Here is a 54,378-nt window from a genome sequence, read left to right as displayed (position 1 = left end):
AGACGGTCATCATTGCCGATTTCGTGATGAGTCTGGACAACGTGATCGCCATCGCGGGCGCCGCCCAGAATGCCGGCGAGCAGCACAGCATGTTGCTGGTGGTGTTCGGTCTGTTGCTGAGCGTGCCCATCATCGTCTGGGGCAGTCAACTGGTCATCCATCTGATGCAACGATTCCCGGTGATCATCGTCCTGGGCGCCATGCTGCTGGGCTGGATCGCGGGCGGTCTGATCGTGACCGACCCGGCCGTGTCTCATTGGGTCGAGGCGCTGCCCTGGGCCGACTATGCCGAGAAAATCGCCGGGCTGATCGGTGCGGTTGTGGTCTGGGCCGCGGCAAAGTGGATCTACCGCCGTCCACAGGCGTCGGCCACATGAGCGCGCAACGCGGTTCCCAGGCGCTCATCCCGCAGCGCGCAGCATGGAGGGGAGGTCTGTGAGCGCGAACATGGCCAAATCATCGGGCCCGAACGCGGCCCTGCAGTACGAAATGATCAGCCTGACCCATCCGGGCCGCGTGCGCGAACATAACGAAGATGCCGTGGCGTTTGACGCGCTGGCGCAGGTTGCCGTGCTGGCCGATGGCATGGGTGGCTACGCCGCGGGCGAAGTGGCCAGCGGAATGGCCACCGCGCAGATCTGTGCCCGCATCTCTCGCTTGAAGGCCGACTATCCCAAGGTGACGGCGCTCGATCTGTCCACCGAGTTGCGCTTTGCCGTGCGCCACGTGAACGTGGAAATTCTGCGTGCGGCGCGTGGCAATGCGCAGTTTTCCGGCATGGGCGCCACGCTGGTCGCGGTGGCGTTCACCGGCAATGTGGCGGTGATCGCCCATGCGGGTGATTCGCGTGTTTACCTGCTGCGTCAGCGCCAGCTGCGCCTGCTCACCCATGACCATTCGGCATTGCAGGAGCAGATCGACATGGGTCTGATCCTGCCGGAGGATGCGGAGAAGATCGGTGGCAAGAATCTGGTGACGCGCGCGCTCGGCGTCGATGCCAAGCTGGAACCCGACGTCGCCATGCATCCCATGATGGCGGGGGACGTGTTGCTTCTGTGTTCAGACGGCTTGAACGATATGTTGACTGATGCCAAAATCGAAGCCGTGATGCAGCAATTCACTGGACATCCCTCTGCTGCTGCACGCCAGCTGGTGGAGGATGCGAATGCTGCGGGGGGGCGCGACAACGTATCCGTCATCTTGGTGACCGCGCGTACGCTGGCTTGAGGCGACAAGCCGTTTTTTCCGACCAGACTGATAACTCAAACGGACTTCAAATCGTGGCCAAACTCGTGATTACCCTGGATGGCAAGGTTTTGAAAGAGGTCGTGCTCAGCAAAGACCGCACGACCCTGGGGCGTCGTCCGTACAACGATGTGGTCATCGACAATTTGGCCGTCAGTGGCGAGCATGCCGTGCTGCTGCGAGACGCCGGGGCGGAAGTCGAGAGCTACACCATTCAAGATCTGGGCAGTACCAACGGCACCTATCTGAACGGTGCCCCCATCAAATCCAGCCCGTTCCGCGAGGGCGATACGGTCGATATCGGCAAGTACAGTCTGCGTCTGCTGTCCGATACCCGTCAGACCACCTTTGGGCCGTCGCGCTTCGGCGCCTCCACCGGCTTCGGCAACTCGCGGTTCGGCAATTCGGGCTTTTCCGATTCGCGCACCCGGGCGGGTGACGTTGAGCGCAGCTACAAGATCAAGGTGCTCAGCGGTGATGCGGCCGGGCGTGAAATTCTGCTCAGCAAGGAGCAGACGACCTTTGGCCAACGCGGCACCCTGGTGGTCAGCGTGATGCACAAACCGCGCGGCTACGAACTCGTGCAGGTCGAGGGCGAGAAGCGGGCGCAGGTCAACGGCGTGTCTCTCGGGCTCATGCCCGTGGTGCTGCGATCCGGTGACGTGATCAACCTCACCGGCATTCAGTTGCAATTCCTGCAGGTCTGAGAGCGCCCCCAGGGTCGGCGAGCCGACCCGCCCCCCGCGGGGGATGAGAAAACTTGGGGCGGCTCGGCGTTTTCTCATGAGCTTGTGAACCTTTCAGCCATGCCCGAAAAATTCACAAGCTCTGAGCGCCTCGCCCAAAACAAAACGCCCGCAAGGACCACGGTCGATGCGGGCGTTTTTTCGCAGTGCCCTTTCAGCGGGGCACGCGCATGACCTTGAGCATATTGGTGCCGCCTGCCGAACCGATCGGTTCGCCACAGGTGATGGCGTAGCTGTCGCCTGAGGCCACGGCCTTTTTCTCGATCAGCCGGGCTTCGGCCTGATTGAGCAAGGCGTCGCGGTCGGTGGTGCTGAAACTCAGCAGCATGGGTCGCACGTTGCGGTAGAGCGCCATGCGGCGCACCGAGGTTTCGCTGCGCGACAGCGCGTAGATCGGCACGTTGACCCGGTGGCGACTCATCCACAGGGCGGTGGAGCCGGACTCGGTCAGGGCCGCGATCGCCTTGCAGCCCAGGTGGTGTGCGGTGAACAGCGCCGCCATGGCGATGGACTGATCGATGCGGGTGAACTTCTTGTCGATGAAGTCGTGTTCGAGCTTGACCTCTTCGACGTTCTCCGCGGCCACGCAGATGCTGGCCATGGCCTCGACCGTCTCCACCGGATACTTGCCCGCGGCGGTTTCAGCCGAGAGCATGACGGCATCGGTGCCGTCGAGCACGGCGTTGGCGACGTCGGACACTTCGGCCCGGGTGGGGACCGCGTTGACGATCATCGACTCCATCATCTGCGTGGCGGTGATGACCACGCGGTCCATTTCGCGCGCCATGCGGATCATGCGCTTCTGCAGCGCCGGCACAGCGGCGTTGCCGACTTCCACGGCCAGGTCGCCGCGCGCCACCATGATGCCGTCGGAGGCGCGCAGGATTTCGGCCAGCGCCGGAATCGCCTCGACCCGCTCGATCTTGGCGATCAGCGCCGGTTTGTGGTTGTAGGGCTCGCCCGCCACGTTGGCGAGCTGGCGCGCCAGCTCCATGTCGGTGGCATTCTTGGGAAAGGACACGGCGAGATAGTCGGCCTGGAAGGCCATCGCCGTGCGGATGTCTTCCATGTCCTTGGCGGTCAGGGCCGGGGCGGAGAGCCCGCCCCCCTGCTTGTTGATCCCCTTGTTGTTGGACAGCTCGCCGCCGATGGTGACCGTGGTGTGGATCTGCTCGCCGCTGACGTTTTCGACGGTGAGCACGATCAGGCCGTCGTTGAGCAGCAGGCGGTCGCCGGCCCGCACATCACGCGGCAGGTCTTTGTAGTCCAGGCCGCAGCGGTTCTCGTCGCCCAGCTCGCAAGTGGCGTCGAGAATGAACTTGTGACCCGGCTGGAGCATGACCTTGCCGTCCTTGAACCGGCCCACGCGGATTTTCGGCCCTTGCAGGTCGGCCATGATGGCGACCGCCTTGCCAAGCCGGTCGGCCGTCTCGCGGATGAGCTGTGCCCGATCGATATGGTCCTGCGCCTTGCCGTGAGAGAAATTGAGTCGGACGACGTCAACCCCCGCGGCAATCATGCGCTCGAGGACGTCTGGCGAGGAACTGGCAGGACCGATGGTGGCAACGATTTTTGTGGCGCGGGACATGAGTAGCGGAATGAGGAGGATGGGCAAGAAACGCGATCGGTGAAAATGTGGAGTCATTCACGGACACCGGGCCGTAGTGTAGAGCGTGCTCTTGACGATTTCGTGCCAGGCGTCAGAATCGTGTCAGCCTGATTGATCCCGCGCACGCCGACCTTTCCGCACCCCATCTGCGTTCATCCATGAGCGAGTCTTTTCCCGACGAGACGATTCCCACCGAGTCCAGCGGTACCGACATGCTGCCCGGCCTGGCCGCCGTGCCGGAAGTCAGGAGCCTGCTGGAGGCGGTCGATCTGCCCATTGGCCGCTGGGATGCCGAGGGGCGGCTGACCTTCTTCAATCCCCCTTACAAGACCTGGTCGCGCCGCGCGCCAGATGAGCTGCGGGGCCGAACCCTCGCGGAGCTGTATGGCGAGGAGGCCTGGACGGCCGCCCGACCGGCGTTCGAGCGCGGATTCGCCGGGCAGCAAGCCGATTATCTGCGGCTGCTTCGGCATCTCGATCCGCCGCGCTGGGCGCGCATCCAGGTCTTTCCCGAACGGGGTGCCAACGGCCGCATCGACGCGGTCTACACCATCGCGCACGACGTGCACGACGACGTCACCGCCGCGATGGCGCTCAAGCGTTCCAACTGGCTGCTCGAACAGGCGCTGGACAATCTGCCCTGGGGGGTCATCGAGAGTAATTCCGAACTCATCATCACGCGCTGGTCGCGCTCCGCCGAGGCCATTCTCGGGTATTCCGAGACCGATCGTCTGGGGACGCACCGGCTGGCCATGGGGGTACCCGAGGAGGAGCGCCCCCGCACCATGGCGGTCTATGAGCGCCTGTTGCGCGGAGAGATCGACAGTTGGGTGGAGCAGGCGCAGTACATCCGCAAGGACAGGCGGCGCATCTGGGTGGAATGGACGCTGTCGGCGCTGCGCGACGAAGAGGGGCGCGTCGTCTCCCTGCTTACGTTCGTGCGCGACATCACCCATCAGATCGACACCCACGCCAGACTGCTGCACCGGGCCGAGCGCGACGCGTTGACGGGGGTGCTTAGCCGTCGCGCCATCATGGAGCGGCTCGATACCGCTTTGGCACGCCACACGCGCGAGGACAGGCTCGCCCTGTGCTTTGTCGATCTCGACGGTTTCAAGCAGATCAATGATCGCCTGGGTCATGTGCGCGGCGACCGCCTGCTGGTCCAGGTGGCGCACGCCATGCAAGACGCCTTGCGCCGCGACGATGCCATTGGCCGCATCGGCGGCGATGAATTCGTGGTGCTCAGCGCCGTGGCCGATCTGTCGTCGGCGCAGGCGCTCGCGGCCAAACTCGTCGAAGTCAGTGCCGCGGCGGGTTACGACCTGCTCTCCGGCCTGCGGGTGACGGCCAGTGTCGGGGTGGCTGTAGCGCCCACCCATGCGCGCAGCAGCTTCGAACTGTTGCAGCGTGCCGACGACGCCATGTACGCGGCCAAGCAGGAAGGCAAGAACCGCTGGGCTTTGTGTCATCGACGCATCGACGGCGGCAATGCCTCGGCGCTGCACGGCCCTGGACCGTTTTGATCAGGACGGTGTCAGACCCAGGTGTGGCTGACCCAGTTCAAGATCCAGTAAGCCACCATGCCGCTGAGGATGGTGCCCAGAATGCCTCGGCGGGCAAAAAAATAGCCAGCCGCAATCACGGCCGCGCCCAGCTTGACCCAGGGCGGCCCCAGAGGGGTGAGCAATAGAAGCTCGGGCGCCACGACGGCGGCCAGCGCCGCCGCCGGCGCAAACCGCAAGGCGATCTTGACCCTCGCGGGCAGGGGCATGGGTTTGCGCGACAACAAAAAGAGGTTGCGGCTCAGCACGGTCACGGCCGTCAGGCCGACGACGAGGGCGATCTGCTCAAGCAAGGTCATGTCCGAGTCGTCCTCAAGGTTTGGTGCCGTCGAGCAGGCCGCCTGCGCCCAGTTGCCGACTGCTCCAGGCCTCCCAGGCCATGCCCACGACGAGGGCGCCCACGATGGCGACGACCAGATTGAGCCGCAGCGGCAGCCAGAACAGCAGCGCACTGAGTGCCGAGGCGACGATGATCACACCGGCAATCATGCGATCGGCCAGGAGGGACAGGACGATGCCCAGAAGCGCCAGCGTGCCGGCGAAGGCCAGCCCCCAGGAGCCGGGAATGTGCTGCGCCATCAGAATGCCCAGAATGGACGGAACCTGCCAGGCGATCCAGTTGGCCAGCGAGACCCCGAGGAAATACTGCGCCTGCTGCGGGTCTTGAGTGGGGTGGGGGTGGCGCCGGATCATCAGCACCTGATTCAGGTCGCCAATCAGGTAGCCATACGCCACACGCCGCAGCCTGGGCAGATTTTCGAAATAGGGCCGCATCTGTGCGCTGAACACGACGAAGCGCAGATTGACGCAGAACGCGGTGCCGAGAATCAGCCAAAGCGGCGCGCCCGCCGCGATCAAGGGCAGCACGGCGAGTTGGGCGCTGCCGGCGAATACGAACAGGCTGATGGCCAGGGCCAGCTGCACGCTCAGGCCCGACTTGACCATGGCCACACCCGTGACCAGCCCCCAGGCCGCAATGCCCAGGGAGACGGCGCGCATGTCCTGCAGGCCCTCACGGAAAGCCGGGCGGGCATACATCGATTGAACGCGGGAGAGGGTGGACATGAGCGGGCGAAAGAACAGGTGCTATTTTGCGCCGCATCAAAAGCCTGCGGCAAGCGGCGAGGCCGCAGGTGTGACAAAACACGCACACGTCCACGCCAGACGGTGCGGACGGGTTTCAGTGATTGACCGGCACCGTGATACGGCGCAGCACCGGCGCCTGCTTGAGCGCTTCGAGCAAGGGGGCCGCCTGGCGAGGCGTCAGGCCGGCCTGCGCCGCCTGGGCCGGGAACTGCTTGGCCAGACCAGGCGCATACAGCCAGAACGAGCTGGCGGTGTAGCGCGCCAGGGCCAGTGCCTGGTCCGCATGCCCCAGTCGGCTGAGCAGCAGCACGCGGCGGATCAGCAGACTGGGGTCGCCATAGGCATGGCTGACCCGATCGATTTCGGCCTGCTCGCGCAAAAGCTCGCGATGGCTGTCGCGGGCGCTCACCTGAATGCCGCTGGCGAGTGCAAAGCCGATCAGAGGGCGGAAGAACAGATCGCTGCGCTGGGCCTGGCGGATGGCCTGGCCAGCCGAGGCGCGATCGGCCGAGTAGGCGTCGTTGGTCACGCTGTAGTCATAGCCGGCCTTGACCACCAGCAGGGCCGCCAGCAGCCCGACGCCCAGCGCTGCGGGGCGCGGCAGCGTCAGAGTGCGCCAGGCTGATGCGTGGTGGTGCGCCGTCGTTCGGGGACGGTCGAAACCGTCCATCCATCCCGCCAGAAAGGCGAACACCCACAGGAAATAGAGGTACCAAAGCGGATACTCGACCAGACTGTGCAGGCCGAGGAAAGCCACGCCCATCCAGGCGGCGAGAGGCAGCGGCGTGGCGCCGTCCGGGCTGCCGCGGCCGAGTTGCGTCCATGCCCTTGCAGAGCGCCAAAGCCAGGCGAGGGCGACGAGCAGAATCGGCACCGTGCCGGCCAGGCCGGTCTCTGCGAGGAATTGCAGGATGAGATCGTGGGCGTTGTCGATGTTGTCCAGCGGCAGCGGATGGAGCGCATGATGAATGGCCGCGTGCTGCAATCCCCAGCCGAGTTGCCCCCAGCCCGCGCCGAACCAGGGCAGGTGCTCGAACACCTGCCAGGCGTTGCGCCAGATCAGCGCCCGCGCATTGACGGGCTGATCGATCTGCCGGGTCACCGCATCGAGAAAACTGATCCAGCCGAGGTGATCGGCTTCGCGCAGCGCCAGCCACCACAGGGCGTAGAGCAGCGGTACCGCCACCAGAGCCGCCCAGCGCGGATGACGCCAGGCACCACGCACCGCGATGAGAACCAATGCCGACGCGACCACCGCCTGCACCATGCCCGTGCGCGATCCGCAGACCACCAGGGCCCAGCTCAGACCGATGACGCTGGCCCACACCGCACTCACCCTGAGCCGCGGGGCCCACCAGGCCAGCCCGGCCAGGCCGAGCGCCACGGCCGTGGCGTAATGGTTGGGCTGGCGCAGATTGCCGAACACCCGGCCGGTCGAGGGGTAGCTGATGATGTCGGAGTAAAACGGCGCATGTGAGGCCAGCCAGGCGGCCAGCGTCGGCATTTGCCAGAGTGCGAATTGCACCAGGCCGAACGCCACCTGGACCAGGCCCTGCAACAGCAGCCCCGCGGCCGCCACATCGAGCCAGGGGTGGGCGAGCCGTTCATCGGCCGAACTTGTTTGCCGTGCGGCGGCCTGTCCCAAACCGGCCGCCAGCGCCGCGCTCATCAGCACCGCCGCGGTGATCGCGCCCTGGCTGGCGTAGGCGAGTTGTCCGCTGAGGGTCTGCAGTCCGACCACGGCCGCAGCCACCCCGAAGCCCAGGGCCGCGAGGCCGAAACGCGGCGTCAGCCCGCTCCAGGCCGCCGCAAGGAAGACGCTGGCCCACAGTGCGGCCGCCACCAGCGTGGTGCCCATTTTTGCCACCACGCCAGGATCGAAGGGCCAGATCAGCGGCAGGGACAGGGCCAGCCCCAGCAGGCCGAGGGCGAGTTGTTGGCGGAATGCAAGCCGAGCAGACGCGGGCGTCGGGCCAGTGGAAGCGGGAGTAGGGAATGCCATGCCGCGCATTATCTGTGCGGCCCCAGACCAAGGCGCCAGGACCGGGCCTGGCCGGTCGGGACCGTGCGCTACTGCGGCAGCGTTTTGTCGATCGACACCTGCTGGGCATGCACCCGCTGGAGGGCTTGCAGGCGTGCGGCGATGATGGAAGCTTCGAAATAGTCGGCGCCTGGCGTGCGCTGGGCTATGCGCAATTGTTCGATGGCGGCTTCGGTCTTGCCTTGCAGGGCGTAGGCCTCGGCGGTTGCGCGGTGCTGTGCGGCCGGAGCGCCCAGGGCCGCCTCGGCGCGGGCGAGGTCTTCCCACATCACCTGGTCTTGTGGGTGCGCCACGGTCTGCTGGCGGAGAAAGCTGCGCGCCATGGTTTTGTCGGGCTGGGCCAGCAGACAGCGGGCCAGTAGATGCCGCGCAGCGGTCGATTGCGGGAATCGGGCCTGCAGCGCACGCGCGGCATCGACGGCCGACGCGGGTTGGCGCGCCAGTTGCAGTTCGACCTGCAGCAGATCGAGCGGAAGACGCTCGGGCGCGGGCGCATCGCGGGCGGAAGTCTGCGCGCGGTCCAGGGCGACCGCGGCAGCATCGAAGCGCCCCAGACGCTGCAACAGCACGGCCTGGCCGTAGGCGAGGGCGGCCTGTTGCGCTGGAAAGCCGGCCTTGTCGGCATGGAAGCGCTGCTCTTCGCGCAACAAGGCATCGTGGGTGGTCGGTGTGAGCGCCCGGGCCCGGGCATGCATCAGCCAGAACAGGAGGTCGTGGTCAGGCGGCAGGGGCTGATTGCCTCCGCGTGCTTCGGCATCGGCAATGCGCTCGCTGGTGAGCGGATGGGTCTGCAGGAAGGCGAGCACATCGCCGTCATCGAGGCGCGACAGGCTCTGCAGCCGCTGCAGCATGCTGGCCATGGCCTGGGGCGGGTAGCCCGATTCGCTGAGCACCTCTTCGCCGGTGCGGTCGGCATCGCGCTCGTTGCTGCGCGAAAAGCGCAGGGCATTGTCGATCGCAGCGGCCTGGCCGCCCAGAGCCAGGCCTTGCGCGGCCTGATCCTGACCGGCGCTGGCGGCGGCGATCGCCAGCAGCAGCGAGCCGATGCTCAGAAGTCGGTCCTTGCCCGCCTGCGCCAGCCGCTGCGCGATGTGCCGCTGGGTGATGTGCGACATCTCGTGGGCGAACACGGCTGCCACCTGATCGTGCGACTGCGCATCGATCACCAGTCCGGTGTGTACCCCGATCCAGCCGCCGGGCAGGGCGAAGGCGTTGAAACTGCGGTCGCGCAGCAGAAAGACATGAAAGCGCGTCGGCGCCTCCATCTCCGCGGTGCGCCGGGCGGCGGGCGTGAGGCGGTCGACGATGGTCTGCAGGTAGTCGCGCAGCAGGCTGTCGTCGAGATAGGCGGGCTCCTGGCGCATTTCGCGCATGATGATCTCGCCCAGCCGATTTTCCTGGGCCGACGTCAGGCTGCCCTGCGCGGGGTCGCCTAGGGTGGGCAGGCTGCTCGAAGAGCCCGATGCGCGCGTCTCGGCGGATTGCGCCCAGCTGGGCGCGCAGGGCAGGGTCATCGCCAGCAGGGCCGCAATGACCCGCAGGCGAAGGGGGCGAAGGCGGTGGATCGGGAGGGTGGGCATGGGAAAGAGCTGGGCAGGTCTGCCGAGAAAGAGCTGTCCCGGTCCCAGGGGTTCCGCGTGCGGGCCGCGATGAGGTTCAGTTGAGCGCGGTCAGCGCGGCGTGAAGCTCCTCGGGCTCGAAGCTCGACAGGACGGTTTGCACCAGAGGAACGAGCTTGTCGGGGTCGGCGCGCAGCACTTCCTGTTTGACGGCAAGGATCTGCGACGGATGCATGGAAAAGCTGCGCAGCCCCATGCCCAGCAGCAGCCGCGTCATGGCCGGGTCGCCGGCCATCTCGCCGCAGACGCTGATGTCCACGGGGCGGCCTTTCCAGCTGGCAGCCGCCCGCGTCTGCGTGATGATCTGCGCCAGCAGGCCGAGCACGGCCGGGTGCAGCGGGTCGTACAGGTTGGAGACGCTCTCATCGGCGCGGTCGATGGCCAGGGTGTACTGCACGAGGTCGTTGGTGCCGACGGACAGGAAGTCGAAGTGCCGCAGAAACAGCGGCAGCGCCAGCGCGGCGCCGGGCACCTCGATCATCGCGCCGACTTCCACCGGGCCGAACGGGACACTTTCGGCTGCGAGCTCAACGCGGGCCTTGTCGAGTTCGGCAAAGGTCTGGCGGATCTCGCTGGCGTGGGCCACCATCGGGATGAGCACTTTCAACGGCCCTAGCGCCGAAGCACGCAGCAGGGCGCGCAACTGCACCCGGAACATGGCCGGATCGGACAGGCTGTAGCGGATGGCCCGCAGGCCGAGTGCGGGGTTGAGGTGGGTGAAGTCGCCGTCGCGGTGGTCCTCGGCATCGAGCGGCTTGTCCGAACCGATGTCGATGGTTCGGATGGTGACGGGCTTGCCCTGCATGGCCTGCATCACCCGGCTGTAGGCGGCATATTGCTCGTCCTCGCCGGGAAGATCGCCGCCGCGGTTCATGAACAGGAACTCAGTGCGGAACAGGCCCACGCCGGCGGCGCCGGCTTCGAGTGCCGGCGTGCAGTCTTCGGGTTGCTCGATATTGGCCAGCAGCTCCACCGGCTCGGCGTTGAGGGTGCGGGCCGGGGTGAACTTCAGGCGCTTGAGCCGCTCGCGCGCCAGTTGTGACTCCTGCTGGCGCAGGCGGTAGTCTTCGAGGATGACGGGCGACGGGTCGACGATGAGCAGGCCGCTGTCGCCGTCGATGATGACCAGGTCGTCCTGCCGGATCAGGCTGCCGGCCGAGCGCGCGCCCACCACGGCGGGAATGTCCAGGCTGCGGGCGACGATGGCGGTATGCGAGGTCTTGCCGCCCACATCGGTGACGAAGCCGCGGAACACGCCGGTCTTGAACTGCAGCATGTCGGCCGGGGCGATGTCGTGGGCGATGAGCACCAGATCGCCGTTGCCGCTGGCCGAGCGGGCCAGCCCGGCGCTGCCGCGCAGGGCGCGCAGCACGCGCTCGACCACCTGCTCGACGTCGGCGATGCGCTCGCGCAGATAGGCGTCGTCCATCTCTTCGAAGCTGCGCGAAATCACGTCGAGCTGGGCGGTGAGCGCCCACTCGGCGTTGTAGCGGCGCTGGCGGATCCAGGTGATGGTGTCGAGGGCCATCTGCCGGTCGTCGAGCAGCAGCTTGTGCACGTCGATGAAGGCCGCCATTTCGCTGGGCGCGTCGGCGGGTAGATCGGCCTTGAGCGTGTCGAGTTCGGCGCGCACGGCGCGGCGCGCGGCGCGCAGGCGATCGATCTCCGCCTCTTCGGTGCCCGGGTCGATGAAGTAGTGCGCCACATCCAGTCGCGCGGACGCGAGGATGACCGCACGACCGATGGCCATGCCGCGGGAAACCGGGATACCGAACAGTTGGAGCGCCATGCCGCGATGGTAGCCGCACGGGGCGGCGCGATCACGCCCCGTGCAGGGGCCGCGCTACGATGCCGACCGATCCGGAGCGCCGTGGTGGCGTCTCTTTTCTTGAGGAGATTTTCGCGTGTTGACCCTCGTCGATGTGGACCTGTCCCGACCCGAACATGCCCAGGCCGTGACCGGGCTGATTTCGCGCTATGCCCGCGATCCGATGGGCGGCGGCGAGGATCTGGCCGATGAGGTCAAGCTCGTTCTGGCGCAACGCCTGCGCGAGCGGGCCGACTATTTCGGCGTGATGGCCTGCGACGGCGCAGAACCCGTGGCGCTGATCAACTGCTTCGAGGGGTTCTCGACCTTCATGGCGCGCCCGCTGATGAACGTCCACGACGTCTATGTCGAGCCCGCCTACCGCAGCCAGGGCGTGTCGCGCTGCCTGCTGCAGCGCGTGGAGGCCGAAGCCCGTGCACGGGGCTGCGGCAAGCTCACCCTGGAAGTGCTGGACGGCAACACGGCGGCGATTGCCAGTTACCGTCGTTTCGGCTTCGAGACCTACGCCCTCGACCCGGCCTTTGGCCGAGCCCAGTTCTGGCAGAAACTGCTTTGAGAGTCACGCCGTCTGCGCGCGCGTGCGCAGGCCGTGCCAGAGCAGCACGAGCGCGGCCAGGGCGAAACCGATTTCATCGGTCATCGGCAGCGCCATGATCAGCATGGCGGCCGCGGCGAACGCCAGCAGGCGCTCGGGCACCGACATCGGTCCACGCAGATAGCCCACGGCCACCGCGCCCCATAACACAATGGCCAGCACGGCCTTGGCCGTCACATAGGCCACGCCCGTCCAGGTCCAGTCGCCTTGCAGCATGAGCTGCGGGTCATACACCGCCATATAGGGCACGACAAAACCCGCCAGCGCGATCTGCGTGGCCTTGAAGCCGATGCGCATGGGCGAGGCCTTGGCCACCGAGGCGGCTGCGAATGCGGCCAGCGCCACCGGCGGCGTGAGGTCGGCCATGATGCCGAAATAGAACACGAACATATGGCTGACGATGAGCGGCACGCCCAGCTTGAGCAGGGCGGGCGCGGCGATCGAACTGGTGATGATGTAGTTCGGGATGGTGGGAATGCCCATGCCCAAAACCAGGCACACCGCCATGGTGAGCAGCAGCGACAGCAGCAGACTGTGCGCGCCGATGTCCACGATGAACCCGGCAAAACTCGTGGCCGCGCCCGTCAGGGTGAGCACGCCGACGATCACGCCGACGATGGCGCAGGCGATGCCCACGGGCAGGGCCTGGCGGGCACCGTCGATGAGACTGTCGCGCAGCACGCGCAGCGTCTGGCGCCCTCCCTGGATCACCAGATTCACGGCGACCAGCGCGGCAATGACCCCCAGCACGGGCAGGATGCCGAACTGCAGGAAGGCCGCGGCGCCCAGTCCGCAGGCCAACCAGAAGACCATGCGGAACGCGGTGTGCGACATCCGCGCGGCAATGGCCGCGCCCAGCAGCAGGATGGCGGTGAGCGACAGCCCCATCATGCCGGCGAACATCGGGGTGAAGCCGTGGAACAGCATCCACACCAGCACGGCCAGCGGCAGCGCCAGATGCCAGTTCTCCTTCAGCGCCTGCCAGGGGTTGGGAATCTGGTCGGCGGGCAGGCCGAGCAGTTTCTTGCGCCCCGCTTCCAGATGCACCATCCAGAACGCGGTGAGGTAATAGAGCGCGGCTGGAATGACGGCGGCCTTGACGATGTCGGCATACGGCACATTGAGGGTTTCGGCCATGATGAAGGCCACCGCGCCCATGACCGGCGGCATGATCTGTCCGCCCATGCTGGCCGTGGCTTCCACGGCCCCGGCGAAAACCGGCGAGTAGCCGAAGCGCTTCATCAGCGGAATGGTGAACTGGCCCACGGTGAGCACATTGGCCACACCCGAGCCGGAGATGGTGCCCATCAGCCCCGACGATATGACGGCCACCTTGGCCGGCCCGCCCCGCGCCCTGCCCACCAGCCCCAGCGCCAGGGCGTTGAACAGCCGGATCATCCCGGCGTGTTCCAGAAACGCGCCGAACAGAATGAACAGGAAGATGTAGGTGGCCGACACCAGGGTGGGGATGCCGTAAATGCCTTCCGTGCCGAGGTAAAGCTGGTTGATGATCTGATCGAGGCCGTAGCCGCGGTGGCTGATGGCGTCGGGCAGGTATTGGCCGAACAGGCCGTAGAGCAGAAAAGCCGCGCACACCAGCGGCAAGGCGAGCCCGAGGCTGCGACGCGCGGCCTCGAACAGCAGCAGCACGACCGCGGCGCCGACCCAGAGGTCGGTGAGCGTCGGGTCGCCGCTGCGCTGGATCAGGTCGGCTTCGAAGGCCCAGTGATACAGCCCGAGCGCGAAGGCTGCAGCGCCCAGCAGCCAGTCGAACCACGGAATGCGGTGCATCCAGCTTCGGCGCCTGAGCGCGGGCACGACCCAGAACACGAGCAACATCAGGAACCCCACATGCAGCGAGCGCATCACTAGACTCGACAGCGGGTGGAAGGCGGCCACGACGAGCTGATAGGCCGAAAAGGCCAGCGCCGCCGCCATGACGGTGCGCTGGGCGAAACCGGAGAGGCTGCGCTGGTGACCGCTGTCGGCGTGCGGCTCGGAGGAGGTGTGGACGAGGTCGTCGGCGGTGGCGCTCACTGGATTTTCCTCCGCGCTGCGCGTTGCGGGATGAGTCCCTGGCAACGGGTCAGCTTGCTCATGGCGGTGCTTCGAGACGTGTGGCGTCCGCTCGTGGCGGCGCCAGACGATGGATGAGACGGCCCGCGCAGGCGGGCCGGGGCGAGAAGGCCGCGCTGGCTTATTTCAGCACGCCGGCTTCGCGGTAGTACTTGGCCGCGCCAGGGTGCAGCGGCACGGGCGCGTTCAGCGGCGCTTCCTTGAGGCTGATGCCCTTGGCGGCAGCGTGCGCGGCCACCAGCTCGGGCAGGTTGGTGAACATGGCCTTGGTCATCTGATAGACCAGATCCTCGCTCAGCCCTTCGCGGGTGACCAGAAAGTTCTGGATGCGCGCCGTCGGCACCGCGCTGGTCTGGCCCTCATAGGTATGGGCGGGAATGACGCCGCTTTGATAGGCCGGATCGCCCACCTTGGCAATGACGTCGTCCGGCACCGGTACCACCACGATCTTCTGCGAGGCGGCCAGGTCGCGCAGCGACGCCACGCCCAGGCCGGCCGACTGCAGTGTGGCGTCGAGCTGGCGGTTCTTCATCAGCTCCACCGACTCACCGAAAGGCAGGTATTCGACCTTGGAGAAGTCTTTGTAGCTCAGTCCGGCAGCCTTCAACAAGGCGCGGGCATTGAGCTCGGTGCCGCTTTTGGGCGCGCCGACGGAGATGCTCTTGCCCTTGAGATCGGCCAGGGACTTGATGCCCGAGTCGGCCCGGGCGACGATTTGAACGTAGTTGGAATAGATCGCGGCCATGGTGCGCAGTTTTTTCAGCGGCGCTTTGAAGCCTGCGTCGGCTTCGCCCTTCCAGGCGTCGGAGAGCGAATCGCCGAGCGAGAAGCCGAGTTCGGCGCGTCCGGCTTCGAGCAGGTTGAGGTTTTCCACCGAGCCCTTGGTGGCCTGCACCGAGCTTTTGGCGGCCGGGATCGCCTTGGTATAGATCTGCGACAGCGCCACGCCGAGCGGGTAATACACGCCGCTGGTGCCGCCCGTGGCGATGGTGATGTATTCCGCCGCAAAAGCCTGACGCAGGCCCAGGGGAGAGAGCAGGGCGGCGCCGCCCGCCAGAGCGAGCACGCGTCGGCGCGTGGGGGATGCGGGTGTCTTGAGCATGAAAGTCTCCGTGAACGAATTGTTACAAACGGAAACGATGCTAGTGGGTCTGGCGCCAAATGCAACAGGGCAAGCCGGGATGGCGCCTGACCGTAAGGGCCGCGCCGCATGCCCCGCCCGCAGGGCAGGAGCCGCTCAGAGGATCTTGGACAGGAACTGCCGCGTGCGCTCGTGCTGCGGCGCGCCGAAGAACTGCTCGGGCGGCGCCGATTCGATGATGGTTCCCTGATGCATCATCACCACCCGATCGGCCACCTCGCGGGCGAAGCCCATCTCGTGGGTGACGACCACCATGGTCATGCCATCGCGCGCGAGCGACTTCATGACGTCGAGCACTTCGCCGACCAGTTCAGGGTCCAGCGCCGACGTGGGCTCGTCGAACAGCATCAGTTTCGGCCCCATGGCCAGGGCGCGGGCAATGGCGATGCGCTGCTGCTGTCCACCCGAGAGCTGATTGGGATAGGCATCGCCCCGATCCGCCAGGCCCACGCGCGTCAGCAGTTCGTGGGCGCGGGCCAGAGCCTGCGATTTGGGCGTCTTGCGCACGTGGACGGGGGCTTCAATGATGTTCTGCAGCGCCGTCATGTGACCGAATAGATTGAATCGCTGGAACACCATGCCGACTTCGGCGCGGTGGCGGCAGACTTCGTGCTCGCGCAGTTCGTGCAGGCGGTCGCCCACCTGACGGTAGCCGACTAGCTCACCGTCCACCCACAGCCGCCCCGAGTCGATCTGCTCCAGGTGGTTGATGCAGCGAAGAAAAGTGGATTTTCCCGAGCCCGAAGCACCCAGCAGACAGACCACCTCGCCGCGCTGCACCTCGAGCGACACCCCCTTGAGCACTTCGAGGGCGCCAAAACGCTTGTGCACGCCCTCGGCCTTGACCATGACCTGGCTCATGCTGCGGCCCTCCAGCGGGCAACCCAGGCGCGCAGCAGCTGCAGTGGCGTGCGGGGCGAGTTGCGGGTGGCGCTGCGGCCGAAATGCCGTTCGATGTAGTACTGGCCGATCGACAGCAGGGTGGTCACCATCAGATACCAGATGCTGGCGACCAGCAGCAGCGGGATGGTGCGGTAATTCACCGAGTAGATGAGCTGCGCCGAATACAGTAGATCGCTCACGGCGATGACGCTGACCAGCGAGGTGGTCTTGAGCATCGAAATCGCCTCATTGCCGGTGGGCGGCACGATGACCCGCATGGCCTGCGGCAGCACCACGCGCCGCATGATCTGCAGCCGCGACATGCCCAGGGCGGCCCCGGCCTCGCTCTGGCCTTCGTCCACCGACAGAATGCCGGCACGCACGATCTCGGCCATATAAGCGCCTTCGTTGAGGCCCAGCGCCAGGATGGCGGCGATGAAGGGGGTGATCAGATTGTTGGCATCGAAGCTCCAGGAGCCGATGCCGATGTTGGGGTAGAGCGCCGTGATGTTGAACCAGAACAGAATCTGCACCAGCACGGGAGTGCCACGGAACAGCCAGATGTAGAACCAGCTGGCGCCGGCCACCAGGGGGTTGTGCGACAGCCGCATCACGGCCAGCAGGATGCCCAGAACCACGCCGATGGCCATCGAAATCACGGTGAGTTCGAGCGTCAGCAGCAAACCGTGCAGCACACGCACGGAGAAGAAATATTCACCGACGACCGACCATTCGAATCGCGGGTTGGTGGTGAAGGAGTAAGCCGTGGCCACCAGCAGAACAAAAACGGCGGCGGCGGCGATCCAGCGGCCGGGATGTCGCGCGGGGATGGCTTGGATGTCGTCAGGTCGCATCGTGTTGGAGCGTCGAGGTGGGCTGAGGGACGTCCCGTGGGCCGTCCCTCAGCGTGGCGACATTACTGCGCGGCCGGGTTGATGGCGGGATCCTTGATCGCCCCTTGGGTGATGCCCCATTTGTGCAGGATCTTGGCGTATTCGCCGCTGGCCATGACCTTCTTCAGTGCGGCCAGGACCGGCTCGGCCAGGCCGCTGTTCTTCGGAATGGCGATGCCGTAGGGCGCGGAGTTGTAGGCCTCGCCCGTCAGCTTGAACTGGCCGTGCGATTCCTCGACGATCCAGGCGGCCACCGGCGAATCGGCCATGCCGACTTGGGCGCGGCCGCTGGCGATGGCCAGGTTGGCGCCGTTCTGGTCAGGGAAGACCGACACGGTGGCGGCCTTCTTGCCCGCGGCCACACATTCCTGGCTTTGCTTGGTGGCGTCATCGGCCTGGGTCGTGCCCTTCTCGACGGCCACGGTCATGCCGCACAGATCGGCCAGGCCATTGACCTTGGCGCCGTCCTTGGCCTTGACGTAGAACGAGGTGCCTGCCGTCATGTAGCTGACGAAGTCGACCACTTCCTCGCGCTTCTTGGTGATGGTGAACGACGACATGCTCATGTCGTACTTGCCCGACTGCAGCGCGGGGATGATGCTGTCGAAGCTGGCGTTGACGAAGTCGGCCTTCACGCCCAGTTCCTTGGCGATGGCCTTGCCCAGATCGACGTCGGCGCCGACCAGGGTCTTGCCGTCCTTGGCGACGAATTCCATCGGCGCGTAAGTGGCGTCGGCCGCGATGGTCAGGTGGCCTTGCGTCTTGAATTTCTGGGGCAGGGCGATGGAGGCTGCGGATGCGCTGGCGCAGAAAACCGCGCAAAGCGCCACGGAACCCGTCAGCGCGCCCAGACGGCGCGGCGATGCGAGCTTGCGAAGAGTGAACGTCATGATGTTTTCCTTGAAAGGTGTGAAGTGCAATGTTTTGATGTTCGCCAGCGGGGCAGTCAGCCCCGGATGCTCTCGAAGCAGAACGATGGGCCCCCTGTCCTGTCACGACTTTTCGCATCCGGCCACGCATGGTAGTAAAAATTCGGGAGCGCTCGGCCGCCGCAAGAGGGCGTGAAGGCCGGTGCACCTCAAGCAAGTTCCGCGCCAAAAGGGCGTTCACCGGCCTCGGGATGCGCGACCCTCAGGGCTTGCAGCCCAGCCAGATCTCGAAGCAGGTTCCACCGCCAGTGCGTGGCAGGCAGCGGGCGTCGCCGCCGTGTTGCCGGGCAATGCGGCGCACCAGGGCGAGGCCCAGGCCGGTGCCGTCGCCGCGTCCGCCCAGTCGTTCGAAGGGCTCGAAAATGCGTTGCGCATCGGCGGTGGGAATTCCCGGCCCTTGATCGCAGACGCGGATGATGCCGCCGCCCTGCACCGCGGTCAGACTGACCTGGGGCGTCGAACCGGGCGCATGCCGCTGCGCGTTGTCGAGCAGATTGCGCACGGCGCGGCGCAGCAGGCGCTCGTCGCCCTTCAGGGTGATCCAGTCGCCGTGCACGTCCACGTCGAAGCGGGCGGCCTCCTCGGCCACCAGGGCGAGCAGGTCCAGATCGTCGAGATGCACGGACTGACCCGGCGCGGCATCGAGCCGGCTCGACAACAGGATGTCGTCGATCAGTGCATCGAGCTCGGCGAGGTCGAGCTTGGCCGAGCGCGCCGCGGCATCGCGCGCGGCGGCGGGCGCGGGCGTTGCCAGCGTTTCCAGACTCAGCCTCAGCCGGGTGAGTGGGGTGCGCAGTTCGTGCGAGGTGTAGGCCAGGAGCGATTTGTGGCTTTGCATCAACGCTTCGATGCGAGCGGCCGCCGTATTGAAGCTCTGCGCGAGCTGGGCCACTTCGTCGCGGCCTTCCACCGGCACGCGCGCACTCAGGTCGCCGCTGCCCCAGAGCCGCACGCCGCGCTGCAGCTTTTCCAGGCGCCGCGTCAGACGTCGCATGATGGGGAAGGTCACCAGACTGAGCAGGATGGCGGTGACGACGGTGCCGGTGAAGGGCGAGAGAAGAAGATGTCGCCAGGGCGAAGGCGGCCCGACGCCGTGCTGCTGCATAAAGGCGCGAAAGGCTTCGCGCCGGATGTGGGCCTGTTGCGGGTCCATCTCGAACACCCAGTGGAACACCAGGGACGAGACGAGCGCCTGCACCAGCAGCGCCAGGATCAGCGCGATCCAGAAGCGCTTCCACAACTTGGCCTGCCCGGCGGGTTCAGTCGTGGCCACGGGCGAGGTGGCGACATCGGCGCGTGGCGGCGTGGAAGGAGTCATGTTCAGATGCCGTCCTGCGATTTGGTGAAGACGTAGCCTGCGCCGCGCAGGGTGAGGATGCGCCGCGGGTGGCGCGGATCGTCTTCAATCGCGGCGCGGATGCGGCTGATGTGCACGTCGATGGAGCGGTCGAAGGCTTCGAGCGACTCGCCTTTCACGGCACCCAGGAGAAACTCGCGGGTCAGCACCCGGCCCGGGTGGCGCGCAAGCACCTGCAACAGGTCGAACTGGTAGGCCGTCATCGGGCGATCTTCCCCGTCGATGCGGGCCTGACGGGCGGCGGGATCGATATCCAGGCGGCCGAAGCGCAGGATCTGTTCGGCCTGCGGATCGCGGGGCGACAGACTGCCAGCACGACGACGCGTAATGGCGCGCAGGCGGGCCAGCAGCTCGCGCGGTTCGAAGGGTTTGGTGAGGTAGTCGTCGGCGCCGATCTCCAGCCCCACCACGCGGTCGAACGGATCGCCGCGCGCGGTCAGCATGAGCACGGGCAGGTCGCTGTGCGTGCGCAGGCGGCGGCAGATGTCCAGGCCGTCGCCGTCGGGCAGCATCAGGTCGAGCACCAGGGCGTCGAATCCGGGCGCGTCGCCGCGTCGAGGGCTGAGCTCGTTTTCAGCCTGCGCGGCATTAGCCGCATGGGTCACCTGCCAACCGGCGGTCTGAAGAAAGTCACTGACCTGCTGGGCCAGGCGGAGATCGTCTTCAACCAGCAGGAGCTGGCTGGGAGGCGTGCGGGTTTGCGCAGTCATGGATGATCCGGTTCACTAAAACGCAGTTTCAGCAAAAACGCGCAGGCCGCGAAGCGGCCTGCATCTGATGAACGAGGACTTATTTCATCATGCCCGGACCGTTCATGGGGCCCATGCCGGGACCATGATGGTGCTTCATGCGTTCCATGCGGTGTTCCATCATGGCGTACATCTTGGCGCGCTGCTCGGGCGTGAGAATCTGCGCCATCTCGTACTGGGTCTGCGTGCGGTCGCGCGAGAGCTGGTTGGCCAGGGTCATCTGCTTGTCGCGCAACGCTTCCAGTGCGCCGCGATCGATCTGTGGCGCGGCCAGCAGCTTCATGCGCTGCTGCATCAGTTCACGCATTTGCGTCATTTCCGGGCGGGCCTTTTCCCAGGACTGCTTTTGCAGCGCCCGCATTTTCTCCCGCTGCTCGGGTGTGACCCCGGCCTTGGCCATCATGCGCTGCATGCCGCGCTCACCGTGATGGCCTGGGCCGCAGTGGTCCATCTTTCCACCCATGCCGGGCCCACCGTGCGCCATCGGGGCAGGCGGCGGAGGGGGCGGGGTTTGGGCACTTGCCAAAGCGGCGTGGCTGGCGACGGTGACGACCAGCATGGTGCTGACCATGCCCAGAGTCCGGCGCAGGCGCGACGGCGCGCTGGAGGAGGTCACCGAAGCGGTTGAGGTTTGAGGATTCATGGCAGTCCTTGTGAAGGAAGTAACGATGAATCCATTTTGCGAGCCGGCGTTTGCCCGCAGGTCTCGCGAGGGTGAAGATATGTAAAGCCGCGTCGACGCGGCTTGCTCTATTCGCCTTCGCCAAACTTGTCGTCGAACAGCGCCTGAACCGCGTCCAGGGCGATGTCGGCCTGATCGCCCTCGGCGTCCACCGTGACCGTCGAGCCGATGCCTGCGGCCAACATCATCACGCCCATGATGCTCTTGGCGTTGACGCGGCGCGTGCCCTTGGAGATGAAGAGATCGCAGGGAAACTGACCAGCGAGCTTGGTGAGTTTGGCCGACGCGCGGGCGTGCAGGCCGAGCTTATTGCTGACTTGAATGATGCGTTGCGGCATGAGAGGGGCTGCGTAGCGGTTGTTGTTGTGGGGCGCTCGCCGACACCTGGATGACGCCCTGGATGGCGCCTGCCGCGGCGCGGGCCGCGAGGCCGTCGAGCGATTCGTCCTGGTAGCACACGGAGCGCAGCAGCATGGGCAGGTTCACCCCCGCGACGATCTTCAGCTTGAGGTCGCTCGCCAGCTCGGTCAGGCGCTGCGCGATATTGCTGGGCGTGGCGCCGAAGACATCGACCAGCAGCAGCGCGCTGCCGTCGCTGGCGGCCTGCCTCAAGGCAGCCAGCGCCTCCTGTGCCGCGGCTTCAACCGAGGCATCGGGCGCGACATCGAAAGCCAGAAGCCTCTGGGGACACCCTGCGTACACATGGCTCGCACATTCCCTCAGAGCGCTGGCCAGTGGGGCATGGGCGACGATGAAGAGACCGGGCATACGGGGTTTACCGACGATGGATCTTGCAGAACATGATAGGTCGCCGGATTTCAGGGCGTGGGGGACAAATTCACGGATCCGGCGAATGTTTGCGCGGCTTCGTCCTTGAAATCGTGGGTCGGCGCGAACGCTGTGACCTGGTAGACGCTGTTGCCCTGGCTGAAGAGCAGTACGCGCTCCCGCACCGGCTTGCCGTCGGGCGCCAGGCCGTCGATGCGGAGATCCAGGGCGTCGGGCAGGCCTGGCGTGGCGTTCTTGGGGATGTCAGGCGAAGAGAACGTGACTTTGCCGCGCACATTCTCGACTGCGGCCTGATGCAATTGGCCCAGCGCCCTGGCCGCCAGGGTCGGGTTGGGCAGCTGGGCATGGGCGAGGGCGAAGGTCATCTTGTCCGCGACACAGCCCGTCATGCTCATTTTGATGTTCTGATCGGCCAACACCACGTCTTGCGCAATCTGTTCCGGCTTGCACGGATAGGTCAGCAGGATGTTGATGTCTTTCGGGCGCACATCGCGCCAATCGAGAGCAGGAGAACAGGCGCTGAGGAGCGCCGCGGTGGCGATCGACAAGGTGGAGAACCGGATCACCGCCGCCGCCGCTGGGTATCGAGCTGTGAATAACATGACGCCATTATCCCGTGACTCGCAATTCGAGGGGGCCGTATGTTGGTGTCGAATGGTTTCTTGCAAGCTGAACAGGACCGTCAAGGGCTCGTGTTTGGGCATTGGGGTCGACGTTTTCTGCGTCTGGCGGTGGCCCTGTTTCTGGCTTGGGTGGCGGGCGCGGCCTGGGCGGAAACGCCCTTGCCGCCCGTGCAGAACTTGCAGCAAAGCGCCGTCAAGGCTGCGGCCCAGGACCAGCCGCTGATCGTCATGTTCAGCCTGCCCAACTGCCCCTTCTGCGAAAAACTGCGTCGCACGCAATATCAATTCCTGGCGAAGGAAGGCTATGTCGTGCAGCAGATCGAGATCACCAGTCGGGCTTCGGTGACGGGATTCGATGGCATGCCCACGACGGGCGTGCAGCTCGCACGGCAGTTCGGCATCCAGCTCGCGCCGACGGTGCTGTTCTTCGGTCCGGGCGGCAAGGAAATCGGGGAGCGCATCACCGGTGCGCCGACGGCGGATTTCTATGGGGCGTTCATCGACCGGGCTTTGAAGGAAAGCGCGCAGGCGCTCAAGACCGCCAAGACCTCAGGGACAAAGGCCTGATACTGCGAGGGCTGTCGCAAGCTGGCGACACAGCGCCCCAGAGAGGGGCGGGAATTCATATACCCCCATGAGTATTGATATACTCCGGCCTGTATATATATCGCGTGACCTTGACGGATCGGAAGGCTATCCTCGAAAACGTACCCACGGGTATGGGGTGATGGCCCGAAAAATCTGGTGTTTCAGACAGGATCTCACGCATTCCCGGTTGACTTTCCTCTTTCTGGCGGAGCTGGACGATGATGGTTTCCTTGCCCCGGCGTGTGCGCGTCGGGCTGTTGACGAGTGCCTGTCTCTACATGATGGGTGGTTGGGCGCTGGCCCAGGCCCAGGCCCAGGCCGACACGCTGGATTTCCGCCAGGCGGTGGATGTCGCGCTCAGGCAAAACCCGGATCTGCTCGGGGTGCAGGCGCAGATGGCACAGGCGCGGGCCGGCATTGCGCAGGCCGAGGGCGCCAGGCTGCCGAAGATCACGGTGTCGGCCGGCGTCACCCGCACGAATGACGCGCTCAATGCCTTCGGCATCAAGCTGTCGCAGCGGCAGGCGACGTTCAATGATTTTGGCGCCAATCAGTTTCTCGGGCCGCAGTCGCTCGGGGTTGCGCCCGACAATCTCAACTATCCCGGCGCGGTCAACAACTTCAACACCCGCATCGAGGCTCAGCTGCCGCTCTACACCGGCGGAAAACTGCAGGGTTACATGCAACAGGCGCGGTCGATGCTGATGGCGGCTCAGGCCGGCGACCAGGCGGCCCGGCAGCAGATCATTTATCACGCGCTGCAGGCCTATGACGGGGTCTATACCGCACGGGCTTTCCAGGGCGTTGCGGCCAAGGCACTCGAGGCCTCGCAAAGCCAGGTCAAGACGGTCGACAGCCTGCTCAAGCAGGGCGTGGTGATCAAGAGCGACCTGCTTTCGGCGCAGGTCCATCTGGAAGAGGTGAAGCTGCAGCAGGATCAGGCTGCCAATATGGAGGCGCAGGCCATGGACGGCTTGCATGTGGTGCTGGGCATGCCCTTGAACCAGGCCCTCAGTCTGGGCCCGGAGGTTGGGGTGTCGATGCCCGAAGGCGACCCGGACGCCTGGGTCGGCCAGGCCATGGCCCGCAATCCTCAGATTCAGGCGCTGCAACATCAGATCGCCGCGGCCAACGGCAAGGTTGAGGTGGCGCGCGCCGACCGCTATCCGCAGATCGGGGCCATGGCGCGCTACGACACCAACGACCCCAACGCCGGGTTCGAGTCGCGCAGCTACACCGTGGGCGCCCAGTTGAGCTGGACGATCTTCGACGGTGGGGTGACCCGCCATGCCGTCGATCAGGCCGTGGCGCAGCGCATGGAGCTGCAGGCCAGACTCCAGAGCGCGCAAAACCAGCTCGGCATGCAGGTTCAGGACAGTTACCGCAAGGCCGTGGATGCCGCCCATCAGGCGAAGATCCGTGAACTGGCCGTCATGCAGGCCGACGAAGCCGCGCGCATCGTCAACAGGCGCTATGCCGACGGCGTGGGCACCCTGGTGGAGGTGCAGGGCGCACAGGCGCAGCTCGACAAGGCGCGGGCCGATCTGATTCTGGCCAGGCAGCAGGTCAACCTGCAGCGGGCAGCGCTGCGCCTGGCGCTTGGAGACCTCTCGATCGAGGCCATCCAGCCCCTTCAGCCGGCCGCGCAAGTCGCACAACCCCCGACGCCCGCGCCCGGTGCCAGCAAGCCTTGAACCCCATGACCTGGACCTGTGAGCGCTGCCGTCCCTCGACGGCCCCTTGAACTGGCCTCCTGATCTGTAAACGCATTCCGATCTTTCTCGCATGACTGCCATGAACCCTTCCGTCCTGCCTCTGCTGCGCCGTGCTCCCCTGGCGCTTGTGTTGTCCACGGCGCTGTTGTCGGCCTGTGGCCACCAGACCGACACGGCGCAAACGCCGGTTGCCCCGCGCGTCGTTGCGGCGCAAACCCTCAAGCTGGCGTCGAGCGATCAGCAGAATCTCACGCTGCTGTCGGGTACGGTGATGGCGAGCAATCAGGTGCAGGTGGCCTCGCGCCTCATGGGCTATATCCGCACCCTCACGGTCAAGGAAGGGCAGACGGTGAAGGCCGGAGAACTGCTGTTCCAGGTTGATCCCACCGACATCCAGGGGCAGGTGGCGCAGGCTAGAGCCGGGCTGGCCCAGGCCCAGGCCAATCTGGCCAACGCCAAGGCCGACTACGAGCGCTTCGGCAATCTGTACAAAGAGCAGGCGATTCCGAAGCAGCAGTGGGATCAGATCCAGTTGCGCTATCAGGTTGCTCAAGAGCAGGTCGCGGCGGCGCAGGCCGGCTATGGCACGGCCTCGGCCCAGATGCGCTACTCCTCGGTCACCTCGCCGATCTCGGGTGTGGTGGTGCAGAAGATGGCGAACCAGGGCGATCTGGCCGCGCCCGGCCGTCCGGTGTTGGTGATTGAAGGGCAAGGCAAGCTGCAGGTCGGCACCCAGGTGCCCGGCGAGGTGTTCGCCAAGATCAAGGTCGGTGACAAGGTGCAGGTCGTCGCCCATGGCAAGACCCTGCAGGGCACCATCGCCCAGGCGGTGCCGGTAGCCGATCCGATGAGCCATACCCACACCGTCAAGATCGACCTGCCCGCCGATGCCGGGCTGGACAGCGGCAGCTTCGTTCGCGTGGGCTTTGCCGTGGGCAGTTCGCCGCAGCTGCGCGTGCCGCTGAGCGCGGTGGTCGATCGCGCCGGCATGACCGGCGTGTTCGTGGTGGACAAGGACGGCATCGCGCATTTCCGCCTGGTCCGTCTCGGCGCCGAGCTGGGCACCGAGGTCGAGATTCAGGCTGGCTTGAATGCGGATGACACCGTGGTCACCAGCAATCTGTCCGCGGTGGAAAACGGCGTGAAGATCGGCGGAGGCAACCGTGGCTGAACATGCGGCTCCCATGAATAGCGCGGGCAAGCTGGCCCGCGCCTTCATCGAATCGAAAATCACCGCCCTGATCATGGTCGGTCTCACCCTTGCCGGGGTGTTGGCCTTGTTGATCACGCCGCGCGAATACAACCCGCAGATCGTGGTGCCGGCGGCGAACATCATCGTCGCCAAGCCGGGTGCCGGGCCGCAGGAGATCCAGAATCTGGTGGTCAAGCCGCTCGAAGCCATCATGGCCTCGATGTCTGGCGTCGATCACACCTATGGCTATGCGACCAACGATTTCGGCGTGGTCACGGTGCAGTTCAAGGTGGGCGAAGATCAGGAGAAAAGCCTGGTCAAGATGTACAACCAGTTGATGCAGAACCTCGACCGCATCCCTCCCGGGGCGATGCAGCCGGTGATCAAGCCGATCAACGTGGACGACGTGCCCATCCTCACGCTCACGCTCTCCTCGGCCACGATGAATGGCATGCAGCTGCGCGATGTCGGTGAGAAGGTGCTGGCCCATCTGCGCAATGTGCCCGGAGTGTCGTTCACCGAAGTGGTGGGCGGCGCGCCTCGCGCCGTGAACGTGGCGATTTCGCCAAGCAAGCTGGCGGCCGCCGGCATTCCGCTCGAACAGCTCGACAAGATTCTTCAGGGCAGCAATGCGGCAGCGCCCATCGGCAACCTGGTCGACGGCAACAAGGTCACCCCGGTGCGCATCGACAGCTTCCTCGGCAATGCGCAGCAGGTGGGCGACATCCTGATCGGCGCGCCTGGCGGCAAGCCGGTCTATCTGAAGGATGTGGCCAAGGTCACCGAGGGCCCCGAGCAGGTCGACGATCTTTCGCACTTCGCCTGGGGCATGGCCGCCAAGGGCAAGCCGCAGGGCCAGGAGATGAGCGCGGTCACGCTGGCCATCGCCAAGAAATCGGGCACGAACGCCGTGGTCGTGGTGCATGACGTGTTGAGCAAGCTCGGCGAGATCGAGAGCTATGCCCTGCCGCAGGGGGTGCATGTCACCATCACCCGCGACGACGGGCATAAGGCCAACGAGGCGGTGAACACGCTGGTGGAGCATCTGGGCATCGCCATCGTCAGCGTGTCGCTGCTGCTGTGGTTCTTCCTCGGCTGGCGCGAGGCCGGCATTGTCACGCTCACCGTGCCGCTGACGCTGTTCGCTGTGCTGACGGTGGACCTGATCGTTGGCCAGACCATCAACCGCATCACCCTGTTCGCGCTCATCCTCTCGCTGGGCCTGCTGGTCGATGGCGCCATCGTCGTCATCGAGAACATCCACCGTCACCTGCATGGCGGGCCGGTCAAGAACTTCAACCGCACCGTGGTGCTGGCGACCAACGAGATCGGCAATCCCACCAATATGGCCACGCTGGCCGTGATTCTGGCCTTCATTCCCATGGCGTTCGTCAGCGGCATGATGGGGCCGTTCATGCGCCCCATCCCCATCAATGTGCCTGTGGCCATGATCGCCTCGCTCATCCTGGCCTACACCGTGGTGCCCTGGGCGGCGCGCGTCTGGCTGAGCAAGAAGGCCGCGCGCGAAGCCCTGGCGCACAGCGCCAGCCTGGAAGGCGAGGGGGCGCACAAGCAGGACAAGCTGCATTCGGCCTATCTGAAGCTCATCGAGCCGATGTTGCGCAGCCGCACCCGGCGCAACCTCATGTTCCTCGCGGTGCTGGTGCTGCTCATCGCGGCCATGCTCATGCCGGCCTGGCAGTTCGTTCGGCCTTCGGGCATGAACGGGCCTTTGTCGGCGCTGGGCGTCGAGCTCAAGATGCTGCCCAACGACAATACCAATACCTTCCTGGTGCAGATCGACACGCCCGCGGGTTCTACCCTTGAGCGCACCGACCAGGTGGCGCGCGCAGTCGGTGACGTGCTTGGCACCAATCCTTATGTGGTGGACTACCAGACCTTCGTCGGTCAGGCGGCGCCGATCGACTTCGCATCGCTGGTGCGCGGCGACATGCTCAAGCGGGGCGACAACTTCGCGCAGATTCGCGTCAACCTGGTGGGCAAGGCCGAGCGTTCGGTCGAGTCGCACGAAATCGTTCAGAAGCTCTACGACCAACTGGCCCCGGTGCGCGCGCGCTTCCCCGCAACCTTCATCAAACTGTTCGAGACGCCGCCCGGGCCGCCGGTGCGCGCGCAGGTGATGGCCGAGTTGTATGGGCCGAACTACGACACCCTGCGTTCCTCTGCCAAAGACGTGCTGGGCGATTTCGACAAGGTCTACGGCCTGATGAATCAGGACGATTCCGTCACCGCGACGACCTCGGAATACCGCATCAGGATCGATCGGCAGAAGGCCGCGATGTCGGGCATCGTGCCGGGGCAGGTCATCCAGTTGCTGCACAACTATGTCTCGGGTCTGAAGGTGGGCGCGGTGCATGACGGCAACGCGCTGGAGCCGGTCAACATCATCGTGCGCGTGCCGCGCGCCGATCGCCAGAGCCCGCAGCAACTGCTCGACGTGCCGCTGCAGAACGCCCAGGGCAAGATCATTCCGCTGTCCAGCATTGCCACGGTGGAGAAGGCCACGCTGGCCAAACCCATCTACACCCGCGACCAGCATCCGGTGGTCTATGTCGGCGGGGAGATGATTCATTCCAGCCCGGTGTACGCCACGCTGAGCCTGAACTCGATGCTCGACGGCAAGAAGCTGGCCAACGGCACCACCTTCACCACCGGCAACCTCGGCTTCACCGAGACGCCGGCCAGCGATCTCAAGGGCTACCAGTTGCTCTGGGGCGGCGAGATGCGCCTGACGCTCGACGTTTTCCGCGATCTGGGCGCGGCCTTCATGGTGGCGCTGGTGTTCATCTACCTGCTGCTGGTGGCGTATTACAAGTCCTTCATGCTGCCGCTCATCGTGATGGGGGCGATTCCGCTGACCCTGATCGGCGTATTCCCCGGACACTGGCTGACGCACCAGTCGTTCACCGCCACCTCGATGATCGGTGTCATCGCGCTGGCCGGGGTCGTGGTGCGCAATTCGCTGCTGCTGATCGACTTCATTCTCGACTACCGGGCCCGCGGCTACAGCCTGCAGGAATCGGTCGCCCAGGCGGGGGCCGTACGCCTTCGGCCCATTCTGCTCACGGCGCTGGCCATCATGTTCGGTTCGGCCATCATGGTGTCCGATCCGGTGTTCGGCGGGCTGGCCGTGTCATTGATCTTCGGCACCCTGCTGTCGACCATCCTCACCCTGATCGTCATCCCTCTGCTCTACTACGTCTGGCAGATCCGGGTGAAGCCGAAGGCGCCTCCCAAGGCCCCTGCTGCACCGGCCGAACCTGCGCGGACAGCCTGATCAGTGCGTCTCACCGTTCCCGATATTCACAACCTTGGAGATTTTGAAATGACTGTTGAACGCTACATCCGTGTGATTGCCGGCACGTTCGTCCTGCTCTCGGTTCTGCTGGGCGCGCCTGCCAGCCCGATCTATGTGTCGCAATGGTTCCTGCTGTTCACCGCCTTCGTGGGTGCGAATCTGCTGCAGTTCGGTTTCACCAATCTGTGCCCGCTCGGGTTCATCCTGCGCAAACTGGGCGTGCCCGATTCCAAAGCCAACTGCTGCGGCTGATCGGGCGATGTGATGGCTCGTGCGACCCGGCCCTGGCTCAAATTTCTCGCCCCCGGCTGGTTCGCCGTGGTTCTCGGCTGGGGCGGGCTGGCGCTGGCCTGGCATCAAGCCACGGTCCTGCTGGGCGAGCCCGCGGCCGTGATCTCCCAGGTGCTGGGTTGGGCCGCCATCGCTGCGCTGGCCTTGCTCGTGGTGCTTGCCGTGATCAGGGCGTATCGGTACGGCGGGGAGTGGCTGGCCGATGTACGGCATCCCGTGCGTCACCCCTTGCTGGCCTTGCTTCCCATGTCCATGTTGGTGATTGCAGGGTTCGCCGTGCAGGTTCTGGAGGCGGACAACGTCTGGATGGACGGATTCTGGATGCTGGGTGCAACGGGTCAGCTTGCGGCGACAGTCTGGGTCTTTCACCGGTTGCGTCTGAGCGCCGCCACCGAAAAAGGGCCGAATTGGGCTGGGGTCACACCCGCGCTGTTTCTGGCTGCGGCCGGCAATGTCGTGGTGCCCTACGCCGGCATGGCGCTCGGATTCCAGATATGGTCCGTGGCGCAGTGGGCCATCGGAGCCTTTTTCTTTCTGATCGTGCAGGGCTTGTTCATGGTGCGCGTCGCGTCGTTCGGCATGTTGCCGCGCCGGCTGCTTCCCATGGTGTTCATCAGTATTGCGCCGCCGGCCGCGGGCGGCCTGGGGCTGGCACAGATCGGTGCGCCGGTCGAAGCGCTTGAAGGGGCCTGGGGCATTGCGTTCTTTTTTGTGTTGCTGAGCTTTCTGTCCTTCAAGGCGATGATGCAGGAGGCCTTCACCATCGGTCACTGGGCGCTGTCCTTTCCGCTCGCCGCCTTTGCCGGCCTGTCGATGCATCTCGCCCTGGCCACCCAGAGCGGAGGAATGCAGACGTTCGCCATCCTCGCACTGGCGCTGGCCTCGGTGGTGATCGGTTGGCTGACCCTGGCGACGGCCCGGGGATTGCGCGACGGGTCGTTGCTGGCACCGGAGCCCGTGGCGCTGATTCATTCGGCCTGAACGGCTGCCGCGCGAGGATGAAGGATTGATGAGCTCGCCTATGATGGAGACGATTGGATGAAGCGCAGTACCAAGATCCCACAGATTCCCGGAGCCATCACCATGTCAGTTCTGACCAACGAAGCCTCTCGCACGGACATTCTCAATCGTCTCAAACGCGCCGAGGGCCAGATGCGGGGCGTGCAGCGCATGATCGAAGAGGGTGAGCCCTGTCTCAAGGTGGCGCAGCAGCTCTCGGCGGTGCGCAAGGCGCTCGACAGTACCTTCGTGCGCATGACCGTGTGCTACCTCGAACAGGAACTCGACGGACGTTTGGAACACACCGAGAGCGGCGAGCAACCCAAGCTCAGCGCCATGCTCGACGAGGTCGAAACCCTGCTGGCGCGCATGGCCTGAGTGTTTTCACGGCACGGCGGCCTCGATGATGCCGCCACCCAGGCAGACCTCGCCGTCATACAGCACGGCCGACTGCCCTGGGGTGACGGCCCATTGGGGGGCGTCGAAATCCAGACCAAACGGCTCGTTCGAGCCGCCATGAAAGCGGCAAGCCGCATCGACCTGGCGATACCGCGTCTTGGCGCCATAGGAGACACCGGCTTCTTCGGGTGAATGACCCGCCACCCAGCTGGCCGACAAGGCGCGCAACCCACGGCTTTGCAGCAGCGGATGATCGTGTCCCTGCACCACGATGAGCTGATTGCGCTCCAGATCCTTGGCGGCGACGAACCAGGGTTCGCCATTGCCGCTCTGGCTGCCGCCCAGGCCGATGCCCTTGCGCTGTCCCAGGGTGTAAAACGCCAGTCCGATGTGGTGGCCCACAGTCTTGCCCTCGGGAGTTTTCATCGGCCCAGGCTGGGTGGGCAGGTAGCGGTTGAGAAAGTCGCGAAACGGGCGCTCGCCGATGAAGCAGATGCCGGTGGAGTCTTTCTTGCGGGCGTTGTGCAGGCCAATCTCCGAGGCGATGGCGCGCACCTCGGACTTGTGCAATTCGCCCACCGGGAACAGCGTGCGCGCAAGCTGGGCCTGATTGAGGCGATGGAGAAAATAACTCTGGTCTTTCGAGGCGTCCAGGCCGCGCAGCAGTTCGAACCCACGGCGGCCTTCGCGCACCCTTGCATAGTGGCCGGTGGCGATGTGGTCTGCGCCAAGACGCATGGCGTGGTCGAGAAAGGCCTTGAACTTGATCTCGGCGTTGCACAGCACGTCCGGGTTGGGCGTGCGCCCGGCGGCGTATTCACGCAGGAACTCGGCGAACACGCGCTCTTTGTATTCGGTCGAGAAATTTACCGCCTCGATGTCGATGCCGATGCGGTCGGCCACGCTGGCGGCGTCGAGCCAGTCCTGGCGCGTGGAACAGTATTCGCTGTCATCGTCGTCCTCCCAGTTTTTCATGAACAGGCCAACGACCGTATAGCCCTGCTGTTTGAGCAGCCAGGCGGAAACGGAGGAATCGACACCGCCGGAAAGGCCGACCACGACGGTGCCGCGAGAAGAAGTCGTCATTCCCAAATTGTAGAAAGCGAAACCGCTCAGGCGTACACGCCAGGATCGGTGGCGACCAGATGCAGGGGATAGCGCTGCCCGCTCAGGTAATCCTCCACACATCGCAGCACCAGGGGGCTGCGATGCCGGTGGGCGCTGGCCCGGATGGCGTCGGCATCCATCCAGAGCGTGCGCACGATGCCCTCGTCCAGCTTGCGCTCGACGTCGGCCTCGGACACCTCGCCACAGAAGGCCAGACGCAAATAGCTCACATCCTGGCTGTCCCGCCGGGTACGCGACAGATAGACGCCCACCAGGCCGCTCGGCGTGAACGCCCGGCCGGTCTCTTCCAGCGCCTCGCGGATGACGGCCTGCTGCGGGCTTTCTCCGATTTCCAGGTGGCCGGCGGGCTGATTCAGCCGAAGCCCGTCCTGCGTGTGCTCCTCCACGAGCAGAAAACGTCCCGCCTGTTCGATGATGGCGGCAACGGTCACGCGCGGGCGCGCAGAAAGATGGGCTTGCATGAGGAGAATCGGTGAGGGGAAATGGAATGCTTCTGGGGGTATTAAGAAAGGCAAAAGAGATTTCCAGATGTACGTAAATTGCGCAGGAGCAATCTTAGGGAAAACGCGAGATAATGCCGTGTTCGCTTCCATGGCTCAAACAAGCCGATGGGGCGCGAGTGAGGGGGGCTGAAACAACGTCGTGTTCGTGCTGCGTTCACGCCCCGACAGAGCAGACTTCAAAGGAGAGACTCCATGCGTATCGGCATTCCGGCAGAAACTTTGGCCGGCGAAGCCCGTGTTGCAGCAACACCGGAAACAGTCAAGAAATTCATCGCCCAGGGGCACACCGTCGTGGTACAGGCTGATGCTGGCCTGCGCGCAGATGCCCCGGACGCAGATTACATCGCCGTGGGCGCCACCATCGCCAGCCGGGACGAAGCTTTCGCAGCCGACATGGTGCTCAAGGTTCGCCCCCCCACAGCCGAGGAGATCGGGCTGATGAAGCCTGCCACCGTGCTGGTCGGCATGCTCGATCCGTTCAATACCGACGGGCTCCAGGCCATGACAGCGGCGGGCCTGACGGCGTTTGCCCTCGAAGCCGCGCCGCGCACCTCGCGCGCGCAGAGCATGGACGTGCTGTCCAGCCAGGCCAATATCGGCGGGTACAAGGCCGTGATCCTCGCCGCCAATCGCTACCAGCGCTTCATGCCGATGCTGATGACGGCGGCCGGTACGGTCAAGGCCGCGCGGGTGGTGATTCTCGGGGCGGGCGTGGCGGGTCTGCAGGCCATCGCCACGGCCAAGCGCCTGGGGGCGGTCATCGAGGCATCGGACGTGCGCCCGGCGGTGAAGGAGCAGGTGGAATCCCTGGGGGCGAAATTCATCGATGTGCCGTTTGAAACCGATGAGGAGCGCGATATTGCGCAAGGCGTGGGGGGTTATGCGCGGCCCATGCCCGCAAGCTGGATGCAACGCCAGTCGGCCATGGTCGCCGAGCGGATCAAACAGGCGAATGTGGTGATTTCCACCGCGCTCATTCCCGGTCGCCGCGCGCCCGTATTGATTACCGAGGACATGGTCCGATCGATGAAGCCGGGCTCGGTGATTGTCGATATGGCCGCCGCCCAGGGCGGGAATTGTCCACTGACCGAAGCCGACAAAGTCGTGGTCAAACATGGCGTCACCCTGGTGGGTGAAACCAATCTGCCCGCCCTTGTCGCCGCGGATGCTTCGGCCCTGTATGCGCGCAATGTGCTGGATTTCCTGAAACTGGTGTTCGACAAGGAAAAGGGCTTTGTGGTGAATATGGAAGATGACATCGTTGCCGCCTGCCTGATGTGCCGCGATGGACAGTTGCTGCGCAAGGCTGCTTGAGTTCCTGTCACGTCAATCATTTTCATCCGGAACAAGGACTGAACCATGCATGAAATCTCTCCCCTGGTGATCAACCTCACCATTTTTGTTTTGGCGATCTATGTGGGCTATCACGTGGTGTGGAATGTCACGCCGGCCTTGCACACGCCGTTGATGGCTGTGACCAATGCCATTTCCGCCATCATCATTGTGGGCGCCATGCTGGCGGCGGCATTGACCGTCACCCCGCTGGGCAAGGTGATGGGCACGCTCGCGGTTGCTCTGGCCGCGGTGAATGTCTTCGGCGGTTTTCTCGTGACGCGGCGCATGCTGGCCATGTTCAAGAAGAAAACGGCCGAGAAGAAGTAAGTAAACCATCCCGACGATCGACGACGTTTCTCGCCGCGCGATGAACCCGGCTCACTGTGTTTGGGCGATCGGCCGGTGACGCGCAGCACCAAGGACTCCATTTATGACACTCAGCATGAATCTCGTGACCCTGCTGTATTTGCTCGCAGCAGTGTTTTTCATTCAGGCGCTCAAGGGTTTGTCACACCCGACCACGAGCCGCCGCGGCAATGTTTTCGGCATGGTAGGCATGGCCATTGCGGTCGTCACCACCGTGGCCCTGATCATCAAGATCGGTGGGGATGCCGGCGCGCTTGGGCTCGGTTATGTGCTCCTGGGCCTGGTCATCGGTGGCGGCATAGGCGCCGTGATGGCCAACCGTGTCGAGATGACCAAAATGCCCGAGCTCGTTGCCTTCATGCACAGCATGATTGGCCTGGCGGCCGTGTTCATCGCGGTGGCGGCGGTGGCCGAGCCGCATGCGTTCGGCATCGTCCAGGCGGCTGGCGATCCGCTGCCTCCGGGCAACCGCATCGAGCTGTTCATCGGCACCATCATCGGTGCGGTGACGTTCAGCGGCTCGGTGATTGCGTTCGGCAAACTGTCCGGGCGCTACAAATTCCGTCTGTTTCAGGGCGCTCCGGTGCGCTTCCCGGCCCAGCATTGGGTGAATCTGGTGATCGGCCTTGCGGCGATTGCCTGCGGTATTGCCTTTTTCACCACGTTGTCGTGGACGCCTTTCCTCATCATGATGGCTCTGGCCTTTGTACTGGGCGTGCTGATCATTATCCCGATCGGTGGCGCCGACATGCCGGTGGTGGTGTCGATGCTCAACAGTTATTCCGGCTGGGCTGCGGCAGGTATCGGATTTTCGCTTGAAAACAATATGCTCATCATCGCGGGCTCGCTGGTGGGATCGTCAGGTGCGATTCTGAGCTACATCATGTGCAAGGCGATGAACCGCTCGTTCATCAGCGTGATTCTCGGTGGATTCGGGGCTGAGACCTCGTCGGCCGCAGCCCAGACGCAGCAGCGCGCGGTGAAGTCGGGCAGCCCGGACGACGCCGCCTTTCTGCTTTCCAATGCGGAAACCGTCATCATCGTCCCCGGTTATGGCCTGGCCGTGGCCCGGGCGCAGCATGCCGTGAAGGAGTTGGCGCAGAAACTCACCGAGCATGGCGTGAAGGTGCAATATGCGATTCATCCGGTGGCGGGGCGCATGCCGGGCCATATGAACGTGCTGCTGGCCGAAGCCGAGGTGCCGTATGACCAGGTGTTTGAAATGGATGACATCAATCCGGAATTCGGACAGGCCGATGTTGCCGTGATTCTGGGGGCCAATGACGTGGTCAACCCGGCGGCGAAGACCGATCCCAAATCGCCCATTGCCGGTATGCCGATTCTTGAGGCCTACAAGGCGAAGACCGTTATTGTGAACAAGCGCTCCATGGCTGCGGGTTATGCGGGGCTTGATAACGAACTGTTTTACATGGACAAGACCATGATGGTGTTCGGCGATGCGAAAAAAGTGGTTGAAGATATCACCAAGGCCATCGAGTGACTTCTTGATTCAATGAGTCCGTTTTTAATAAGCCCGCTTCTCGCGGGCTTTTTTATTTTTATTTTTGTCGTATGATGGTCTGCGTTTGAAATTTCAACACAGGAGAAGATGCGAATGGCCACGTATAAAGAATTGCAATCCCAGATTGAGGCCCTGAAGCAGCAGGCCGAAGCCCAGCGCAAGGCGGAGATCGCTGCGGTGGTGAGCGATATTCGCGCAAAGATGGATGAGTACGGCATTACCTTGGCAGATCTGGGTTCGCGTCGTGCGGGCGGGTCGGCCAAAGGTTCGACGGTTGCGCCGAAATATCGCAATGCGCAAACCGGAGAAACCTGGACGGGCCGTGGCAAGATGCCGCGCTGGCTTCAGAGCGCCGTCGACAGCGGCAAGAGCAAGGAATCCTTCCTGATCTGAACATCACGGAAATCTAGTTTCCGTGTTGCGGTAAAAGTCGCAACAAAATGACCGGGCCTGGCCCGGTTTTTTTATGCCCGGGCTTGCGTTCAGACATATTCGTTACAAATTGCGATGCAGACGGCGATCGAAAGGCGCGAGCATAGAGCCTGGGTCAGAACAAGAAGCCATGCCAATGAACGACATCAAGATTCCTATCTGGGCCGCACGCAGTGGATGGTGGGAGCGGTTGCAGCCGCACGAAAAGTCTCGCGTGGCATCCGAAGTGGGGTATCAAACCGTTCCTGCTGGGGAGGCGCTGCAACCCCTGGGAGAGCCGGCGCTGCATTGGGTGGGGCTGATGTCCGGGCTGGCGAAGTTCACGGTAACGTCGGCCAGCGGCAAGCCGTTGGTGTATTCCGGGATTGGGGCGGGCGGATGGTTCGGCGAGGGCACCCTGATGCGGCGAGGCGTGTGGCGCTACCAAGCGCAGGCCGTGCGCACTTGCGAATTGGCGCTGGTGCCGCGAGAGACCTTTCTCTGGCTGTTGGAGCGCAATATCGCTTTCAACCACTATTTGCTGCATCAGCTCAATGACCGGCTTGAGCTGATGACCTTGCAGGCTCTGGATGGTCAACCGGGCGGAGCGGAGTCGAGTGTCGCGCGTACCCTGAGGCATCTGTTTCACCCGCTTGCCGGTGCGAATGGTGGCGCCTTGCGGGTGACGCAGTCGGAGATCGGTCAATTGTGTCGCTTGTCGCGGCAGCGTGTGAATCAGGCCTTCCAGCGGCTGGAGGCGGATGGGGTGCTGCAGTTGCGTTACGGCGGAGTTGAAATCCTTGACGCTCAGCGCCTGCGGGCCTGGGAGTTTCGCGCCCCTGATTCCAAAGTCGTAGCCAGGCCGGCCGAGAGCCGTTGCTCCCCCGCCGTCGCCAGTAACGGCTAAACCTGTGCGCCGGGCTGAATCGGGTCGAGAGTCAGCGCCATCTCGGCGGAGCCGCCGGGGTGCGGCACCCGGGCATAAGGGGGTTTGGGCCACCGCCATCGGTTGGAGGGAAACAGGGCGCGCATGGCCAGAATGTCGCAGTGATAGGGCGGCCCCTGAATCCAGCCGTCTTGAGCGCCGGGCTTGGACGACTGCATGAACAGGGCAAACAGCCGACCTTGAGGCGCAAGCCACTGGTGCAGCCGTGCCGCGTAGGCAGTCCAATCGTCGGGGTAGAGCGCACACAGGCAGGTCTGCTCCCAGATGGCCTCGAATGGTTGCGGAGCATTCCACTGTCGCACATCCGTCTGGAGGACGGTTGCTTTCAGGCCCCGTTCACGCAGGCGCTGGGTCAGCAGATCGACGGCCTGTTCGGCATAGTCCAGCGCCGTGACCTCGAACCCGGCGGCCGCGAGGTGCAAGACTTCGTGGCCCGCGCCGCAGCCGGGCACCAGAATGCGGCAGGGCTGCAGCGTGGAGTCGGCAAGCCAGTGCAGGAGTTGAGGGTGGACGGCGCCACGGTCCCAGCCAGTGGTGTGGGTGCGAAAGCGTTCGTTCCAGAAATCAGCGGTTGGGCCAGGCATGGGGATGGGTTTTCTCGGGGCGATCAGGGAGGCGTCAGCAGGCATGGGCGGTACTCGGCGCCTTGCTCGGGAAATCCCTAGAATGGCGCGTTCCAACCCGTTTCCATGCCTGCCCGGTGTTTGGCGCTGCAAGGCGCATCGCCTAAGAGCAGACCTTCACGATCCTATGCCTGTTTCCTCCGCCCCTGCCATCGTTCAGATCGATTCGCTCGATTTTGGCTATGGCGAGCGCCTGATTCTGCGGCAGATCGACATGACCATCCATCGCGGGCAGGTCGTCGCGATCATGGGCGCCTCAGGAGGCGGGAAGACCACGCTGCTGCGACTGATCGGTGGGCAGGTCAAGCCGCAACGCGGCTCGGTGCGCTTTGAAGGCCAGGATCTGGCTGGCGCGTCGCAGGCGCAGATTTTCGCCATGCGTCGGCGCATGGGCATGCTGTTTCAGTTCGGGGCCTTGTTCACGGACATGACCGTTTTCGACAACGTGGCCTTCCCTTTGCGCGGGCACACCGATCTGCCGGAATCGATGATTCGCGATCTGGTGCTGATGAAGCTCAACGCGGTGGGCCTGCGCGGTGCGCGCGATCTGCTCCCGGCCGAACTTTCCGGAGGCATGGCGCGACGGGTGGCCATGGCGCGAGCCATCGCCCTCGATCCGGCGCTGGTGATGTATGACGAACCCTTTGCCGGTCTCGATCCCATCTCGCTGGGAATTTCAGCCCGTTTGATCCGCAGTCTCAACGACGCGCTGGGACTCACCAGCCTCGTGGTGTCGCACGACGTCGAAGTGACCTTCGACATTGCCGACCATGTCTATATTCTGGGCAATGGCAGCCTGATCGCACACGGTACGCCGCAACAGATGCGGGAGAGCACCGATCCGCTGGTGCACCAGTTCGTGCGGGGCGAGCCCGATGGCCCGGTGCATTTCCACTATCCGGCCGCAGCCCTCGACGATGATTTTCTGCGCCCGGCGGCGGCACGCAAGGAGCGGTCATGACGGTCGCCGACAAACTGGTCTCGATCGGGGCCGCGACCCGCCAATTGCTGGCCGACCTCGGATTTGCAGCGCGATTGTTCGGCCGACTGTTGCTCTTGGCGGGGCGCGTGTTCATGCGCCCCAGTCTGCTGATCCAGCAGATGTATTTTCTGGGCAATCTTTCGCTGGTCATCATTGCGGTCTCCGGCCTGTTCGTCGGTTTCGTGCTGGGGTTGCAGGGCTACTACACGCTGTCGCGTTACGGGTCGTCGAGCGCTCTGGGCGTGCTGGTGGCTCTTTCCCTGGTGAGGGAACTGGGCCCGGTCGTCACGGCGCTGTTGTTTGCGGGTCGCGCCGGCACTTCGCTGACGGCCGAGATCGGCTTGATGAAGGCTGGAGAGCAGATCGCAGCCATGGAAATGATGGCCGTCGATCCGGTGGTGCGGGTTTTGGCGCCGCGTTTCTGGGCCGGCGTCATCGCCATGCCGCTGTTGGCCGCAGTGTTCAGCGCGGTGGGCATTCTGGGCGGCTACGTCGTCGGCGTGGTGATGATCGGCGTCGATGCCGGTCAGTTCTGGTCGCAGATGCAAAGTGGCGTCGATGTGTTCAAGGATGTGGGCAACGGGGTGATCAAGAGCGTGGTCTTCGGACTGGCGGTCACCTTCGTCGCCTTGCTGCAGGGCTGGCGCAGCCAGCCCACGCCCGAAGGCGTCTCGCGCGCCACGACGCGTACTGTGGTCATCGCTTCGCTGTCGGTGCTGGCACTGGACTTTGTGCTGACCGCCATGATGTTCAGTACCTGAGGGCGGCTTGCCCTGGAGTTGTCGAAAATGAATCAACGAAAAATCGATCTGTGGGTAGGCATACTGGTGCTGCTGGGCGCGGCGGCTTTGCTGTTTCTGGCGCTCAAGGCGGGCAATCTCCTGCAGATCAATTGGGGTCCCACTTATGCGGTGACGGCGCGCTTCGACAATATCGGCGGCCTCAAGGCCGATGCGCCGGTCAAGAGCGCGGGCGTGGTGGTGGGGCGGGTGACCGCCATCGCCTTCGACAATCAGACCTTTCAGGCCGACGTCCACATGGCCATCGACCAGCGTTACCAATTCCCGGTGGATACCTCCGCCAAGATCCTGACGGCCGGATTGCTGGGCGACCAGTACATCGATTTCAGCCCGGGCGGCAGCGACAAAAATCTCACCAACGGCTCGGTCATCCGCAGCACGCAATCGGCCGTGGTGCTGGAGAACCTGATCGGTCAGTTCCTCTACAACAAGGCCGCGTCCAGTGGCGCAGGAGACAGCAAATGAAGCCTGCCGCACGTCTGCTGCCGCTGCTGGCGCTCGCCGTGCTGGGCGGATGCGCCACGCACAATCCGCAGGATCCGCTGGAACCCTACAACCGGGCGATGTTCACGATCAACGACAAGGTGGACCGCGCCGTGCTCAAACCCGTGGCCACGGGCTACAAGGACGTCACGCCCACGCCGATCCGCCATGGCGTCACGAATTTCTTCGGCAATCTTTCCGACGTATGGTCGATGGGCAACGATTTTCTGCAGGGCAACGTGCACGATGGCCTGAGCACCTTCATGCGCGTCGGCGTGAACACGGTCTTCGGCTTGTTTGGCACTCTCGACATCGCGACCGAGATGGGCATATACAAGCACCCCAACGATCTCGGCCTTACCCTGGCCCGCTGGGGCGTGGGCTCGGGGCCTTATGTGGTGCTGCCCTTCTTCGGCCCGAGTTCCGTGCGCGATGCCGCGGGCACCGGGGTCGCCCTCGCCTATGGACCGACGGCCCAGATCCAGCCGCCCAGCGCGAGCTACGGGGCGGTGGCGCTGAATCTGGTGAACACCCGCGCCAATCTGCTTGGCGCCTCCAATCTGTTCGATCAGATCGCGCTCGACCCTTACGTCTTTACCCGCAGTGCGTATGAACAGCGCCGCAAGTCGCAGGTCGAAGAGGTCCGTGAGCGCCCCATCATCGATCTGGGGCCGCCCAACCCTCTGTCCCAGTACAGCCACGGTGCAGACCGTGACAGCATTCTCGATGTTGCGTCCCAGCCGCCTGTCGCGACCGCGAGTGCGCCTGCAACCGATGCGGCCAAACCCTGACAGCCCCGATGTCATCTTCCGGGATGGCCGGGCGTTAACCGTTCACACTATGAGAACTGGAGAATCACCCATGCTAAGACGCACATTCATCGCCTTCTCCCTTTCCTCGGCTGTCCTGCTCGCCGGCATGTCGGGTTTCGCACAGGCTGCGGACGCGGTGACGCCGCCGCAGCTGATCGAGTCCATGTCCAACGAGATCATCCGCGACGTCCAGCAGGACCCCAAGCTGCGTTCGGGCAACCCCGAGATCGTGATGCAGTTCGTCGAGCAGAAGATTCTTCCCAACGTCGACTTCGAGAAGATCACCCAGAGTGCCGTGGGCCGTTACTGGCGTGAAGCGACCCCGACGCAGCGCACGGCGCTGGAGCAGCAGTTCAAGCAGTTGCTCGTCTACACCTACGCGGGTGCCGTCCGGCAGATCAAGGACCAGAAGGTCAAGATGCTGCCGTATCGCGAGCCCGCGAACGCCCAGGATGTGACGGTGCGTACGCGCGTGATCAACAACGGCGAACCCTTGCAGTTGGACTATCGCCTGGAGCAGACCTCGGGCGGCTGGAAGATCACCGATGTCAACGTCATGGGCATCTGGCTGGTCGACAACTACCGCAGCGTGTTCGCGCAGGAAATCGGTCAGAAGGGTATCGACGGCCTGATCGCCACGCTCAAGGAAAAGAACCAGTCCCTGGCCCAGACCAAGGCTGCGGGCTGAGTTGGAGGCCGCCATGCCGCTTTACGCCCTGCCTGCGGAGCTGACCTTCGATTCGGCGTCTGGAGTCAGGCGTCTTGCATTGGCGGCGTTGCGCACGCAGACGACGCCCTGGGCGGTCGATGCCGGGGCGCTGACGCATTTTGACTCTTCCGCGCTGGCCCTCCTGCTCGAGTTGCGCCGCGCCGCGCCTCAGGAGCAGCTCGACGTGCGCGCGGCTCCTGCACGGTTGAGCGATCTCGCGGCGGCTTACGGCCTGGAGTTTCTGTTCGACGCGGCTGCCGCGCATTCCTGATTTTCTGCGCCCGCTCGGGATGACGCCTGACGTCGTCCCGCGCGGGCGCCTTTCATTGCCCTATGTCTTCGACGACTGCAGCGGTTTCTTTTGATCGAGTCTTCAAGCAATACGGCCCGAACCGGGCGGTAGATGGCGTCGCGCTCGATATCTCGGACGGCGAGTTCTTCGGCCTGCTCGGCCCCAATGGCGCAGGCAAGACCACGCTGATCAGCATGCTCGCCGGGCTCACCCGCCCGACGGCCGGCCATGTGCGGGTCGCGGGTCTTGACGTGCAGCGCGATGCGGCGGCGGCCCGCCGCTTGCTCGGCGTGGTGCCGCAGGAACTCGTGTTCGATCCGTTTTTCACGGTGCGCCAGGTGCTGCGCATCCAGTCGGGCTACTTTGGATTTCGCCGCAACGAGCCGTGGATCGACGAATTGCTGCACAACCTGGGCCTGACCGCACAGGCCGACAAGAACATGCGGGCGCTGTCGGGCGGCATGAAGCGGCGTGTCATGGTGGCGCAGGCACTGGTGCATCGGCCGCGGGTCATCGTGCTCGACGAGCCCACGGCGGGCGTGGACGTCGAGTTGCGGCAATCGCTGTGGGAATTCATCGCCCGGCTCAATGCCGAAGGTCATACCGTGCTGTTGACCACGCACTACCTCGAAGAGGCCGAGGCCCTTTGCAAACGCATCGCGGTGATCAAGGGCGGGCAAGTCGTGGCGCTCGATCGCACCGAAGCCTTGCTGCAGCGGTTTGCGTCCTCGGTGCTGTACTTCCGTCTGGTCAAGGGGCGGCTTCCCGAAGGCCTGGGCATGGAGCAGGGCGGACGCGTGGCGCTTGCGGTGCGTGGCGCGCAGGATGTGGAGCACAAACTGGCCGCGCTGCGCCAGGCGGACTGCGAAATCGACGATCTCGAACTGCGGCGTGCCGATCTGGAAGACGTGTTTCTCGAATTGATCGGAGCCGCGCGATGACAGGGTTGCACACGCTGCTGCAGAAGGAGCTGCAGCGATTTCTCAAAGTGGGCTTTCAGACCGTGGCGGCTCCCGTGGTCACGGCGCTGCTCTACCTGTTGATCTTCTCCCACGCCTTCACCGCGCACATGCAGGTGTTCGGCCATGTGCCGTACACCGCCTTTCTCATTCCCGGTCTGATGATGATGAGTGTGTTGCAGAACGCGTTCGCCAACACCTCGTCATCGCTCATCCAGTCCAAGATCACCGGCAATCTGGTCTTCGTGCTGCTGTCGCCGCTCAAACCCTGGGAGCTGTTCGTGGCCTATGTGGGCGCTTCGGTGCTGCGCGGGCTGATCGTGGGCGCAGGGGTGTTGCTGGTGACGGTGTGGTTCGTGCCGCTGACCTTTGTTCATCCGCTGTGGATTCTGGTCTTCGCCATCCTCGGCGCCAGCATGCTGGGCGCGCTGGGCCTGATCGCCGGCATCTGGGCGGAGAAGTTCGACCAGATGGCCGCCTTCCAGAACTTCATCATCACCCCGGCGACGTTTCTGTCGGGCGTGTTCTACTCGGTTCAGGGGCTGCCCGGCTTCTGGAAGGCCGCATCGCACCTCAATCCCTTCTTCTACCTGATCGACGGCTTTCGCTATGGATTCTTCGGGGCAGGCGATGTCTCGCCCTGGATCAGCCTGCTTGCCGCCATCCTCGGCAATCTGCTCTGCGGAGGCGTGGCGCTGTCCATGCTGATGCGAGGCACCAAGTTGCGCAACTGAGATGACTCGACTCCCACGCCCCCGGCGTCTGCTCCCTTCGCGCAAAGAGGGCGCTCGCCTGCGACTCGTCTGCCCGGACTGACCATGTCACTTCCCACACCCGAAGATCTTCACCGCTACATCACCGCCGGGCTGGCATGCAGCCATCTGCATGTCGAGGGCGACGGCCAGCATTTCTACGCCACCATCGTCAGCGCGTCCTTCGAAGGGCGCAGCCGGGTGCAGCGACATCAACTGGTCTACGGCGCACTCGGCGAGCGCATGCGCGCGGAAATTCACGCGCTGTCGATGAAGACGCTCACCCCGCAGGAATTCGCGGCATTGGCCAAGCCCTAAAATCGCCGGTTTTTCCGCACGCCAGTAGCGTGCTCGCCCGGCAGCGCCAGGCTGCGGGTACTAAGGTCGTCATGGACAAACTCAGAATCACCGGGCAGCGCACGCTGCAAGGCGTGGTGCAGGCCAGCGGGGCGAAGAACGCCGCGCTGCCGCTGATTGCCGCCGCGCTATTGACCGCCGAGACGGTGCACTTGAGCAACGCGCCACAGCTCATGGATGTGCGCACCCTGGCCAAACTGCTGCGCAGTCTGGGCGCCCAGGCCGAGCAGGACGGCGCGCAGCTCCAGCTCAACGCCTCGGGGGTGAATCACTACGAGGCGTCGTACGAACTGGTCAAGACCATGCGGGCCTCGGTGCTCGTGCTCGGGCCCCTGCTGGCGCGATTCGGGCAGGCGCGGGTGAGTCTGCCCGGAGGCTGCGCCATCGGCGCCCGCCCGGTGGACCAGCACATCAAGGGGCTGCAGGCGCTGGGCGCGGACATCGCCGTGGAACATGGCTATATCGTGGCCCGCGTGGCGACGCCTTCCGGCCGTTTGCGCGGCGCGCGCATCAGCACCGACATGGTCACCGTGACGGGCACCGAAAACCTGATGATGGCCGCCACGCTGGCCGAGGGCGAGACCCTGATCGACAACGCGGCGCGCGAGCCCGAGATCGTCGATCTCGCCCATCTGCTGCGTGCCATGGGCGCGCAGATCAGTGGCGACGGCACCTCGCAGATCCGCATTCAAGGTGTGAACGCCTTGCACGGGGCGTCGCACCGCATCATTCCCGACCGCATCGAAGTCGGCACTTTTCTGTGTGCTGCCTTGGCCGCACGGGGCGACGTGACGGTACAGGGTGCCGAGCCGGCGCACCAGGATGCCTTGCTCGACAAGCTGCGCGAAGCCGGCGCCCAGATCGACACCGGCGAGGGCTGGATCCGCCTGCGCGCCGATGCGCTGCCCGGGGGGCGTCCGCGCGCCGTCTCCGTGCGTACGACCGAATACCCCGGCTTTGCCACCGACATGCAGGCCCAGTTCATGGCGGTGAACTGCCTGGCGGACGGCGCCGCACGCATGACGGAAACCATTTTCGAGAATCGCTTCATGCATGTGCAGGAGCTCATGCGGCTGGGCGCGCAAATCGATATCGAAGGACACACCTGTGTCGTACACGGCGTGCCCAAGCTCTCCGGCGCTGCCGTCATGGCGACAGACCTTCGCGCGTCGGCCGGCCTGGTGGTGGCCGGCCTGGCGGCCGAAGGCGAGACCCTGATCGACCGCATCTATCACCTCGACCGCGGCTACGACGCCATGGAGGTCAAGCTGCGCGGCCTCGGCGCCCAGATCGACCGCATCAGCGGCCATTGAGAGAACCTCCATATGCTGACCCTCGCACTGTCCAAGGGACGAATCTTCGAAGACACGCTGCCCATGCTGGCGCGTGCGGGCATCACCGTGTCGGGCGATCCCGAGTCCACGCGCAAACTCATCCTTCCGACCAATCGCCCGGATGTGCGCGTGGTGCTGGTGCGGGCCAGCGACGTGCCCACCTATGTGCGCTACGGCGGCGCCGACATCGGCGTGGCCGGGCTCGATGTGTTGCGCGAATACTTCGCTGGCAGCGGCTCCGACGGCTTGTATCTGCCGGTCGATCTGGGCATTGCCCGCTGCCGCCTGAGCGTGGCGGTGCGGCATGATTTCGACTACGCCGGCCAGGTCAAACAGGGCGCGCGTCTGCGGGTGGCGACCAAATACCTGCACATGGCCCGCGAGCACTTCGCCACCAAGGGCGTGCACGTCGATCTGGTCAAGCTCTACGGCTCGATGGAACTGGCGCCGCTCACCGGGCTGGCCGATGCCATCGTCGACCTGGTGTCCACTGGCGGCACGCTCAAGGCCAATGGCCTGGTCGAGGTCGAGCACATCATGGACATCTCCGCGCGTCTCATCGTCAACCAGGCCGCGCTGAAAACCCGCACGGCTTTGCTCAAGCCCCTGATCGACCAACTGCGCGAGGCCGCGCAGACGCCGGAGGAGACCGCCGCATGAACATGCCGCTCAATGCCCTGCCGCTGCGCAGGCTCGACGCCACCGGCCCCGACTTCGAGGCGCAATATCGCGCCCTGTTTGCCCGCATGGCCGACGAGAACGCCGAGATCGATGCCCGTGCGGCCGACATCCTGCGCGACGTGCAGCAGCGCGGCGATGCCGCCGTGCTCGACTGCACGCGCAAGTTCGACCGCCTCGATGTGCCCGACATGGCCGCGCTCGAAATCAGCCAGGCCGAATTGCAGGCCGCGCTCGCCGCCATCACCCCAGAGCAGCGCAGCGCGCTCGAAGTTGCCGCCTCACGGGTGCGCCGCTACCACGAGCGCCAGTTGCAGCAAGTGGGCCAGAGCTGGGAGTACCGCGACGAAGACGGCACGCTGCTCGGACAGAAGGTCACGCCTCTTGACCGCGTGGGCATCTATGTGCCCGGCGGCAAGGCTGCCTATCCCTCCTCGGTGCTGATGAACGCCATTCCGGCGCATGTGGCGGGCGTGCAAGAGATCATCATGGTCGTGCCCACGCCCGGCGGCGAGCGCAATCCGCTGGTGCTGGCCGCGGCGGCCGTGGCCGGCGTGAGCCGGGCCTTCGCCATCGGCGGCGCGCAGGCCGTTGGGGCACTGGCCTACGGCACGGCCACGGTGCCCGCGGTGGACAAGATCGTCGGTCCCGGCAACGCCTATGTGGCCGCAGCCAAGCGCCGGGTGTTCGGCATCTGCGGCATCGACATGATCGCAGGCCCCTCCGAGATTCTGGTGCTGGCCGACGGCAGCACGTCGCCCGACTGGGTGGCGATGGATCTGTTCAGCCAGGCCGAGCACGACGAGCTGGCGCAGAGCATCCTGCTCTGTCCCGATCTGTCCTATATCGACGCCGTGGCCGAAGCGATACACCGGCTGCTGCCCGACATGCCACGCAAGGCCATCATCGCGGCCTCGCTGACTGGCCGTGGCGCGCTGGTGCAGGTGCGCGACATGGCGCAGGCCTGCGAACTGGCCAACCGCATCGCGCCGGAACACCTGGAAATTTCCGCCAAAGACCCGCACCAGTACGTGCCCGCGCTCAAGCATGCCGGCGCGCTGTTCCTCGGTGCGTACACCTCCGAATCGCTGGGCGACTACTGCGCCGGGCCCAACCATGTCTTGCCCACTTCGGGCACGGCCCGGTTTTCCTCGCCGCTGGGGGTGTACGACTTCATCAAACGCTCCAGCATCATCGAGGTCAGCGCCGAGGGCGCGCAGCAGCTCGGGCGCGTCGCCAGCGTGCTGGCCCACGGTGAGCGACTGACCGCGCACGCCCGCGCCGCCGAGATGCGGCTGCGCTGAAACGGAATCCCTATGAGCCGATTCTGGAGCGAAGTCGTTCACGGTCTGACCCCTTATGTGCCCGGCGAACAGCCTCGCATCGAAGGGCTGATCAAACTCAACACCAATGAATGCCCGTATCCGCCCAGCGACAAGGTGCTGCAGGCCATCGCGGCGCAGACCACGGGCGATTTGCGCCTCTATCCCGATCCGCAGGCCGCAGGGCTCAAGGCTGCGATCGCCCAGCACCACGGGCTGAGGCCCGAACAGGTCTTCGTCGGCAACGGATCGGACGAGGTGCTGGCCCATGCCTTCATGGCGCTGTTGCGGCACCCCGCGCCGCTGCTGCACCCCGACATTTCGTACAGCTTCTATCCCGTCTACGCCCGCCTGTATGGCATCGAGACCCGCGAGCTGGCGCTGCGCGCCGATTTCTCGATGGCGGTCGATGACTATCTGCAGGCCGGCCCGAACGGGGGCATCATCTTTCCCAATCCGAATGCCCCGACAGGCATGGCGCTGCCCCTGTCCGAAATCGAGCGCCTGCTGGCGGGCAATCGCGATTCTGTGGTGGTGGTCGACGAGGCCTATGTCGACTTCGGCGCGCAGACCGCTGCGACGCTGATCGATCGTCATCCGCAATTGCTGGTGATCCGTACGCTGTCCAAGGCCTGGGCGCTGGCCGGGTTGCGCGTGGGCTATGCGCTGGGCCACCCCGATCTGATCGATGCACTCGGCCGGGTGAAGGACAGCTTCAACTCCTATCCGCTCGACCGTCTGGCGCTCGCTGGCGCCACGGCCGCCATGACAGATGCCGCTTGGCTGGCACAGACCTGTGCGCGCATTCAGACCAGCCGCGAGACGTTGAGCGAAGGTCTGCGCGAGCGCGGTTTCGACGTGTTGCCCTCACAGGCGAATTTCGTGTTCGCGCGCCACCCTGCACACGAGGGCGCGCGGCTGGCGGCGCAGCTGCGCGAGCGCCGCATTCTCGTGCGTCAGTTCGCGCGCCCGCAGCGCATTGCCGACTTCCTGCGCATCACCATTGGCACCCCGCAGCAGTGCGAAGCCCTGTTGAACGCCTACGACACCATCGCGGAACAGACGCCTGCGTCGCGCTGACGTTACACGTTACGATTGCGCCTGTCGACTGCCGTTTCCACGCCACCTCCCCATGCGCACTGCCCAGGTTTCCCGCAACACCGCCGAAACGCAAATCACCGTGTCCATCAACCTCGATGGCACGGGCGTCTCCAAACTGTCCACGGGCGTTGGTTTCTTTGATCACATGCTCGACCAGATCGCCCGGCACGGGCTGGTCGACCTCGACATCCAGGCCAAGGGCGATCTGCATATCGACGCGCATCACACGGTGGAAGATGTCGGCATCACGCTGGGCCAGGCGCTGGCGCGTGCCATCGGTGACAAGAAAGGCATCCGCCGCTACGGCCATGCCTACGTGCCGCTCGATGAGGCGCTGAGCCGGGTGGTCATCGATTTTTCGGGCCGGCCTGGTCTGGAATGGCAGGTGCCGTTCACCCGCGCCATGATTGGCGAATTCGACGTCGATCTGGCCCACGAGTTCTTTCAGGGGCTGGTCAATCATGCCGCCATCACCGTGCATGTCGACAATCTGCGCGGCGACAACGCCCATCACCAGTGCGAAACTGTGTTCAAGGCCTTCGGGCGCGCCCTGCGTGCGGCCGCCGAACGCGACCCCCGCATGGGCGAAGTGATTCCCTCGACCAAAGGTTCGCTGTAAATTCACGTCACGGCCCGTCAAAGGCCGGCGCGTCTGCCCTCTGATCAATCGACCGTCTCCAATCCTGAATCGATGAAACGCGTTGCCGTTGTGGACTATGGCATGGGCAATCTGCGCTCGGTGTCGCAGGCTGTCGCACATGTGGCTGCCGGTACCCCTTTCGACGTGATCGTGACCTCCGATCCGGCCGAGGTGCGCGCCGCAGACCGCGTGGTGCTGCCAGGGCAGGGCGCCATGCCCGATTGCATGCGCGAACTGCGCGAATCGGGTCTGCAGGACGCGGTGCTGGAGGCCGCCGCCAGCAAGCCGCTGTTCGGCGTCTGCGTGGGCATGCAGATGTTGCTCGACCACAGCACCGAAGGTCACGTCGACGGACTCGGTCTCATTCCAGGCCAGGTGCAGCGCTTCGCGCTCGAAGGCCAATCCCAGCCCGATGGCAGCCGGTACAAGGTGCCGCATATGGGCTGGAACGCCGTCTGGCAGGGACGCGCTGCGCATGGCGCCGTGCACCCCCTCTGGGCGCGCATCCCCGATGGCGCGGCCTTTTATTTCGTGCACAGTTACTACGCCGCCCCGCAACACGGCGCCCACAGCGCGGGCGAAACCGACTATGGCGTGCGGTTCGCCAGCGCCGTGGCGCGGGACAATCTTTTCGCCACCCAGTTTCACCCCGAGAAAAGCGCGGAGGCTGGGCTGACGCTCTATCGCAATTTCCTGCACTGGTCGCCGTGAGCGTGCCCATGGACCTGGTGTTTCCCGTTTCGATCCCCGTGTTCTGACTTTCTTTCCTCTGCCCTGACATCATGCTGCTCATTCCGGCAATCGACCTCAAGGACGGCCAATGCGTTCGCCTCGAACAAGGTGAAATGCAAGGCGCCACGGTGTTCTCCAAAGATCCCGCCGCCATGGCCCGGCACTGGATCGATCAGGGCGCCCAGCGCCTGCATCTGGTGGATCTCAACGGGGCCTTCGCAGGCAAACCCCGCAACGCCGAAGCCATCTCGGCCATCCTCGACGAAGTGGGGGATGAAATTCCGGTGCAACTCGGTGGCGGCATTCGCGATCTCGACACCATCGAGGCCTACCTCGATCAGGGCCTGGGCTTTGTCATCATTGGCACGGCGGCCGTGAAGAACCCCGGCTTCCTGCGCGATGCCTGCAGCGCCTTTGGCGGACACATCATCGTCGGTCTCGATGCCCGCGACGGCAAGGTCGCCACCGATGGCTGGAGCAAGCTCACCGGCCACGAGGTGGCCGATCTGGCGCGCAAATTCCAGGACTACGGCGTCGAAGGCGTGATCTACACCGATATCGGCCGCGACGGCATGCTGACCGGCATCAATATCGAAGCGACGGTGCGTCTGGCGGAAGCCCTCGATGTGCCGGTCATCGCCTCGGGCGGTCTGTCGGGCATGGCCGACATCGAGAAACTCTGCGCCGTGGAGAGCAGCGGCGTGGAGGGGGTGATCTGCGGCAGGTCCATCTACACCGGCGCACTCGATTTCGCGGCCGCCCAGCGCTTCGTCACCAGCCGCTGAGCGTCCACGCCGCATCGCCCTCCATCCCCTCCATCGCACACCGCCCATGCTGTTCAAGCGCATCATTCCCTGCCTCGACGTGAACGGTGGCCGTGTGGTCAAGGGCGTCAACTTCGTCGGCCTGCGAGATGCCGGCGACCCGGTGGAAATCGCGGCCCGCTACAACGCCCAGGGCGCGGATGAACTCACCTTTCTCGACATCACCGCCACCAGCGACGCGCGCGACCTGCTGCTGCATCAGATCGAGGCCGTGGCGTCGCAGGTCTTCATTCCCCTGACGGTAGGTGGGGGCGTGCGCACCGTCGAAGACGTTCGGCGCCTGCTCAATGCCGGTGCCGACAAGGTCAGCTTCAACTCTGCTGCCGTGGCCAATCCTCAGGTGATCGCCGATGCCTCGGCCAAGTACGGCGCGCAGTGCATCGTCGTGGCCATTGACGCCAAGCGCCGTGCCGACGGCGAAGGCTGGGAGGTCTATACCCATGGCGGACGCAAGGCCACGGGGCTGGATGCGGTGGCATGGGCCGTGCGCATGACGAACGCCGGCGCCGGTGAAATCCTGCTCACCAGCATGGACCGCGACGGCACCAAGGTGGGTTTCGATCTGGCGCTCACCCGCGCTGTATCGGACGCGGTGAGCGTGCCCGTCATCGCCTCGGGCGGCGTCGGCAATCTCGATCATCTGGCCGCCGGCTTCCTGGAAGGCCACGCCGATGCCGTGCTGGCCGCCAGCATCTTTCACTATGGCGAGTACACCGTGGGGCAGGCCAAGCAACACCTAGCGTCTCGCGGCATCGCCATGCGGCCGGACTGGATCTCTTGAGGGCGTTGCGCGCCTTGCTCACTCGCAGGGCACGTGCCACGCCTTATCCGCGCACTAAACTCCAGCCCATGAACTGGCTCGATCAAGTCAAATGGGATGCTCGCGGACTCGTCCCGGCCATCGCCCAAGACGCGCAAACCGGACGCGTCCTCATGTTCGCCTGGATGAACCGCGAGGCGCTGGAGCAGACGCATCTGCGCGGCGAGGCGGTGTATTGGTCGCGTTCGAGACACAAGTTGTGGCACAAGGGCGAAGAGTCCGGCCATGTGCAGACCGTGCGTGACATCCGCCTCGATTGCGACGGCGATGTGGTGCTGCTGCAAGTCGAGCAGGCAGGCGGCATTGCCTGTCACACCGGGCGCGAATCCTGTTTTTTCAGCAGTCTTGAGCAGGATCACTGGGTCGAAGCCGATCCGGTGCTGAAAGATCCGGCACAGATCTATCACCAGGCGCACGCGCCTACGCCAAAAGGTTCGGCCGAGGCGGCGCACTCCGGTGCTGCGCTTGAGCACCTCTACGCCACCATCGTCAGCCGCAAGCATGCGGACCCGAGCCTGTCTTACGTGGCCCGCTTGTTTCACAAGGGCGAGGATGCGATCCTGAAAAAGATCGGCGAAGAAGCCACCGAACTCGTCATGGCCGCCAAGGACGGTGCCCCTGACAAGATTCTGTACGAGACGGCCGACCTGTGGTTTCACTGCCTGATCGCACTGGCCCAGCATGGACTGACGCCGCAGCAGGTTCTCGCCGAACTTGAACGTCGTGAAGGCCGTTCGGGTCTGGCTGAGTTTGCGGCTCGGCCCACGGGCGCCTGAGTTGCCGATCATGGAAGACCACCGTCCCATCATCGAGCCGTCCGGCTCGCAGGACATCGAAGGACTCAAGACCATCGCGTTCGTGGTCTATGTGCTGCAGGCGCTGAGTTTTTTCTGGGGCATCACCGCCATCGTCGGCGTGATCATCGACTACGTCAAACTGAACGATGCGCGGGGCACCTGGCTGGAAAATCACCTGCGCTGGCAGATCCGTACCTTTTGGTGGGGCCTGTTCTGGTCGGTGATCGGTTTCGGGCTGATCTGGGTGTTCGGCCTGGGCTTTGTGGTGCTGGGCATCGTTTACATCTGGACCATCTATCGCGTGGTCAAGGGCTGGCTCAAGCTCACTGAACGCAAGCAGGTCCATCCTTCCCTCTGATTCCATTCTTATTTGTCATGACGGATCCCGACTGCATTTTCTGCAAGATCGTCGCCGGCCAGGTGCCCGCGAAGATCCTCTATCAGGATGAGGATGTCCTTGCGTTTCACGACATTCATCCGGCGGCGCCGGTCCATTTCCTGATCATTCCCCGACTGCATCTATCGTCTTTGTTCGATGTGGGTACTGAGCACGGCGCCATACTCGGTAAAATGTTGCAGCTTGTACCCAGACTGGCGCGTGAGCAAGGTTGTGATGACGGGTTTCGCACCGTCATCAATACCGGCCAGAATGGCGGTCAGGAAGTGTTCCACCTGCACTTGCACGTCATGGGCGGTCCCCGTCCGTGGAAAAAACAGGCCCCTTAAATTTTGTGGTGAAGGAGTAGATCATGGGCTCATTTAGCATTTGGCACTGGCTGATCGTGCTGGTGATTGTGATGATGGTGTTTGGCACCAAGAAACTGAAGAACATGGGTTCCGACCTGGGTTCCGCAGTCAAGGGTTTCAAGGACGGCATGCGCGATGCGAGCGCCGACGACAAAACCGCGGAAGCCGACAAGCAACTGACGGCCGAGACCAGCGCGAAGAAGGAAGCCATCGACGTGCAGGCCAAAGAGAAGTCGTCTTCCTGAACGCCAGGCGACGTTGCGGGCCGGCAGCAATGCCGGTTTTTTGTTCCCGCCGTCGTTTGCCGATCGCCTCGGGTCGTCGCTTGCCTCTTTTGCCCTCTTTCTTTTTCTGATCGCCCATGTTTGATATCGGAATGTCCGAAATCGGCTTGATCGGCGTGGTCGCGCTCGTCGTGCTCGGGCCTGAAAAGCTACCGCGTGTGGCCCGAACGGCAGGCAATCTGCTGGGGCGCGCCCAACGTTACCTCGCCGACATCAAGGCCGAAGTCAATCGGCAGATGGATCTGGAAGAACTGCGCAATGTGAAGTCCTCGCTCGAAACGGCGGCGCAGGATATGAAAAAATCCGTCGCCGACAACGTCGCCGAAGTGCAGGGCAGCTTTGATGATGCCTGGAACGAGGCCACAGCAGGGCTGAGCGGCGAGGCCGAGCCGTCCATGGCGGACGGCTTCTCGTCCCCGACCCTGCCGAGCCCGGACTATCCGACCAAGAAGCGCAAGAAGCTCTCCGGCAATGCTGTTCCGCAGTGGTACAGACGCCAGGCCCGGGTACGCACTCAGGCGCTTTCAGGCGCCGCACGCATGGCGCGTTACCGCGTCAACCGCTGATGCCGCATGACGCGGCGTTCTTGCCCCTTGCTTCATCTCTTCTTTGCAAACGAGTGCATCGCCCGTGTCTGACCCCAAGAAAACTGTGACACCGGACAGCCCGGAGGCCGAGCAGCCGTTCATCTCCCACCTGATCGAATTGCGCAATCGCCTTATCCGGGCGATCGCGGCCATTGGCGTGGTGTTCATCGTGCTGTCGATCTATCCCGGTCCTTCAGGGCTGTTCGATCTGTTGTCCCACCCGCTCATCGCCCATCTGCCCAAGGGTTCGACGATGATCGCCATCGGCGTGATTTCTCCCTTCGTGGTGCCGATCAAGGTCACCTTGTTGGTGGCATTCATGATTGCCTTGCCCGCCGTGCTTTACCAGGTGTGGGCCTTCGTGGCGCCTGGTCTCTACACCCACGAAAAGCGTCTGGTCATGCCGCTGATCATCAGCAGCACCTTGTTGTTCTACATGGGCGTGGCGTTCTGCTATTTCTTTGTTTTCGGGCGCTTGTTCACCTTTATTCAGGGCTTTGCGCCCAAGGTCATCACCGCGGCTCCGGACATCGAGGCCTACCTGAGCTTCATGCTGACCATGTTCATGGCCTTC

General features: G+C 64.6%; 60 protein-coding genes (2 of these 60 running past the window's edge). 40 read left to right on the top strand and 20 right to left on the bottom strand.

The features are described 5' to 3' along the window. The 3 genes from BVH73_RS03975 to BVH73_RS03965 form a co-directional block, all read left to right on the top strand. Positions 1–377, top strand: partial view of a TerC family protein gene (locus BVH73_RS03975; protein ID WP_079416287.1) — the 3' portion only. It extends 334 nt beyond the left edge of the window; the window shows 377 of its 711 coding nt (coding positions 335–711); the start codon falls outside the window, past its left edge; the stop codon is at positions 375–377. A 70-nt stretch (positions 378–447) separates the two neighbouring features. After that, positions 448–1,227 carry a PP2C family protein-serine/threonine phosphatase gene (locus BVH73_RS03970; RefSeq protein WP_079416285.1) on the top strand — a complete coding sequence of 260 codons (780 nt, stop codon included), beginning with the start codon at positions 448–450 and terminating at the stop codon, positions 1,225–1,227. A gap of 53 nt (positions 1,228–1,280) precedes the next feature. Further along, complete coding sequence (locus BVH73_RS03965) at positions 1,281–1,952, top strand: FHA domain-containing protein (RefSeq protein WP_079416283.1); 672 nt, start codon at positions 1,281–1,283, stop codon at positions 1,950–1,952. A 193-nt stretch (positions 1,953–2,145) separates the two neighbouring features. Here the strand turns inward: BVH73_RS03965 and pyk are convergent, their stop codons facing one another. Continuing rightward, entirely contained in the window at positions 2,146–3,579 is a 1,434-nt protein-coding gene (gene pyk / locus BVH73_RS03960; RefSeq protein ID WP_079416281.1) for a pyruvate kinase, read from the bottom strand. Between the two features lie 179 nt (positions 3,580–3,758). On the opposite strand from pyk, the gene BVH73_RS03955 reads away from it, so the two are divergent. Beyond that, on the top strand, positions 3,759–5,126 hold the full coding sequence (locus tag BVH73_RS03955; RefSeq protein ID WP_079416279.1) for a sensor domain-containing diguanylate cyclase: 1,368 nt from the start codon (positions 3,759–3,761) through the stop codon (positions 5,124–5,126). A gap of 11 nt (positions 5,127–5,137) precedes the next feature. Here BVH73_RS03955 and BVH73_RS03950 read toward each other — a convergent pair whose 3' ends face one another. From BVH73_RS03950 to ptsP, 5 genes are all read right to left on the bottom strand, one after another. Then, positions 5,138–5,464, bottom strand: a complete 327-nt coding sequence (locus tag BVH73_RS03950) for an AzlD domain-containing protein (protein ID WP_079416277.1) — start codon at positions 5,462–5,464, stop codon at positions 5,138–5,140. Between the two features lie 13 nt (positions 5,465–5,477). Continuing rightward, positions 5,478–6,230, bottom strand: a complete 753-nt coding sequence (locus BVH73_RS03945; RefSeq protein WP_079416275.1) for an AzlC family ABC transporter permease — start codon at positions 6,228–6,230, stop codon at positions 5,478–5,480. A gap of 115 nt (positions 6,231–6,345) precedes the next feature. Then, complete coding sequence (locus BVH73_RS03940; protein WP_245800404.1) at positions 6,346–8,253, bottom strand: O-antigen ligase family protein; 1,908 nt, start codon at positions 8,251–8,253, stop codon at positions 6,346–6,348. A gap of 68 nt (positions 8,254–8,321) precedes the next feature. Next, entirely contained in the window at positions 8,322–9,872 is a 1,551-nt protein-coding gene (locus tag BVH73_RS03935) for a M48 family metalloprotease (protein ID WP_079416273.1), read from the bottom strand. 76 nt (positions 9,873–9,948) lie between these two features. Further along, positions 9,949–11,700: a phosphoenolpyruvate--protein phosphotransferase gene (gene ptsP, locus BVH73_RS03930; RefSeq protein WP_079416271.1), complete on the bottom strand. Its 1,752-nt coding sequence runs from the start codon at positions 11,698–11,700 to the stop codon at positions 9,949–9,951. Between the two features lie 115 nt (positions 11,701–11,815). Here ptsP and BVH73_RS03925 point away from each other — a divergent pair, with 115 nt between their 5' ends. Beyond that, positions 11,816–12,295, top strand: a complete 480-nt coding sequence (locus BVH73_RS03925; RefSeq protein ID WP_079416269.1) for a GNAT family N-acetyltransferase — start codon at positions 11,816–11,818, stop codon at positions 12,293–12,295. A 3-nt stretch (positions 12,296–12,298) separates the two neighbouring features. On the opposite strand, the gene BVH73_RS03920 is transcribed toward BVH73_RS03925, so the two are convergent. From BVH73_RS03920 to BVH73_RS03870, 11 genes are all read right to left on the bottom strand, one after another. After that, on the bottom strand, positions 12,299–14,371 hold the full coding sequence (locus BVH73_RS03920; protein WP_079416267.1) for a TRAP transporter permease: 2,073 nt from the start codon (positions 14,369–14,371) through the stop codon (positions 12,299–12,301). A 160-nt stretch (positions 14,372–14,531) separates the two neighbouring features. Continuing rightward, positions 14,532–15,512 (bottom strand): TAXI family TRAP transporter solute-binding subunit, encoded by a 981-nt coding sequence (locus BVH73_RS03915; RefSeq protein WP_079416265.1) that lies wholly within the window; start codon positions 15,510–15,512, stop codon positions 14,532–14,534. 135 nt (positions 15,513–15,647) lie between these two features. Next, positions 15,648–16,412, bottom strand: coding sequence for an amino acid ABC transporter ATP-binding protein (locus tag BVH73_RS03910; protein WP_079416263.1), 765 nt, complete (start codon positions 16,410–16,412; stop codon positions 15,648–15,650). After that, a complete protein-coding gene (locus BVH73_RS03905; RefSeq protein WP_154048418.1) occupies positions 16,409–17,287 on the bottom strand; it encodes an amino acid ABC transporter permease in 879 nt (292 codons plus the stop codon). The genes BVH73_RS03910 and BVH73_RS03905 overlap by 4 nt, the downstream gene beginning before the upstream one ends. A 62-nt stretch (positions 17,288–17,349) precedes the next feature. Continuing rightward, the gene (locus BVH73_RS03900) at positions 17,350–18,216 is read right to left on the bottom strand and encodes an ABC transporter substrate-binding protein (RefSeq protein ID WP_079420311.1); all 867 of its coding nucleotides are present in this window, start codon (positions 18,214–18,216) and stop codon (positions 17,350–17,352) included. A 241-nt stretch (positions 18,217–18,457) separates the two neighbouring features. Further along, on the bottom strand, positions 18,458–19,573 hold the full coding sequence (locus tag BVH73_RS03895) for a HAMP domain-containing sensor histidine kinase (RefSeq protein ID WP_079416261.1): 1,116 nt from the start codon (positions 19,571–19,573) through the stop codon (positions 18,458–18,460). A gap of 2 nt (positions 19,574–19,575) precedes the next feature. Then, entirely contained in the window at positions 19,576–20,322 is a 747-nt protein-coding gene (locus BVH73_RS03890; RefSeq protein ID WP_079416259.1) for a response regulator, read from the bottom strand. 79 nt (positions 20,323–20,401) lie between these two features. Continuing rightward, entirely contained in the window at positions 20,402–21,004 is a 603-nt protein-coding gene (locus tag BVH73_RS03885; protein WP_079416256.1) for a Spy/CpxP family protein refolding chaperone, read from the bottom strand. 107 nt (positions 21,005–21,111) lie between these two features. Next, entirely contained in the window at positions 21,112–21,381 is a 270-nt protein-coding gene (locus BVH73_RS03880; RefSeq protein WP_079416254.1) for an HPr family phosphocarrier protein, read from the bottom strand. Beyond that, the gene (locus tag BVH73_RS03875; protein ID WP_079416252.1) at positions 21,350–21,811 is read right to left on the bottom strand and encodes a PTS sugar transporter subunit IIA; all 462 of its coding nucleotides are present in this window, start codon (positions 21,809–21,811) and stop codon (positions 21,350–21,352) included. The genes BVH73_RS03880 and BVH73_RS03875 overlap by 32 nt, the downstream gene beginning before the upstream one ends. A gap of 50 nt (positions 21,812–21,861) precedes the next feature. Continuing rightward, positions 21,862–22,434 (bottom strand): hypothetical protein, encoded by a 573-nt coding sequence (locus BVH73_RS03870; RefSeq protein ID WP_079416250.1) that lies wholly within the window; start codon positions 22,432–22,434, stop codon positions 21,862–21,864. A gap of 60 nt (positions 22,435–22,494) precedes the next feature. Between BVH73_RS03870 and BVH73_RS03865 the strand changes: the two genes are divergently transcribed. From BVH73_RS03865 to BVH73_RS03835, 7 genes are all read left to right on the top strand, one after another. Further along, a complete protein-coding gene (locus BVH73_RS03865; protein WP_245800403.1) occupies positions 22,495–23,022 on the top strand; it encodes a thioredoxin family protein in 528 nt (175 codons plus the stop codon). 239 nt (positions 23,023–23,261) lie between these two features. Further along, on the top strand, positions 23,262–24,737 hold the full coding sequence (locus tag BVH73_RS03860) for a TolC family protein (RefSeq protein WP_079416246.1): 1,476 nt from the start codon (positions 23,262–23,264) through the stop codon (positions 24,735–24,737). Positions 24,738–24,837: 100 nt separating this feature from the next. Next, positions 24,838–25,929: an efflux RND transporter periplasmic adaptor subunit gene (locus BVH73_RS03855; RefSeq protein ID WP_245800402.1), complete on the top strand. Its 1,092-nt coding sequence runs from the start codon at positions 24,838–24,840 to the stop codon at positions 25,927–25,929. Beyond that, positions 25,922–29,248, top strand: coding sequence for an efflux RND transporter permease subunit (locus tag BVH73_RS03850; RefSeq protein WP_169836745.1), 3,327 nt, complete (start codon positions 25,922–25,924; stop codon positions 29,246–29,248). The genes BVH73_RS03855 and BVH73_RS03850 overlap by 8 nt, the downstream gene beginning before the upstream one ends. A 48-nt stretch (positions 29,249–29,296) precedes the next feature. Continuing rightward, positions 29,297–29,521, top strand: coding sequence for a YgaP family membrane protein (locus BVH73_RS03845; protein ID WP_079416240.1), 225 nt, complete (start codon positions 29,297–29,299; stop codon positions 29,519–29,521). A gap of 12 nt (positions 29,522–29,533) precedes the next feature. After that, positions 29,534–30,541 (top strand): SLAC1 anion channel family protein, encoded by a 1,008-nt coding sequence (locus tag BVH73_RS03840; protein WP_079416238.1) that lies wholly within the window; start codon positions 29,534–29,536, stop codon positions 30,539–30,541. Positions 30,542–30,643: 102 nt separating this feature from the next. Then, entirely contained in the window at positions 30,644–30,937 is a 294-nt protein-coding gene (locus tag BVH73_RS03835) for a metal-sensing transcriptional repressor (RefSeq protein ID WP_079420310.1), read from the top strand. Between the two features lie 6 nt (positions 30,938–30,943). Here the strand turns inward: BVH73_RS03835 and mnmA are convergent, their stop codons facing one another. Together mnmA and BVH73_RS03825 are read right to left on the bottom strand one after the other, a co-directional pair. Further along, positions 30,944–32,044, bottom strand: coding sequence for a tRNA 2-thiouridine(34) synthase MnmA (gene mnmA, locus BVH73_RS03830; RefSeq protein WP_079416236.1), 1,101 nt, complete (start codon positions 32,042–32,044; stop codon positions 30,944–30,946). A 26-nt stretch (positions 32,045–32,070) separates the two neighbouring features. Then, on the bottom strand, positions 32,071–32,547 hold the full coding sequence (locus BVH73_RS03825) for an NUDIX hydrolase (RefSeq protein WP_079416234.1): 477 nt from the start codon (positions 32,545–32,547) through the stop codon (positions 32,071–32,073). Positions 32,548–32,781: 234 nt separating this feature from the next. Here BVH73_RS03825 and BVH73_RS03820 point away from each other — a divergent pair, with 234 nt between their 5' ends. The 5 genes from BVH73_RS03820 (at position 32,782) to BVH73_RS03800 (ending at position 37,130) form a co-directional block, all read left to right on the top strand. Beyond that, positions 32,782–33,903: a Re/Si-specific NAD(P)(+) transhydrogenase subunit alpha gene (locus BVH73_RS03820; protein WP_079416232.1), complete on the top strand. Its 1,122-nt coding sequence runs from the start codon at positions 32,782–32,784 to the stop codon at positions 33,901–33,903. A 45-nt stretch (positions 33,904–33,948) separates the two neighbouring features. Further along, entirely contained in the window at positions 33,949–34,251 is a 303-nt protein-coding gene (locus BVH73_RS03815; RefSeq protein WP_079416230.1) for an NAD(P) transhydrogenase subunit alpha part 2, read from the top strand. A 103-nt stretch (positions 34,252–34,354) separates the two neighbouring features. After that, positions 34,355–35,791, top strand: a complete 1,437-nt coding sequence (locus BVH73_RS03810; RefSeq protein ID WP_079416228.1) for an NAD(P)(+) transhydrogenase (Re/Si-specific) subunit beta — start codon at positions 34,355–34,357, stop codon at positions 35,789–35,791. Between the two features lie 108 nt (positions 35,792–35,899). Beyond that, complete coding sequence (locus BVH73_RS03805) at positions 35,900–36,205, top strand: H-NS histone family protein (RefSeq protein ID WP_425444130.1); 306 nt, start codon at positions 35,900–35,902, stop codon at positions 36,203–36,205. Between the two features lie 175 nt (positions 36,206–36,380). Further along, positions 36,381–37,130, top strand: coding sequence for a Crp/Fnr family transcriptional regulator (locus BVH73_RS03800; protein WP_154048417.1), 750 nt, complete (start codon positions 36,381–36,383; stop codon positions 37,128–37,130). Here BVH73_RS03800 and BVH73_RS03795 read toward each other — a convergent pair. Further along, a complete protein-coding gene (locus BVH73_RS03795; protein WP_079416222.1) occupies positions 37,127–37,753 on the bottom strand; it encodes a methyltransferase domain-containing protein in 627 nt (208 codons plus the stop codon). The two genes, BVH73_RS03800 and BVH73_RS03795, sit on opposite strands and share 4 nt — an antisense overlap. A 166-nt stretch (positions 37,754–37,919) precedes the next feature. On the opposite strand from BVH73_RS03795, the gene BVH73_RS03790 reads away from it, so the two are divergent. From BVH73_RS03790 to tatC, 23 genes are all read left to right on the top strand, one after another. After that, entirely contained in the window at positions 37,920–38,753 is an 834-nt protein-coding gene (locus tag BVH73_RS03790) for an ABC transporter ATP-binding protein (protein WP_079416220.1), read from the top strand. After that, positions 38,750–39,535, top strand: a complete 786-nt coding sequence (gene mlaE / locus BVH73_RS03785; RefSeq protein ID WP_079416218.1) for a lipid asymmetry maintenance ABC transporter permease subunit MlaE — start codon at positions 38,750–38,752, stop codon at positions 39,533–39,535. The genes BVH73_RS03790 and mlaE overlap by 4 nt, the downstream gene beginning before the upstream one ends. 27 nt (positions 39,536–39,562) lie before the next feature. After that, a complete protein-coding gene (mlaD, locus tag BVH73_RS03780) occupies positions 39,563–40,039 on the top strand; it encodes an outer membrane lipid asymmetry maintenance protein MlaD (RefSeq protein WP_079416215.1) in 477 nt (158 codons plus the stop codon). Then, complete coding sequence (locus BVH73_RS03775) at positions 40,036–40,848, top strand: MlaA family lipoprotein (RefSeq protein WP_079416213.1); 813 nt, start codon at positions 40,036–40,038, stop codon at positions 40,846–40,848. The genes mlaD and BVH73_RS03775 overlap by 4 nt, the downstream gene beginning before the upstream one ends. A 70-nt stretch (positions 40,849–40,918) precedes the next feature. Further along, a complete protein-coding gene (locus tag BVH73_RS03770) occupies positions 40,919–41,557 on the top strand; it encodes an MlaC/ttg2D family ABC transporter substrate-binding protein (RefSeq protein ID WP_079416211.1) in 639 nt (212 codons plus the stop codon). Positions 41,558–41,570: 13 nt separating this feature from the next. Further along, entirely contained in the window at positions 41,571–41,849 is a 279-nt protein-coding gene (locus tag BVH73_RS03765; RefSeq protein ID WP_079420309.1) for an STAS domain-containing protein, read from the top strand. Positions 41,850–41,911: 62 nt separating this feature from the next. Next, positions 41,912–42,811 carry an ABC transporter ATP-binding protein gene (locus BVH73_RS03760; RefSeq protein ID WP_079416209.1) on the top strand — a complete coding sequence of 300 codons (900 nt, stop codon included), beginning with the start codon at positions 41,912–41,914 and terminating at the stop codon, positions 42,809–42,811. Continuing rightward, positions 42,808–43,563 carry an ABC transporter permease gene (locus BVH73_RS03755; protein WP_079416207.1) on the top strand — a complete coding sequence of 252 codons (756 nt, stop codon included), beginning with the start codon at positions 42,808–42,810 and terminating at the stop codon, positions 43,561–43,563. The genes BVH73_RS03760 and BVH73_RS03755 overlap by 4 nt, the downstream gene beginning before the upstream one ends. Positions 43,564–43,647: 84 nt before the next feature. After that, on the top strand, positions 43,648–43,899 hold the full coding sequence (locus BVH73_RS03750) for a BolA family protein (RefSeq protein ID WP_079416204.1): 252 nt from the start codon (positions 43,648–43,650) through the stop codon (positions 43,897–43,899). A 71-nt stretch (positions 43,900–43,970) separates the two neighbouring features. After that, positions 43,971–45,251, top strand: coding sequence for a UDP-N-acetylglucosamine 1-carboxyvinyltransferase (gene murA, locus BVH73_RS03745; RefSeq protein ID WP_079416202.1), 1,281 nt, complete (start codon positions 43,971–43,973; stop codon positions 45,249–45,251). A gap of 12 nt (positions 45,252–45,263) precedes the next feature. After that, positions 45,264–45,932 carry an ATP phosphoribosyltransferase gene (gene hisG / locus BVH73_RS03740; RefSeq protein ID WP_079416200.1) on the top strand — a complete coding sequence of 223 codons (669 nt, stop codon included), beginning with the start codon at positions 45,264–45,266 and terminating at the stop codon, positions 45,930–45,932. 2 nt (positions 45,933–45,934) lie between these two features. After that, positions 45,935–47,254 carry a histidinol dehydrogenase gene (hisD, locus tag BVH73_RS03735; protein WP_425444136.1) on the top strand — a complete coding sequence of 440 codons (1,320 nt, stop codon included), beginning with the start codon at positions 45,935–45,937 and terminating at the stop codon, positions 47,252–47,254. Positions 47,255–47,266: 12 nt separating this feature from the next. Further along, positions 47,267–48,352 carry a histidinol-phosphate transaminase gene (gene hisC / locus BVH73_RS03730; protein WP_079416196.1) on the top strand — a complete coding sequence of 362 codons (1,086 nt, stop codon included), beginning with the start codon at positions 47,267–47,269 and terminating at the stop codon, positions 48,350–48,352. Positions 48,353–48,404: 52 nt separating this feature from the next. After that, positions 48,405–48,992: an imidazoleglycerol-phosphate dehydratase HisB gene (gene hisB, locus BVH73_RS03725; protein WP_079416194.1), complete on the top strand. Its 588-nt coding sequence runs from the start codon at positions 48,405–48,407 to the stop codon at positions 48,990–48,992. Positions 48,993–49,064: 72 nt separating this feature from the next. Further along, positions 49,065–49,724 carry an imidazole glycerol phosphate synthase subunit HisH gene (hisH, locus tag BVH73_RS03720; RefSeq protein WP_079416192.1) on the top strand — a complete coding sequence of 220 codons (660 nt, stop codon included), beginning with the start codon at positions 49,065–49,067 and terminating at the stop codon, positions 49,722–49,724. Positions 49,725–49,795: 71 nt separating this feature from the next. Next, positions 49,796–50,530, top strand: coding sequence for a 1-(5-phosphoribosyl)-5-[(5-phosphoribosylamino)methylideneamino]imidazole-4-carboxamide isomerase (hisA, locus tag BVH73_RS03715; RefSeq protein WP_079416190.1), 735 nt, complete (start codon positions 49,796–49,798; stop codon positions 50,528–50,530). A 46-nt stretch (positions 50,531–50,576) separates the two neighbouring features. Beyond that, a complete protein-coding gene (gene hisF, locus BVH73_RS03710; RefSeq protein ID WP_079416188.1) occupies positions 50,577–51,350 on the top strand; it encodes an imidazole glycerol phosphate synthase subunit HisF in 774 nt (257 codons plus the stop codon). A 68-nt stretch (positions 51,351–51,418) separates the two neighbouring features. Continuing rightward, positions 51,419–52,165: a bifunctional phosphoribosyl-AMP cyclohydrolase/phosphoribosyl-ATP diphosphatase HisIE gene (hisIE, locus tag BVH73_RS03705; protein WP_079416186.1), complete on the top strand. Its 747-nt coding sequence runs from the start codon at positions 51,419–51,421 to the stop codon at positions 52,163–52,165. 10 nt (positions 52,166–52,175) lie between these two features. Beyond that, positions 52,176–52,544, top strand: a complete 369-nt coding sequence (locus BVH73_RS03700; RefSeq protein ID WP_079420307.1) for a DUF4870 family protein — start codon at positions 52,176–52,178, stop codon at positions 52,542–52,544. 17 nt (positions 52,545–52,561) lie between these two features. Next, positions 52,562–52,912 carry a histidine triad nucleotide-binding protein gene (locus BVH73_RS03695; RefSeq protein WP_079416184.1) on the top strand — a complete coding sequence of 117 codons (351 nt, stop codon included), beginning with the start codon at positions 52,562–52,564 and terminating at the stop codon, positions 52,910–52,912. A gap of 23 nt (positions 52,913–52,935) precedes the next feature. Further along, positions 52,936–53,178: a Sec-independent protein translocase subunit TatA gene (gene tatA / locus BVH73_RS03690; RefSeq protein WP_079416182.1), complete on the top strand. Its 243-nt coding sequence runs from the start codon at positions 52,936–52,938 to the stop codon at positions 53,176–53,178. Between the two features lie 116 nt (positions 53,179–53,294). Beyond that, complete coding sequence (tatB, locus tag BVH73_RS03685; protein WP_079416180.1) at positions 53,295–53,783, top strand: Sec-independent protein translocase protein TatB; 489 nt, start codon at positions 53,295–53,297, stop codon at positions 53,781–53,783. Between the two features lie 64 nt (positions 53,784–53,847). Then, positions 53,848–54,378, top strand: the 5' portion of a protein-coding gene (gene tatC / locus BVH73_RS03680; protein ID WP_079416178.1) for a twin-arginine translocase subunit TatC. Its footprint extends 273 nt past the window's final position; only the first 531 of its 804 coding nucleotides appear in the window; its start codon is at positions 53,848–53,850; the stop codon falls past the right edge of the window.

Origin of the sequence: Thiomonas intermedia (genome assembly GCF_002028405.1) — a bacterium.
Taxonomy (GTDB): Bacteria; Pseudomonadota; Gammaproteobacteria; order Burkholderiales; family Burkholderiaceae_C; genus Thiomonas; species Thiomonas intermedia.
The sequence above is the reverse complement of the archived record's forward strand: the minus strand, read 5'-3'. Positions and strand labels throughout refer to the sequence as shown.

Excerpts from the sequence above, each read along its gene's own strand:
- BVH73_RS03970 (WP_079416285.1), top strand. The coding sequence starts at position 448 with ATGGCCAAATCATCGGGCCCGAACGCGGCCCTGCAGTACGAAATGATC.
- pyk (WP_079416281.1), bottom strand. The coding sequence starts at position 3,579 with ATGTCCCGCGCCACAAAAATCGTTGCCACCATCGGTCCTGCCAGTTCC.
- BVH73_RS03955 (WP_079416279.1), top strand. The coding sequence starts at position 3,759 with ATGAGCGAGTCTTTTCCCGACGAGACGATTCCCACCGAGTCCAGCGGT.
- BVH73_RS03950 (WP_079416277.1), bottom strand. The coding sequence starts at position 5,464 with ATGACCTTGCTTGAGCAGATCGCCCTCGTCGTCGGCCTGACGGCCGTG.
- BVH73_RS03945 (WP_079416275.1), bottom strand. The coding sequence starts at position 6,230 with ATGTCCACCCTCTCCCGCGTTCAATCGATGTATGCCCGCCCGGCTTTC.
- BVH73_RS03940 (WP_245800404.1), bottom strand. The coding sequence starts at position 8,253 with ATGGCATTCCCTACTCCCGCTTCCACTGGCCCGACGCCCGCGTCTGCT.
- BVH73_RS03935 (WP_079416273.1), bottom strand. The coding sequence starts at position 9,872 with ATGCCCACCCTCCCGATCCACCGCCTTCGCCCCCTTCGCCTGCGGGTC.
- ptsP (WP_079416271.1), bottom strand. The coding sequence starts at position 11,700 with ATGGCGCTCCAACTGTTCGGTATCCCGGTTTCCCGCGGCATGGCCATC.
- BVH73_RS03915 (WP_079416265.1), bottom strand. The coding sequence starts at position 15,512 with ATGCTCAAGACACCCGCATCCCCCACGCGCCGACGCGTGCTCGCTCTG.
- BVH73_RS03910 (WP_079416263.1), bottom strand. The coding sequence starts at position 16,412 with ATGAGCCAGGTCATGGTCAAGGCCGAGGGCGTGCACAAGCGTTTTGGC.
- BVH73_RS03905 (WP_154048418.1), bottom strand. The coding sequence starts at position 17,287 with ATGCGACCTGACGACATCCAAGCCATCCCCGCGCGACATCCCGGCCGC.
- BVH73_RS03900 (WP_079420311.1), bottom strand. The coding sequence starts at position 18,216 with ATGACGTTCACTCTTCGCAAGCTCGCATCGCCGCGCCGTCTGGGCGCG.
- BVH73_RS03895 (WP_079416261.1), bottom strand. The coding sequence starts at position 19,573 with ATGACTCCTTCCACGCCGCCACGCGCCGATGTCGCCACCTCGCCCGTG.
- BVH73_RS03890 (WP_079416259.1), bottom strand. The coding sequence starts at position 20,322 with ATGACTGCGCAAACCCGCACGCCTCCCAGCCAGCTCCTGCTGGTTGAA.
- BVH73_RS03885 (WP_079416256.1), bottom strand. The coding sequence starts at position 21,004 with ATGAATCCTCAAACCTCAACCGCTTCGGTGACCTCCTCCAGCGCGCCG.
- BVH73_RS03880 (WP_079416254.1), bottom strand. The coding sequence starts at position 21,381 with ATGCCGCAACGCATCATTCAAGTCAGCAATAAGCTCGGCCTGCACGCC.
- BVH73_RS03875 (WP_079416252.1), bottom strand. The coding sequence starts at position 21,811 with ATGCCCGGTCTCTTCATCGTCGCCCATGCCCCACTGGCCAGCGCTCTG.
- BVH73_RS03870 (WP_079416250.1), bottom strand. The coding sequence starts at position 22,434 with ATGTTATTCACAGCTCGATACCCAGCGGCGGCGGCGGTGATCCGGTTC.
- BVH73_RS03860 (WP_079416246.1), top strand. The coding sequence starts at position 23,262 with ATGATGGTTTCCTTGCCCCGGCGTGTGCGCGTCGGGCTGTTGACGAGT.
- BVH73_RS03855 (WP_245800402.1), top strand. The coding sequence starts at position 24,838 with ATGAACCCTTCCGTCCTGCCTCTGCTGCGCCGTGCTCCCCTGGCGCTT.
- BVH73_RS03845 (WP_079416240.1), top strand. The coding sequence starts at position 29,297 with ATGACTGTTGAACGCTACATCCGTGTGATTGCCGGCACGTTCGTCCTG.
- BVH73_RS03840 (WP_079416238.1), top strand. The coding sequence starts at position 29,534 with ATGGCTCGTGCGACCCGGCCCTGGCTCAAATTTCTCGCCCCCGGCTGG.
- BVH73_RS03835 (WP_079420310.1), top strand. The coding sequence starts at position 30,644 with ATGTCAGTTCTGACCAACGAAGCCTCTCGCACGGACATTCTCAATCGT.
- mnmA (WP_079416236.1), bottom strand. The coding sequence starts at position 32,044 with ATGACGACTTCTTCTCGCGGCACCGTCGTGGTCGGCCTTTCCGGCGGT.
- BVH73_RS03825 (WP_079416234.1), bottom strand. The coding sequence starts at position 32,547 with ATGCAAGCCCATCTTTCTGCGCGCCCGCGCGTGACCGTTGCCGCCATC.
- BVH73_RS03820 (WP_079416232.1), top strand. The coding sequence starts at position 32,782 with ATGCGTATCGGCATTCCGGCAGAAACTTTGGCCGGCGAAGCCCGTGTT.
- BVH73_RS03815 (WP_079416230.1), top strand. The coding sequence starts at position 33,949 with ATGCATGAAATCTCTCCCCTGGTGATCAACCTCACCATTTTTGTTTTG.
- BVH73_RS03810 (WP_079416228.1), top strand. The coding sequence starts at position 34,355 with ATGACACTCAGCATGAATCTCGTGACCCTGCTGTATTTGCTCGCAGCA.
- BVH73_RS03805 (WP_425444130.1), top strand. The coding sequence starts at position 35,900 with ATGCGAATGGCCACGTATAAAGAATTGCAATCCCAGATTGAGGCCCTG.
- BVH73_RS03800 (WP_154048417.1), top strand. The coding sequence starts at position 36,381 with ATGAACGACATCAAGATTCCTATCTGGGCCGCACGCAGTGGATGGTGG.
- BVH73_RS03795 (WP_079416222.1), bottom strand. The coding sequence starts at position 37,753 with ATGCCTGGCCCAACCGCTGATTTCTGGAACGAACGCTTTCGCACCCAC.
- BVH73_RS03790 (WP_079416220.1), top strand. The coding sequence starts at position 37,920 with ATGCCTGTTTCCTCCGCCCCTGCCATCGTTCAGATCGATTCGCTCGAT.
- mlaE (WP_079416218.1), top strand. The coding sequence starts at position 38,750 with ATGACGGTCGCCGACAAACTGGTCTCGATCGGGGCCGCGACCCGCCAA.
- mlaD (WP_079416215.1), top strand. The coding sequence starts at position 39,563 with ATGAATCAACGAAAAATCGATCTGTGGGTAGGCATACTGGTGCTGCTG.
- BVH73_RS03775 (WP_079416213.1), top strand. The coding sequence starts at position 40,036 with ATGAAGCCTGCCGCACGTCTGCTGCCGCTGCTGGCGCTCGCCGTGCTG.
- BVH73_RS03770 (WP_079416211.1), top strand. The coding sequence starts at position 40,919 with ATGCTAAGACGCACATTCATCGCCTTCTCCCTTTCCTCGGCTGTCCTG.
- BVH73_RS03765 (WP_079420309.1), top strand. The coding sequence starts at position 41,571 with ATGCCGCTTTACGCCCTGCCTGCGGAGCTGACCTTCGATTCGGCGTCT.
- BVH73_RS03760 (WP_079416209.1), top strand. The coding sequence starts at position 41,912 with ATGTCTTCGACGACTGCAGCGGTTTCTTTTGATCGAGTCTTCAAGCAA.
- BVH73_RS03755 (WP_079416207.1), top strand. The coding sequence starts at position 42,808 with ATGACAGGGTTGCACACGCTGCTGCAGAAGGAGCTGCAGCGATTTCTC.
- BVH73_RS03750 (WP_079416204.1), top strand. The coding sequence starts at position 43,648 with ATGTCACTTCCCACACCCGAAGATCTTCACCGCTACATCACCGCCGGG.
- murA (WP_079416202.1), top strand. The coding sequence starts at position 43,971 with ATGGACAAACTCAGAATCACCGGGCAGCGCACGCTGCAAGGCGTGGTG.
- hisG (WP_079416200.1), top strand. The coding sequence starts at position 45,264 with ATGCTGACCCTCGCACTGTCCAAGGGACGAATCTTCGAAGACACGCTG.
- hisD (WP_425444136.1), top strand. The coding sequence starts at position 45,935 with ATGCCGCTCAATGCCCTGCCGCTGCGCAGGCTCGACGCCACCGGCCCC.
- hisC (WP_079416196.1), top strand. The coding sequence starts at position 47,267 with ATGAGCCGATTCTGGAGCGAAGTCGTTCACGGTCTGACCCCTTATGTG.
- hisB (WP_079416194.1), top strand. The coding sequence starts at position 48,405 with ATGCGCACTGCCCAGGTTTCCCGCAACACCGCCGAAACGCAAATCACC.
- hisH (WP_079416192.1), top strand. The coding sequence starts at position 49,065 with ATGAAACGCGTTGCCGTTGTGGACTATGGCATGGGCAATCTGCGCTCG.
- hisA (WP_079416190.1), top strand. The coding sequence starts at position 49,796 with ATGCTGCTCATTCCGGCAATCGACCTCAAGGACGGCCAATGCGTTCGC.
- hisF (WP_079416188.1), top strand. The coding sequence starts at position 50,577 with ATGCTGTTCAAGCGCATCATTCCCTGCCTCGACGTGAACGGTGGCCGT.
- hisIE (WP_079416186.1), top strand. The coding sequence starts at position 51,419 with ATGAACTGGCTCGATCAAGTCAAATGGGATGCTCGCGGACTCGTCCCG.
- BVH73_RS03700 (WP_079420307.1), top strand. The coding sequence starts at position 52,176 with ATGGAAGACCACCGTCCCATCATCGAGCCGTCCGGCTCGCAGGACATC.
- BVH73_RS03695 (WP_079416184.1), top strand. The coding sequence starts at position 52,562 with ATGACGGATCCCGACTGCATTTTCTGCAAGATCGTCGCCGGCCAGGTG.
- tatA (WP_079416182.1), top strand. The coding sequence starts at position 52,936 with ATGGGCTCATTTAGCATTTGGCACTGGCTGATCGTGCTGGTGATTGTG.
- tatB (WP_079416180.1), top strand. The coding sequence starts at position 53,295 with ATGTTTGATATCGGAATGTCCGAAATCGGCTTGATCGGCGTGGTCGCG.